Annotated in this window: 59 protein-coding genes (1 of these 59 cut by a window edge); 30 read left to right on the forward strand and 29 right to left on the reverse strand. The window is 70.8% G+C overall.

Annotation, left to right across the window (positions count from 1 at the left end):
* Window positions 1-224 precede the first annotated feature (224 nt).
* Window positions 225-695, forward strand: a complete 471-nt coding sequence (locus tag DT019_RS17730; protein WP_114037788.1) for an RICIN domain-containing protein — start codon at window positions 225-227, stop codon at window positions 693-695.
* Between the two features lie 13 nt (window positions 696-708).
* On the forward strand, window positions 709-1551 hold the full coding sequence (locus tag DT019_RS17735) for an endonuclease/exonuclease/phosphatase family protein (protein ID WP_114037789.1): 843 nt from the start codon (window positions 709-711) through the stop codon (window positions 1549-1551).
* A 154-nt stretch (window positions 1552-1705) separates the two neighbouring features.
* Here the strand turns inward: DT019_RS17735 and DT019_RS17740 are convergent, their stop codons facing one another.
* The 3 genes from DT019_RS17740 to DT019_RS17750 all read right to left on the reverse strand — a co-directional run bounded on the left by DT019_RS17740 (window position 1706) and on the right by DT019_RS17750 (window position 3374).
* On the reverse strand, window positions 1706-2203 hold the full coding sequence (locus tag DT019_RS17740) for a hypothetical protein (RefSeq protein ID WP_114037790.1): 498 nt from the start codon (window positions 2201-2203) through the stop codon (window positions 1706-1708).
* A gap of 255 nt (window positions 2204-2458) precedes the next feature.
* Window positions 2459-2767 carry a hypothetical protein gene (locus DT019_RS17745; RefSeq protein ID WP_114037791.1) on the reverse strand — a complete coding sequence of 103 codons (309 nt, stop codon included), beginning with the start codon at window positions 2765-2767 and terminating at the stop codon, window positions 2459-2461.
* Window positions 2768-2840: 73 nt separating this feature from the next.
* Window positions 2841-3374: a hypothetical protein gene (locus DT019_RS17750; protein ID WP_114037792.1), complete on the reverse strand. Its 534-nt coding sequence runs from the start codon at window positions 3372-3374 to the stop codon at window positions 2841-2843.
* Window positions 3375-3594: 220 nt separating this feature from the next.
* Between DT019_RS17750 and DT019_RS17755 the strand changes: the two genes are divergently transcribed.
* The gene (locus DT019_RS17755; protein ID WP_114037793.1) at window positions 3595-4398 is read left to right on the forward strand and encodes an FHA domain-containing protein; all 804 of its coding nucleotides are present in this window, start codon (window positions 3595-3597) and stop codon (window positions 4396-4398) included.
* Window positions 4399-4405: 7 nt separating this feature from the next.
* Here DT019_RS17755 and DT019_RS17760 read toward each other — a convergent pair whose 3' ends face one another.
* Complete coding sequence (locus DT019_RS17760) at window positions 4406-7990, reverse strand: WD40 repeat domain-containing serine/threonine protein kinase (RefSeq protein ID WP_114037794.1); 3585 nt, start codon at window positions 7988-7990, stop codon at window positions 4406-4408.
* Between the two features lie 549 nt (window positions 7991-8539).
* On the opposite strand from DT019_RS17760, the gene DT019_RS17765 reads away from it, so the two are divergent.
* Window positions 8540-9097: an isochorismatase family protein gene (locus tag DT019_RS17765; protein WP_114037795.1), complete on the forward strand. Its 558-nt coding sequence runs from the start codon at window positions 8540-8542 to the stop codon at window positions 9095-9097.
* Between the two features lie 149 nt (window positions 9098-9246).
* Window positions 9247-10341 carry a YncE family protein gene (locus DT019_RS17770; protein WP_147267327.1) on the forward strand — a complete coding sequence of 365 codons (1095 nt, stop codon included), beginning with the start codon at window positions 9247-9249 and terminating at the stop codon, window positions 10339-10341.
* A gap of 108 nt (window positions 10342-10449) precedes the next feature.
* Here the strand turns inward: DT019_RS17770 and DT019_RS17775 are convergent, their stop codons facing one another.
* Window positions 10450-11151, reverse strand: a complete 702-nt coding sequence (locus tag DT019_RS17775) for a Clp protease N-terminal domain-containing protein (RefSeq protein ID WP_114037797.1) — start codon at window positions 11149-11151, stop codon at window positions 10450-10452.
* A 372-nt stretch (window positions 11152-11523) separates the two neighbouring features.
* Here DT019_RS17775 and DT019_RS17780 point away from each other — a divergent pair, with 372 nt between their 5' ends.
* Window positions 11524-11934 (forward strand): cysteine/serine endopeptidase inhibitor, encoded by a 411-nt coding sequence (locus DT019_RS17780; protein ID WP_114037798.1) that lies wholly within the window; start codon window positions 11524-11526, stop codon window positions 11932-11934.
* A gap of 329 nt (window positions 11935-12263) precedes the next feature.
* Here the strand turns inward: DT019_RS17780 and DT019_RS17785 are convergent, their stop codons facing one another.
* Window positions 12264-13025: an endonuclease/exonuclease/phosphatase family protein gene (locus tag DT019_RS17785; RefSeq protein ID WP_223279635.1), complete on the reverse strand. Its 762-nt coding sequence runs from the start codon at window positions 13023-13025 to the stop codon at window positions 12264-12266.
* Window positions 13026-13174: 149 nt separating this feature from the next.
* Complete coding sequence (locus tag DT019_RS17790; RefSeq protein ID WP_114037799.1) at window positions 13175-13651, reverse strand: MarR family winged helix-turn-helix transcriptional regulator; 477 nt, start codon at window positions 13649-13651, stop codon at window positions 13175-13177.
* Between the two features lie 40 nt (window positions 13652-13691).
* Between DT019_RS17790 and DT019_RS17795 the strand changes: the two genes are divergently transcribed.
* Window positions 13692-14615: an alpha/beta hydrolase gene (locus DT019_RS17795; protein ID WP_114037800.1), complete on the forward strand. Its 924-nt coding sequence runs from the start codon at window positions 13692-13694 to the stop codon at window positions 14613-14615.
* 33 nt (window positions 14616-14648) lie between these two features.
* Here DT019_RS17795 and DT019_RS17800 read toward each other — a convergent pair whose 3' ends face one another.
* A complete protein-coding gene (locus DT019_RS17800) occupies window positions 14649-15515 on the reverse strand; it encodes a LysR family transcriptional regulator (protein ID WP_114037801.1) in 867 nt (288 codons plus the stop codon).
* Between the two features lie 70 nt (window positions 15516-15585).
* Here DT019_RS17800 and DT019_RS17805 point away from each other — a divergent pair, with 70 nt between their 5' ends.
* The 3 genes from DT019_RS17805 (at window position 15586) to DT019_RS17815 (ending at window position 17559) form a co-directional block, all read left to right on the forward strand.
* The gene (locus tag DT019_RS17805) at window positions 15586-15903 is read left to right on the forward strand and encodes a hypothetical protein (protein ID WP_114037802.1); all 318 of its coding nucleotides are present in this window, start codon (window positions 15586-15588) and stop codon (window positions 15901-15903) included.
* On the forward strand, window positions 15900-16652 hold the full coding sequence (locus DT019_RS17810; protein ID WP_114037803.1) for an SDR family NAD(P)-dependent oxidoreductase: 753 nt from the start codon (window positions 15900-15902) through the stop codon (window positions 16650-16652). The genes DT019_RS17805 and DT019_RS17810 overlap by 4 nt, the downstream gene beginning before the upstream one ends.
* 79 nt (window positions 16653-16731) lie before the next feature.
* On the forward strand, window positions 16732-17559 hold the full coding sequence (locus tag DT019_RS17815; RefSeq protein WP_114037902.1) for an SCO6745 family protein: 828 nt from the start codon (window positions 16732-16734) through the stop codon (window positions 17557-17559).
* Between the two features lie 44 nt (window positions 17560-17603).
* Here the strand turns inward: DT019_RS17815 and DT019_RS17820 are convergent, their stop codons facing one another.
* Window positions 17604-18770 carry a glycerophosphodiester phosphodiesterase gene (locus tag DT019_RS17820; RefSeq protein ID WP_114037804.1) on the reverse strand — a complete coding sequence of 389 codons (1167 nt, stop codon included), beginning with the start codon at window positions 18768-18770 and terminating at the stop codon, window positions 17604-17606.
* 274 nt (window positions 18771-19044) lie between these two features.
* On the opposite strand from DT019_RS17820, the gene DT019_RS17825 reads away from it, so the two are divergent.
* Together DT019_RS17825 and DT019_RS17830 are read left to right on the forward strand one after the other, a co-directional pair.
* On the forward strand, window positions 19045-20016 hold the full coding sequence (locus tag DT019_RS17825; RefSeq protein ID WP_114037805.1) for a GlxA family transcriptional regulator: 972 nt from the start codon (window positions 19045-19047) through the stop codon (window positions 20014-20016).
* Entirely contained in the window at window positions 20013-20618 is a 606-nt protein-coding gene (locus DT019_RS17830) for a DJ-1/PfpI family protein (RefSeq protein WP_114037806.1), read from the forward strand. Before DT019_RS17825 ends, DT019_RS17830 begins: the two co-directional genes overlap by 4 nt.
* Window positions 20619-20703: 85 nt before the next feature.
* Here the strand turns inward: DT019_RS17830 and DT019_RS17835 are convergent, their stop codons facing one another.
* Window positions 20704-21288: an RDD family protein gene (locus tag DT019_RS17835; protein ID WP_114037807.1), complete on the reverse strand. Its 585-nt coding sequence runs from the start codon at window positions 21286-21288 to the stop codon at window positions 20704-20706.
* A gap of 268 nt (window positions 21289-21556) precedes the next feature.
* Between DT019_RS17835 and DT019_RS17840 the strand changes: the two genes are divergently transcribed.
* The 3 genes from DT019_RS17840 to DT019_RS17850 all read left to right on the forward strand — a co-directional run bounded on the left by DT019_RS17840 (window position 21557) and on the right by DT019_RS17850 (window position 26179).
* Complete coding sequence (locus DT019_RS17840) at window positions 21557-24298, forward strand: LuxR family transcriptional regulator (RefSeq protein WP_223279636.1); 2742 nt, start codon at window positions 21557-21559, stop codon at window positions 24296-24298.
* Window positions 24299-24654: 356 nt separating this feature from the next.
* The gene (locus DT019_RS17845) at window positions 24655-25182 is read left to right on the forward strand and encodes a hypothetical protein (protein WP_114037809.1); all 528 of its coding nucleotides are present in this window, start codon (window positions 24655-24657) and stop codon (window positions 25180-25182) included.
* 256 nt (window positions 25183-25438) lie between these two features.
* Window positions 25439-26179, forward strand: coding sequence for a VC0807 family protein (locus DT019_RS17850; protein WP_411292716.1), 741 nt, complete (start codon window positions 25439-25441; stop codon window positions 26177-26179).
* 166 nt (window positions 26180-26345) lie between these two features.
* On the opposite strand, the gene eno is transcribed toward DT019_RS17850, so the two are convergent.
* A complete protein-coding gene (gene eno, locus DT019_RS17855) occupies window positions 26346-27653 on the reverse strand; it encodes a phosphopyruvate hydratase (protein WP_223279637.1) in 1308 nt (435 codons plus the stop codon).
* Between the two features lie 162 nt (window positions 27654-27815).
* On the opposite strand from eno, the gene DT019_RS17860 reads away from it, so the two are divergent.
* Window positions 27816-28238, forward strand: coding sequence for a MarR family winged helix-turn-helix transcriptional regulator (locus DT019_RS17860; RefSeq protein WP_114037811.1), 423 nt, complete (start codon window positions 27816-27818; stop codon window positions 28236-28238).
* A gap of 84 nt (window positions 28239-28322) precedes the next feature.
* Here the strand turns inward: DT019_RS17860 and DT019_RS17865 are convergent, their stop codons facing one another.
* The 3 genes from DT019_RS17865 to DT019_RS17875 form a co-directional block, all read right to left on the reverse strand.
* A complete protein-coding gene (locus tag DT019_RS17865; RefSeq protein WP_223279638.1) occupies window positions 28323-28751 on the reverse strand; it encodes a DUF6234 family protein in 429 nt (142 codons plus the stop codon).
* 174 nt (window positions 28752-28925) lie between these two features.
* The gene (locus tag DT019_RS17870; RefSeq protein WP_114037812.1) at window positions 28926-29720 is read right to left on the reverse strand and encodes a thioesterase family protein; all 795 of its coding nucleotides are present in this window, start codon (window positions 29718-29720) and stop codon (window positions 28926-28928) included.
* Between the two features lie 245 nt (window positions 29721-29965).
* Entirely contained in the window at window positions 29966-30628 is a 663-nt protein-coding gene (locus DT019_RS17875) for a DUF4232 domain-containing protein (RefSeq protein ID WP_114037813.1), read from the reverse strand.
* A 297-nt stretch (window positions 30629-30925) separates the two neighbouring features.
* Between DT019_RS17875 and DT019_RS17880 the strand changes: the two genes are divergently transcribed.
* A complete protein-coding gene (locus DT019_RS17880) occupies window positions 30926-31573 on the forward strand; it encodes a DUF4328 domain-containing protein (protein WP_223279639.1) in 648 nt (215 codons plus the stop codon).
* Between the two features lie 143 nt (window positions 31574-31716).
* Here DT019_RS17880 and DT019_RS17885 read toward each other — a convergent pair whose 3' ends face one another.
* The gene (locus DT019_RS17885; RefSeq protein WP_114037815.1) at window positions 31717-32706 is read right to left on the reverse strand and encodes a phospholipase; all 990 of its coding nucleotides are present in this window, start codon (window positions 32704-32706) and stop codon (window positions 31717-31719) included.
* Between the two features lie 356 nt (window positions 32707-33062).
* Window positions 33063-33362 carry an antibiotic biosynthesis monooxygenase family protein gene (locus DT019_RS17890; protein ID WP_114037816.1) on the reverse strand — a complete coding sequence of 100 codons (300 nt, stop codon included), beginning with the start codon at window positions 33360-33362 and terminating at the stop codon, window positions 33063-33065.
* A 203-nt stretch (window positions 33363-33565) separates the two neighbouring features.
* Between DT019_RS17890 and DT019_RS17895 the strand changes: the two genes are divergently transcribed.
* Entirely contained in the window at window positions 33566-34825 is a 1260-nt protein-coding gene (locus DT019_RS17895; protein WP_114037817.1) for a M20 family metallopeptidase, read from the forward strand.
* 111 nt (window positions 34826-34936) lie between these two features.
* Here DT019_RS17895 and DT019_RS17900 read toward each other — a convergent pair whose 3' ends face one another.
* The gene (locus DT019_RS17900; RefSeq protein WP_114037905.1) at window positions 34937-35776 is read right to left on the reverse strand and encodes an SDR family oxidoreductase; all 840 of its coding nucleotides are present in this window, start codon (window positions 35774-35776) and stop codon (window positions 34937-34939) included.
* Window positions 35777-35868: 92 nt separating this feature from the next.
* Between DT019_RS17900 and DT019_RS17905 the strand changes: the two genes are divergently transcribed.
* On the forward strand, window positions 35869-36240 hold the full coding sequence (locus tag DT019_RS17905; RefSeq protein ID WP_114037818.1) for a winged helix-turn-helix transcriptional regulator: 372 nt from the start codon (window positions 35869-35871) through the stop codon (window positions 36238-36240).
* Window positions 36241-36303: 63 nt separating this feature from the next.
* Here the strand turns inward: DT019_RS17905 and DT019_RS17910 are convergent, their stop codons facing one another.
* Together DT019_RS17910 and DT019_RS17915 are read right to left on the reverse strand one after the other, a co-directional pair.
* Window positions 36304-36609, reverse strand: a complete 306-nt coding sequence (locus DT019_RS17910; RefSeq protein ID WP_114037819.1) for a hypothetical protein — start codon at window positions 36607-36609, stop codon at window positions 36304-36306.
* A gap of 187 nt (window positions 36610-36796) precedes the next feature.
* Window positions 36797-37399 carry a helix-turn-helix domain-containing protein gene (locus tag DT019_RS17915; RefSeq protein ID WP_114037820.1) on the reverse strand — a complete coding sequence of 201 codons (603 nt, stop codon included), beginning with the start codon at window positions 37397-37399 and terminating at the stop codon, window positions 36797-36799.
* Between the two features lie 165 nt (window positions 37400-37564).
* On the opposite strand from DT019_RS17915, the gene DT019_RS17920 reads away from it, so the two are divergent.
* The 5 genes from DT019_RS17920 to DT019_RS17940 all read left to right on the forward strand — a co-directional run bounded on the left by DT019_RS17920 (window position 37565) and on the right by DT019_RS17940 (window position 43662).
* The gene (locus tag DT019_RS17920; RefSeq protein WP_114037821.1) at window positions 37565-38014 is read left to right on the forward strand and encodes an SRPBCC family protein; all 450 of its coding nucleotides are present in this window, start codon (window positions 37565-37567) and stop codon (window positions 38012-38014) included.
* Window positions 38015-38242: 228 nt separating this feature from the next.
* Window positions 38243-39463, forward strand: a complete 1221-nt coding sequence (locus DT019_RS17925; RefSeq protein ID WP_114037822.1) for a 4-hydroxybenzoate 3-monooxygenase — start codon at window positions 38243-38245, stop codon at window positions 39461-39463.
* 102 nt (window positions 39464-39565) lie between these two features.
* Complete coding sequence (locus DT019_RS17930) at window positions 39566-40351, forward strand: AraC family transcriptional regulator (RefSeq protein ID WP_189389693.1); 786 nt, start codon at window positions 39566-39568, stop codon at window positions 40349-40351.
* A gap of 148 nt (window positions 40352-40499) precedes the next feature.
* Window positions 40500-40700: a DUF6229 family protein gene (locus DT019_RS17935; RefSeq protein WP_114037823.1), complete on the forward strand. Its 201-nt coding sequence runs from the start codon at window positions 40500-40502 to the stop codon at window positions 40698-40700.
* A 136-nt stretch (window positions 40701-40836) separates the two neighbouring features.
* Window positions 40837-43662: a type 2 lanthipeptide synthetase LanM family protein gene (locus DT019_RS17940; protein ID WP_114037824.1), complete on the forward strand. Its 2826-nt coding sequence runs from the start codon at window positions 40837-40839 to the stop codon at window positions 43660-43662.
* Between the two features lie 6 nt (window positions 43663-43668).
* Here the strand turns inward: DT019_RS17940 and DT019_RS17945 are convergent, their stop codons facing one another.
* Genes DT019_RS17945 through DT019_RS17955 form a run of 3 tightly spaced genes read right to left on the reverse strand, consistent with a single transcriptional unit; the run spans window position 43669 to window position 44560 of the window.
* The gene (locus DT019_RS17945; protein WP_114037825.1) at window positions 43669-43866 is read right to left on the reverse strand and encodes an NUDIX domain-containing protein; all 198 of its coding nucleotides are present in this window, start codon (window positions 43864-43866) and stop codon (window positions 43669-43671) included.
* Window positions 43863-44054, reverse strand: a complete 192-nt coding sequence (locus tag DT019_RS17950) for a hypothetical protein (RefSeq protein ID WP_114037826.1) — start codon at window positions 44052-44054, stop codon at window positions 43863-43865. Before DT019_RS17950 ends, DT019_RS17945 begins: the two co-directional genes overlap by 4 nt.
* Complete coding sequence (locus DT019_RS17955) at window positions 44051-44560, reverse strand: hypothetical protein (protein WP_223279640.1); 510 nt, start codon at window positions 44558-44560, stop codon at window positions 44051-44053. The genes DT019_RS17950 and DT019_RS17955 overlap by 4 nt, the downstream gene beginning before the upstream one ends.
* 111 nt (window positions 44561-44671) lie before the next feature.
* On the opposite strand from DT019_RS17955, the gene DT019_RS17960 reads away from it, so the two are divergent.
* From DT019_RS17960 to DT019_RS17970, 3 genes are all read left to right on the forward strand, one after another.
* Entirely contained in the window at window positions 44672-45538 is an 867-nt protein-coding gene (locus DT019_RS17960; RefSeq protein WP_114037827.1) for a helix-turn-helix domain-containing protein, read from the forward strand.
* A 15-nt stretch (window positions 45539-45553) separates the two neighbouring features.
* Window positions 45554-46111 (forward strand): class IV adenylate cyclase, encoded by a 558-nt coding sequence (cyaB, locus tag DT019_RS17965; protein ID WP_114037828.1) that lies wholly within the window; start codon window positions 45554-45556, stop codon window positions 46109-46111.
* A gap of 265 nt (window positions 46112-46376) precedes the next feature.
* The gene (locus DT019_RS17970; RefSeq protein WP_114037829.1) at window positions 46377-47072 is read left to right on the forward strand and encodes a class I SAM-dependent methyltransferase; all 696 of its coding nucleotides are present in this window, start codon (window positions 46377-46379) and stop codon (window positions 47070-47072) included.
* Window positions 47073-47300: 228 nt separating this feature from the next.
* On the opposite strand, the gene DT019_RS17975 is transcribed toward DT019_RS17970, so the two are convergent.
* On the reverse strand, window positions 47301-47726 hold the full coding sequence (locus DT019_RS17975) for a hypothetical protein (RefSeq protein ID WP_114037830.1): 426 nt from the start codon (window positions 47724-47726) through the stop codon (window positions 47301-47303).
* Between the two features lie 391 nt (window positions 47727-48117).
* On the opposite strand from DT019_RS17975, the gene DT019_RS17980 reads away from it, so the two are divergent.
* Window positions 48118-49212, forward strand: coding sequence for a trypsin-like serine peptidase (locus tag DT019_RS17980; RefSeq protein WP_114037831.1), 1095 nt, complete (start codon window positions 48118-48120; stop codon window positions 49210-49212).
* 75 nt (window positions 49213-49287) lie between these two features.
* Here DT019_RS17980 and DT019_RS17985 read toward each other — a convergent pair whose 3' ends face one another.
* Window positions 49288-49659 (reverse strand): hypothetical protein, encoded by a 372-nt coding sequence (locus tag DT019_RS17985; RefSeq protein ID WP_114037832.1) that lies wholly within the window; start codon window positions 49657-49659, stop codon window positions 49288-49290.
* 233 nt (window positions 49660-49892) lie between these two features.
* Here DT019_RS17985 and DT019_RS39615 point away from each other — a divergent pair, with 233 nt between their 5' ends.
* Window positions 49893-50372, forward strand: coding sequence for a hypothetical protein (locus tag DT019_RS39615; protein WP_189389695.1), 480 nt, complete (start codon window positions 49893-49895; stop codon window positions 50370-50372).
* A 194-nt stretch (window positions 50373-50566) separates the two neighbouring features.
* On the opposite strand, the gene DT019_RS17995 is transcribed toward DT019_RS39615, so the two are convergent.
* A complete protein-coding gene (locus DT019_RS17995) occupies window positions 50567-50926 on the reverse strand; it encodes an ArsR/SmtB family transcription factor (protein ID WP_114037833.1) in 360 nt (119 codons plus the stop codon).
* Window positions 50927-51067: 141 nt separating this feature from the next.
* Here DT019_RS17995 and DT019_RS18000 point away from each other — a divergent pair, with 141 nt between their 5' ends.
* The gene (locus tag DT019_RS18000) at window positions 51068-52381 is read left to right on the forward strand and encodes an MFS transporter (protein ID WP_114037834.1); all 1314 of its coding nucleotides are present in this window, start codon (window positions 51068-51070) and stop codon (window positions 52379-52381) included.
* Here the strand turns inward: DT019_RS18000 and DT019_RS18005 are convergent.
* From DT019_RS18005 to DT019_RS40270, 4 genes are all read right to left on the reverse strand, one after another.
* Window positions 52345-52740: a DUF2267 domain-containing protein gene (locus DT019_RS18005; RefSeq protein WP_114037835.1), complete on the reverse strand. Its 396-nt coding sequence runs from the start codon at window positions 52738-52740 to the stop codon at window positions 52345-52347. The genes DT019_RS18000 and DT019_RS18005 overlap by 37 nt on opposite strands.
* A gap of 97 nt (window positions 52741-52837) precedes the next feature.
* A complete protein-coding gene (locus tag DT019_RS18010) occupies window positions 52838-53269 on the reverse strand; it encodes an Hsp20/alpha crystallin family protein (protein WP_114037836.1) in 432 nt (143 codons plus the stop codon).
* Between the two features lie 405 nt (window positions 53270-53674).
* Window positions 53675-53866, reverse strand: a complete 192-nt coding sequence (locus DT019_RS18015) for a DUF6381 family protein (RefSeq protein WP_114037837.1) — start codon at window positions 53864-53866, stop codon at window positions 53675-53677.
* A gap of 291 nt (window positions 53867-54157) precedes the next feature.
* A protein-coding gene (locus DT019_RS40270; protein ID WP_223279641.1) for an ANTAR domain-containing protein crosses the window boundary here: on the reverse strand, window positions 54158-54289 show its end. It continues 231 nt past the right edge of the window; only the last 132 of its 363 coding nucleotides appear in the window; its start codon lies off the right edge, out of view; it ends in the stop codon at window positions 54158-54160.

Raw genomic sequence — 54289 nt, forward strand, 5'->3', positions numbered from 1 at the left:
CCGACGGGACGCGTCCCGGGCCGCTCGGGACGCCCCTCGGGCGGGTTCCGGTGCCTACGGTTGCGTGGAGCGCCGAGGGGAGCCGGTGCGATCCGGACCGGGCCCCGCAAGTGTCCGGCGAGGCCGGGCCGCGAGGTCCGGCCGAAAACTCTCGGCGCTGTCGAATCGCAGGACGCGGAAACGCCGCCCGACGGCGGCGAATCAACCTACACAGGGGGTCACTTATGCGTGGTAAGCGCCTTGCTCAGGCGATCGGGACGATGGTCGCCGCTCCGCTGCTCGTCCTGGGGACGAGCGCCGCCGCACACGCCGACAGCGATGTGCAGTGGCATCACAAGAGCGGCGGGGGCTGCCTGAGCGGCATGTGGGACCAGCACTACGGCTGGAACAACGTGGGCCTCTACCCCTGCTGGTTCGCAGCCTCGAAGTGGCACGACGTCAACGTCGGGGGCGACGTCTGGGTCGAGCGCCTCGCGGAGGTGCCGGGCTCCTGTCTCGCCGGCTACACCGACCACGACGCCTACGTGGAGGCCTGCAGCAGCGGCCGCAACGACTATCAGCGCTGGCACGAGATCAACACGGGCAACGGCTGGAAGTTGCAGAACGTGGCCACCGGCGAGTGCCTGGACAGCGACAACAGCAGGGTCTACATGCACGAGTGCAACGACGGGAACATCTACCAGCTCTGGACCTGACAGCCTGCGGGCGGTGGCCGGCCACGCCTTGGGGGTGTGGCCGGCCACCGACACCGTGACCGATGCGTACGGTGGGGGCGTGGACATGGTGCGCGCGGCAACGCTCAACATCTGGGGCCGGGGCTCGGCCTGGCGCCGTCGGCTGCCTCTGGTCAGGGCCGAGCTCGTACGGCTCGCCCCCGATGTCGTCGGCCTGCAGGAGGTGTGGCGCAGAGGGGCACGGTGCCAGGCGGAGCGGATCGCCGACGGCCTGGGGTACCACGTGACCTACGCGGCGGCACGCTCGGCGCGTCACCGTGCCGCCCAGGGCAACGCGTTGCTCAGCCGGGCGCCCGTGGCACGGTACGAGGTGGTCCCGCTGCCGACGCCGGGGGTAGAGCCCCGGTCGGTTCTGTGTGCCGAGGTGGGCTCGCTGACCGTGTTCGTCACCCACCTGACCTGGGAATGGGAACACTCCCGCATCCGGCAACACCAGGTGCGCTGCCTCGCTGAACTCGTGGCCGGGCAGGCCGGGCGCGATGTCGTGCTCCTGGCCGACCTCAACGCCGCCCCCGACACCGACGAACTCCGGTGGCTGGCCGACCGGATGGACGACGCGTGGGGGTGGGCCGGCCACGGCCCGGGCCACACATACACGCCCGCCAACAGGCACGCACGCAAGGCCCGCGAACCGGCGCGGCGCATCGACTACGTCTTCACGGCCGGACTGCGGGCAAAACACGCCGAGTTGGCGTTCACCACGCCTCGCCACACGGCTCGCGGACCGCTGTGGCCCTCCGACCACTTCGGCGTCGTCTGCGACCTCACATCCCGTGCACATCCGCCGTCGGACACGGCCGCGACGCCCACGGCGTGAGCGGCCAGGAACTCCTCCGGCCCTGTCCCGCCCGGCTGTACGTTCCGTAGCGGCCGATCGGCGCTCCGGACGCCCGAAGTTCGTCCGGAAACGACCGGAGAGGGATACCGCGGGCGCCTCCCTCGGGCGGCGCCCCCGGCCCGTCGAGAGGGTGTCAGGCGCGGATGGTCAGCCACGCGCCGAGACCGCTGCACCCACGCGCGTCGTACGTGGTGCTGCGGTAGCCCGCCGGAATGGGGGAGTAGGGGCAGGTCCAGATGCCGTTGCGGACAAGCCGGTGGAACCAGGCGCCGATTCCACTGCAGCCGTTGCGGTCGTAGTCGGTGATGACGTACCCGGACACGATCGGGGATCCCGAACAGGTCCATATCCCGTCACGTACGGGCTGCTGCAACCATGAACCCGCGCCGTTGCAGCCGCTGCGGTTGAACATGGTGATGACGTATCCGGGCGGCACGGCCGCCCCCGGGCAGGTCCAGCCGCCCACCGCGGCGATCCGTGCCCCGTTGCCGGCCGCCGTGGCCGTGCCGGTGGCCGTCGTGCCGGTGAAGACCGCCGCGAGCAGGGCCACCGCCCCCACCATCGCGGCAATCCTGCCGCGGAACACCGCGGCGGCCGAACGGCTCGGTCTGTGGCGAAGTCGGCTCTTCATTTCACACCAGTCCCCTCATGTGGCTCGGTTGACGGCGATGCCGCGTCCGCATCACCGGATGTGCGTCCCACCCACGGACACAGGGCCCTGCGGGCGGCAGCACATCCTGCACCGACCGCTGGTCCCGGCCGCAGCACGAGGCCGAACGACTGATGCATTCCGGGCACACCTCTACGGCGGTTCCGGCGCGAGTTGATCACGTGGTGTGAAGGGTTCCCCTTTCCGGGGGATCGCCGCCGCGGGCGAGTCCCGCGCTCACCAAAACCTCTGGCAGGAGCAGGTGACGTTGATGGGGTGCTGGGTGGTCCACGTGTCGCCTTCGATGCCGAAGTGTCGTCGGGTCACCGTGTCCTGGCCGACGACGGCGGTACAGCGGGGTCCGGAGTGCTGTGACCTGCCATGTCCGCATCCACGGCAGGTGTTGGTGGTGTTGGGCCGCCAGTCGTCGGGGTAGAAGCCCCGGCACGCGCACGGGTCGTGGCCTTCCTCGCCGTCGCAGTGGCCCTCCAGGTGGACCGTCCAGAGATGGCCGCACCGGCACCTGGCCACTTGATCGTCGCGCATGTTCCCTCCTGGTCCTGTCTGTTGGGCTCGCATGTCGTGGGGGCAGAGGCTTCGCCGGGGGGCGAGGGCGGGGCTATGTGTTCTCGACCTCCAGCGCCTCGCGCGCCAGGCCGATGAAGGTGACGTACGCGGCCCGGAAATCCCGGTACGCGGCGTCGTAGGCGTCCCGCCGCTCGACGCTCTGGTCACCGACGAGAGCCCGGAGCGACCGCTGCACCCACCGGGCCGTGTTGCGTACGTGATCCGCCGCGTCGGACACCTCGGCGGGCCCGTCCAGCCGGACCTCGTGCATCGCCCGGTTCATGTCCCCGATGGCCGGGCCGATTCGCTCGCACATCCGCGTCAGCAGCCGCTCCTTGCTCTCGCGGCCATGCGCCGCGTCGACGTCGTCGATCTGCCAGGTGACGGTGTTGAACGCGTGCGCGCAGCTCATCAGCTCCCGGTACGCCGAGCGGCGTCGCTCGCGCTGCTCGCGCAGGGCCTCCGCCTTCGCGGTGGTGGCCACTTGGGCCTGGGCCGCGCGAAGGGTCGCCCGTGCGGTGATGGAACTGGCTCCGAGTGCGGTCAGCGCGGTGAGGATGCCGACCCACAGTCCGCTGTTCACCATGGTGGGCAAGTCTGGCAGACGAGGGCGCCCCGGGGGCGTCCGCGGAGGCCCAAGTGAGGCTGACGTGCGGGTAGTTCGGCGCGAGCGACGGCTCGACCGCGTGCGGCGGAACCGGGGCTCGACGGTGAGGATGTCGTCCGGGGGAACCGGTGGGCCGGTCGCGGGCGTCGTCGGCGGTGACGGTCCGGGTGGCGCGGGAACGGTGAGGGAGGAGAGCGGCGTGACGGAGGCGAAACGGGGACTGCACGCGTTGCCCGCTGAGGTGGGCAGCCTGCTGGACGGTCTGCCGTCGGCGGCACCCGGCACGATCGTCGTGCGATCGGAGGAGGGCGGGTGCGCCGCGCCCGCAGGGGACTTCAGGGTTCGCTTCGGGCGGGACGGTGGCGCGGTGGACGTGCTGGTCGGAGCGGGTGACCGCCGGGTCAGCAGACTCCAGGGGACGCTGATGTGCACCGGTACGGAGTGGTGGCTGCGGAACGAGGGCCGCTTGCCGCTGCGGTTGCCGGACGAGGCGATGCTGCTGTCCGGGCACGAGATGCCGCTCGGCGCCGGGTACACGCCCGTGACGGTCGGCGCTCCCGGACGGCCGGGCCACCTGCTGGAGATCCGGGTCGTGGGCGGGACCGGCGCAGAGCCGGACCGGGGGCCACTGCGGAGCACCGAGATGTCGGACGTGTACGGGCTCACCGAGGTCGAACGCGTAGTCCTCGTCGCGCTCGCGCAGCGCTACCTGCGCCAGGAGCGCTACCCCCAACCGGTGTCGTGGAAGCAGGTCGCGGCGGAGCTGAACGCGGTGGCGCCGGAGCGGGCCTGGACGCCGAAGGTGGCCGAGCACATCGTCGGCGGTGTCCGCGCCCGGCTGGCGCGCGCCCACCCTCCTGTCGCGGGCATCCGGCGCGACGACGGCGTGGGCGACCCGGTCGGCGGCACACTCAACCACAACCTGATCGTCGCCCTGCTGCGCGCGGCGACCCTCTCCCCGGCCGACCTGAGGCTGCTCGGCGACGAGCCGGTGCACAGCTGACTGCCGGTCACGCACCGGGTGCCTCCAGGCGGGCGCGGACGGCGTCGCGGTGCAACCAGCCGTGTCCGGTGTCGCGGAGAAGGTCCATGAGCGCGTCGAGGCCGGCATCCGGGCACAGGCCGGTATGGCGGGCGCGGAACCCGTCGATGTACGGGGTGGCGGCCTCGTCCCACTCCGTGTCAGGAGGCGGGGCGAGCTCCCAGTCCAGCTCCCACACCCGTACTCCGTCGACGTGCGACCACGACAGTGCGCGGCGGCCGTCGCGGGCGAGCGCCAGGCCTTCGATGGGCTGCCTGTGGTGCCCGATCCGGGCCAGATGGCGGCCGGTTGACGCGTCCCACAGGCGGATGGTGAAGTCGCGGCCGGTGGACAGGGCGAACCGGCCGTCGCCGGTCAGGAGGGGCAGGGCGGGGCTGTGTCCGCGAGCCGGGGGGAAGGCGCGGACGAGGGCGCCGTCGGCCACGTTCCACAGCCGCAGCTCGCCGTTGGCGTCGCTGGTCAGGACCTGACGGCCGTCGCCGCTCAGGGCCACGCCGCGCCATTCGAGCGGGGGATGGGTGAGGTCGCGCAGCAGCATGAAGAACGGGCCGTCACCCGTCGGTGGGGTCTCCCGGCCCGGGGGGCGGGGTGCTTCGAGACGAAGCGCCGGTTCGCCGGTGGCGAGGTCGGTGACGGCGACGTGGTGGAGGAGGTTGTCGGCGGTGGCGACCAGCACGCGCGGGCCGTGCCAGGCGACGGATTCGGCGCGCTGTTTGAGGGTGCGGACGAGGGTACCGGTGCGCAGGTCCCACAGTTCGGTCTGGTAACCGCCCGCGCCTATGAGGGCGTGGCCGCTGTCGGGAGAAAACCGGAGCGAGTCGGTGTGCCGGGCGCCGGTGTCGAAGGCGCGCAGGCGGGCGCCGTCCGGGAGGGACCAGAGGCTGATGCGGCCGCGTTCGGCGGTCAGCAACCGGTCGCCCGCCGCGTCGAGGGCCAGGCGGACGGGCTCGCCGGTGCGCGGGCTGACGGGGATTCGGCCCCGGCGGCTGCCGGTCGCTGCGTCGAGGACGTCGACGTTCCCGTTGGGGTGGCAGACGGCGGCGACCGTGCCATCGGCGGACAGAGCGGCCGACTGGACCTGCCCGGTGGAGGGTGTGATGCCGGGCCACGCGGCGCGCAGCGCGGTCCGCGGGGCGTGGCGGGCAAGGGTGCGCCAGGCGGCGAGGGGGCCCGGTGCGCGTTCGTAGCCGGGGGTGGCGCGGACCTTGGTCAGCAGCGCGAGGGCCGCTCGGTGGCGCCCGCCGGACAGAGCGTCGTCGGCCAGCTTCAGCTGTTCCGTCACATGAGCGTCAGCACGGGTGAGTTCGACGGCGGGACGGGGCCGGCTGAGGCGGAGGGGCGCAGGGGTGCCGGGCGGAAGCGTGAGGCGCCGGAGCGCGCCGTCGCTGCCCAGCAGAAGGGCGCGCCACGGCTCACCCCGGGCCAGGGTGTGCCGGATCTCGCCGCTCAGGTGCAGGTCGACGGCGTAGTGGCCGTCCGGCAGCGGCGCGGTGGTGCGCAGACAGCGGCCGGTGGCGAGGTCCCACAACCGAACGGTGCCGTCGGTGCCGGAGCTGAGCAGATGATGGCCGTCCCGGCTGAGGGCGAGGGCCAGGACACCGCCTCTGTGGCCGCGGAGCGTGCGTACGCAGCGGCCGGTGGTGAGGTTCCACAGCCGGAGCGTGCCGACGAAGTGGCCGCCCGTCACGGCGGAACGTCCGTCGGCGGCGAGCACCAACAACCCGGGAGCCATGGGTTCGGCGCACGGTTGAGTCTCGTGGCTCTCACCCGTCGTGGTGTCCCACAGCCGGAGCCGATCGTGGTCGGCGAAGACCGCGAACCGGCCGCCGGGGGTCAGCCCGATGGCGGCGCCCCGGCCCCACCCCGCGCGGTGGAGCACGGTGTGGCCGATGGCGGCGCTCCACAGCTCGACCGTGCCGTCCGCCGCGTACAGGCAGACGGCGCCGTCGGCGGCGACACGCACCGCGTGATGGTCGAGCAGGGGCACGTGCGGTGCGCCGGCCCGCGTCGGCGGACGCACCGTCCATGCGTACCTTTCTCGCCCGGTGTCGGCATCGAGGACGTGGACGGTGTCGCCGCTGAGGAGGGCGCAGGTCCGATGGTCGAGGTCGACGGCGATCACCGGATGGCGGCCGACGGTCAGGGTGCGCTGACAGCGGCCGGTGGTGAGGTCCCACAGCCGGGCCGTGCCGCCTTCGCCGCCGGTCAGCGCCGTGTCGTGGGCGGCGGCCAGGCGTACGGGCGCGGTGAGCGCGAGGGAGGCGCGCCAGTCGAGTTGAGCCACCGGCTCGGCGGTCGGCCGGGGAGCGGTGGGGCCGGGTTCGTGCAGCGCGTCGGCCGACGCCCCGTCGCCGCGCTCCCGGTGCACGTGCGCGAGCAGGCGCCGGACGCCGGCGTCGTCCGTGTGCGCCGGGTCGGCCTCAAGGCCGCGGACGACGTCCTCATCGGTGATCTCGGCGCGTCGCCAACGGCGCAGGCCCCGGTTGTAGAGGGTCACCACGTGCCGGGGATCGGCCTCGGCGGCGGCGTCGAACGCGGCATCGGCCTCCGTCGCACGGCCGAGGTCGAGCAGGGACAGCGCCCGGTTGTTCAGCTCGTCGGCTCGCACATCGGCCGGGCGCGGTTCGGCCCGGGGATAGGGAGAGCCGGTCAACTCCTCGTAAGTACCGGCCAGTTCGGCAGCCACCTCCCTCATCGAGGCGGGCCGATCGGCGGGGTCGGGCCGCAGGCAGCGAGCCAGCAGCACGGCGACCGACGGCGGCAGCGCGGGAAGGCCCCGCCCGACGGGCCCGGCCGGAAGCAAGCGCAGGGTCTCTCCCGCGACGGGCCCGACGGCCCAGACCACGTCGCCGAGGAACATCTCGAGCACCGAGACCGCGTAGCTGTAGATGTCGCTGCGGCGGCCCACACGGCGTCCTGCCGCCTGCTCCGGGGAGGCGTAGGCGGGGGTCATTCCGGCAGGCCCGGTGAGGGTGCGGCCGTCCGGGGACGGGGCGGCGCTCGGGGCCTCGGAGGTGTGCGGGACGATGCCGGCGCGGGCCAGGCCGAAGTCGCTGATCTTGACGGTGCCGTCGCTGTCCAGCAGCACGTTGGCGGGTTTGACGTCCAGGTGTGCCACGCCCCGGGCGTGGGCGTGAGCCAGGCCCCAGGCCATCTGGACGGCCACGTCGATGACTCGGGCCGTCGCCCCGACCGTCGCATCGCCCGTGTACAGGGTCCGGTCGACGATGCGGTCTCGCAGGCTGCCCCCGGGAAGGTACTCCGAGAACAGGCGCGGGACGCCGCCGATGGTGCGTACGTAGTGGCAGCCGCACACATGCGGATGCAGACCGAGTGACACCCACGTCTCGGCCTCCGCGACGAATCGCTCGCGCCGGGCGGGGTGTCGGACGAGATCCGGCAGAGGGCTCTTGACGGCCAGGTCGATGCCCCAGCCCAGATGCCGGACCCGGTGCACCACCCCCATCCCACCCCGGCCCAGCACCCCGGACACCTGGTACGTGCCCTGGACCACGACCCCCGCCTGCCAGGGGCCCGGCACTGCCTCGTCCATGCGCTCCTCCGCCGTTGCTTGTCGTCCCGGCCGCACGGCGCCCGGGACGGGCCGTGCGACCGGACAGCGATTCAACCAGCGGGTGTTCGGGACCGGTCCCGAACGGGGCGGACCACACTGGCCAATGACGGGGACGAGCCACGCCGGGCCCAAGGTTCCCGGGGGTGCGCGGTCGCACGGGCGGCCCGGCGGACCTGATCGTCAGGAGGTGACGACATGCGTGTGGCGATGCTGCCGCTGTTTCTGGGACCGGTCCTGCTGGGGCTGGCAGCAGCCTGGATGGTCGGCTACGTGATCTGGATCCTCGTGGGCGAATACGTCCAGCGGGCCAGGCGGGCGGCGCGGCGCAGACGACGCCGGGACCGCTCATCAGGGCACCATCAATCAGAACGATTGTGCGAAGGCCGAGCTCCGTGAAAGGCTCGCACACGGCCCTTCGCACCTCGCACGCGGGCTCCCTCAGTCCGTCGTGGGAATCGCAGGTCCGCCGAGGCTGAGACATGACCGGATGGGACCCGGGGATCGGGACCCACAGGGGAGGACGCGGCAATGACCACGCTCGACAACCGACCGAACACCGCCCTGCTCATCGTCGACGTGCAGAACGGCGTGGTGGCGGAGGCACACGACCGGGACACGATCGTGGCCAACATCGCCACCCTCGTCGACAAGGCACGGGCCGCCGATGTCGACGTCGTATGGGTGCAGCACCACAGCGACGACCTTGTCAGGGGCAGCGAGAGCTGGCAGTACGTCGCCGAACTCGTGCGGCACGAGACCGACGCGCTGGTGGAGAAGTCGTACGGCGACTCCTTCGAAGAGACCGATTTGGAGTCGGTGCTGGCCGCCCGCTCCGTCGGCCGGCTGGTGGTCGCGGGCGCGCAGACCGACGCGTGCATCCGCGCCACGCTCCACGGCGCGATCGTGCGCGGCTACGACGCGACGCTTGTGGCTGACGCCCACACCACCGAAGACCTGTCACGCTTCGGTGCGCCGTCGCCCGACAAGGTCATCGCTCACACGAACCTGTACTGGCAGTACCACACCGCCCCCGGACGGACCGCGGGCACGGTCACCACCGCGGACATCGACTTCGCCAAGGTCTGAGGCGCGGGACGCCCGCATCCCGGGCGACCCCCTCCGGAGTGGCCGGTTGGCGTCCGAGGCGTGCTCTGGCGCCTCACCGTCATCGGGCGTGTCGGCGTAGCCTGACCTCGCCGTCGCAGAACGCGAGGGTTCGGTGGGGGAGGGGCGTCGTGAAGTTCCTTGTATCCAGAGCCAGTTGGCTGGCTTCATGGGTGGCTGCCGGGGTGCTGATGGTCCTCGGCGCGGGCGTCGCCGTCGCGGACGCGACGCCGGGGGTCGAGCATCTCACGCCCCTGCCGGGGGCCCAGTACGCACGTGCTCCGCTGGTCAACGCGGACGGTACCAAGGCGTATGTCGGGGCGATCGAGGCCTCCGGCACCAAGCTGTACGTCGTCGACACCCGGACCGGGGAGATCACCGCGCAGGTGTCCACCGGCGCGGGGCGATGGGCCGGGCCCATGGTGTTCGGTGCCCGCGGCAGGCTGGTCTACGTGGTCACCGAGGGCACCCTCAACGTGATCGACACGGCCACCAACACCCTGCGCTCCAGCATTCCCATCCCTGACCAGCCGCGGCCGGCGGGCTCCCGGCCGGGCTCACTGTCGCGCATGGCCATCAGCCCGGACGGCGCAACGATCTACCTGGACCAGACCGGTCCGGAGGACAACGGCCCCAGTGTGGGCCCGTCCCGGCTGCTGGTGTTCTCCACGGCGCGGGGTGCGTTCACGACGACCGTGCCCCTGCCCGGTGAGAGCCCGCGCGACATCGTCGTACGGCCGAACGGCACGGACGTGTACGTGAGCGGCGACGTGGGCCTGATCCACTTGAACACGGCCACGGCGGTGCCGACGGTGCTGCGTACGATCGCGGCCACCGGGTTCGTGGACGAGCTGGCGCTCACCCCGGACGGCCGCCGCCTCTACGCGCTGAGCAAGCCGGACGGTCACGCCGCCCTGGTCGACCTCACGCACGACAGCGTGCTCATCACCATCGACTTCCGGTCGGATTTCTCACCGGTGCTGAGCCCGGCGGTGAGCCAGGACGGCACCCGGCTGTACGTGCTGGTGGACGACCAGCGGACCGCGCCGAAGGTGCTGTCGTACGACACGGCGACCAACACACAGTTGCCCGACGAGACGGTCACCGATTTCGACGTGGAACGGGCATCGGGCCTGACGGTGGGCCCCGACGGCGAGACGATGTACATCACCGGCACCAACGATGTCGACGACCCCGGCGTCTATCTCCAGACTGTCAACTTCTGACGAGTACCTGGGCGCGGTGCCCACGGCCCATCACCGCCCGGCCGATGGATGCGTGACGTACCACTGGCCGGGCGAGGCCTCGGAGCAGTCCTTCGTCTCGCCTCGGCGCTACTTGTCGCCTGAGGCGGCTCGGTTGGCGACTTCTGCCTTGACCGTTTCGTGCAACTCGTCCGGCGTGAAGCCGAGGTGGCGCAGGATCTGTGCGGCCGGGCTGTTCTCGATGCGCATCAGGCCCAGCAGCAGGTGTTCCGTGCCGACCCAGTCGTGACCGAGGTCGGCCGACGCGCGGGACGCCTGGCCGATGGCCTCCTTGCTCTGCGCTCCGAAGGCGATATGGCCCCGAAGCGCCTTCTTCCCGGCCGGGGGCATCGCCTCCTCGATCGCGTCCCGGATGCGCTGCTCCGACCCGGCTTTCGCCGTCAGGATCTTGTACGCCAGGCCGCGCGGTTCGCCGAGCAGGCCGAGCAGGATGTGCTGGGTGCCGATGGAGTCGTGCTTGTGCGTGCGGGCGGCCTCCTGGGCCAGCACGATGCTGTGCCGGTTCAGCTCGGTGAACCGGTCGAACGCGGCGGGAGCGTGGCGCTGCTGAGCGGCCTGCCTGGACACCCCGATGGCGTCCCCCACCTCGCTCCAGGACGCGCCGGCCTGCTTGGCCTTGCCGACGTAGTGGCCCACGAGCTGGTCACCGAGGTCGGAAAGGGTCTGGGCACGTAGCTGCGCCTCGCTGATGCGGGCCAGGTCGGTGGCGTCGGGGAGTTCCTCGTCGATACGGGCGATCAGGTCAGCGAGGCTGACATTGAGTGGGCTCATGCGTCAATCGTAGGTTGACGATTGCGCGAGTGTCAATCTGTAATTGACGCTCGTTTCGGTGGGTGCGGGGCGAATCTGGTGGGCGGCCAACGCTGGGCGCGGGTGAGTCGTGTGGGGCGGCAGGGGGCTCTTCGGCGGGTGCATCGCGCCTTCTTCTGGCTCTGCCGCCTTCGGTCCGGATGGGCGCCGCTGTCGTACCCGATGCCTCGTCAGACCCTGTATGCGTGGCGTTCAAATGCCTCCGGGACGGGGCGAATTGGCGCCACGCGCGTCGTCCATGCTCTTGATGCTCCGTGGGTGTGCCGACCAGGCTCCGGCCGCATGAGAGCGCTCTCAGTGAGAGGGCGCCGCAACGGGAACGAGGTTCTCCTCATGAGGCTCAGACGGTGGAGCGGCGTCATGGCGGCCGCGGTGGTCGGCGTCGCCTTCGGCAGCGGGACGGCGCACGCTGACATACCCATCGGTCATCCGATGTCCGGCAAGGCCACGTACTACAACGACAAGGGCTACGGAGCCTGCGGCACGCTCATCGATGCGTCGAGTCAGGACCTGGTCGCCGTGTCGCCCGCCTGGTGGACCACGGCGAACCCGAACAACGACCCGCTGTGCAGGGGGATTTCGGTACAAGTGACCTACAAGGGCAAGGCGATCAAGGTGCCGGTGCGGGACAAGTGCCTGTCCTGCGATGCGACGCACATCGACCTCAGTCAGACCGCGTTCAGCAAGTTCGCGTCGCTGAACGTCGGTGTCATCAATGGCATCAGCTGGAAGTTCGTGAAGTAGCGCCCGTGCGGGCCTTCTTCGCGAAGCGAGTGGGGGCGGGCTGGCGCTGGGCCGTGCGCGAGAGGGTCGAGGGGATTCAAGAACCCAGCGGGTTGCAAAGTGTGCAGACCGTGAGAAGAGGGGCACTCGTATCCCTATGGTGTTCACAACTCTCATCCTCGTGCCCGCCCTCCTCGCTCTCGCGCTGGCGTGGCACCGCCCGCATCCCGGCAACCGCCACCGCCATACGCACCGCCACTGAACAGGCGCGTATGGGCGGCGGGTTGGGGCCGAAACGTCAGATAGCCGCTGTGGCCTCCCTGTAGCCGTCCGCCCGGAAGCGGACTCTTCTACGTAGCGGGCACCCGCAGCGCGGCGAGGACCGGCAGGTGATCGGTGGCCGCTCGGAGATCGCGCTCCGAGATTCCGGCGAGGCCCATCGGTACGCCGCATCCCAGCACCTCCACCCCCTGTGTCGCGAAGATGGCGTCGATCCGCTGCAAGGGGTCGCCCAGCCGGGTGGTGTGCTCACGTCCCCACGGCTTCGTCGCCCAGCCGTCCTGCAGGGCGTCCGCCAGCAAGCCGAAAGTGCGACCGTCGGGGCGGTCGTTGAGGTCGCCCGCGGCGACCGCGTGGTGGGTGTTCAGGGCGGACAGCTGCTCCAGGAGCAGGTGCCCCTGCTCGTAACGCTCCTCATCCTTGATGCTCAGGTGGCAGCTGAGGACTCCCAGGCGCGCCCGGCCGAACCGCAACACGGCGGTCGCGAATCCGCGCTGGTGCAGGCCGGGCGTACGGGGCAGCAGGATGTCCTCGGTGCGTTCCACGTGGGCACGGAGCGAGCAGAGGATCATCGGGCCCGAGGCGGTGGCGCCGCCCGAGACGTACACGAGTTCGGAGGTGCGGGCGAGGCGGGCGGCGGCCTTGCGCCAGCGGAAGAACCGTGGCGCCTCCTGAATGCAGACGACGTCGGGGCGGCAGGCCCTGATCACCCGGGCGAGTGCGGGCACGTCGTCGCGCATGGAGCGGATGTTGTAACTCAGTACACGGACAACCACGGAACCGTCGGGCTCCGTCGCCGACTCGGGCAGATCCTGCACGCTGTCCCTCTCCACGCTTCCTCTTTCGCCTCGTGCGGCCGCCACGCGATACGACGGTGTCCGGCGGCGCCCGCCGGGACGCCTGGGCGGGTTTGACACCGCTCGAACGCACCGTACTGGTTCTTGTCCGCCGTGGTGGAGAAGAACCCTTGCGGCGGCTCGACTCAGCCCGTCGGGATGCCGATCCGGTCGCGTTCCAGTGCGGCGCGCAGTGCGGAGAAGGTCTGTGCGAGGGTCGACATCGTGGGCCCGTCGAGGGTGTCCTCGATCAGCTCGGTGAGCCGCTCGGTGAAGGTGTGGTCGGCCGTGTCGACCAGCGCCGCCGCTTCGTCGGTCAGGGTCAGCAAGGAGGAGCGGCGGTCCGAGGGGTTCGGTTGCCGAACGACCCAGCCCTGCTTCTCCAGGCGGTCGACGCCCTTGCTCGCGGCTCCGATCCCGATGGCGAACTCGGCGGCCAGGTCCGCCACACGGGAGCCGGGGCGCTCGCGGAGGCGGCGCAGGAACTCGAAGTGCGCCATGGAGAGACCGTGTTGCTCGCTGAGGCGTTCGTTGAGGGCGTTGTAGAGCCGTGTCTCGCAGCGGACCAGATCGGAGAAGAGGCTCGCGATGTCCACCGCGCCGCCCGGAGAAGTACTTGCCATGGCATATAGTGTAGCGGCATCTACTTCAAGGAGTCGCAAGATGAGCAAGGAACAGCGCGCGCGGGTCGACGAGACGCTGCGGCAGCCCCGGCCCAGCGGCTCTTCGCTCGAGGAGCTCCGGGCAGGCTTCCGGTCTCTGATGGCGGAGATGGCCGTCCCGGACGGGATCCGCACCACCGCCACCACGCTCGGAGACCGGTCCGCCCTGCTCGTCGAGCCGGTCGACGGCCAACGCGCGGGCACGATCCTGTACTTCCACGGCGGATCCTTCGTGGTCGGCTCGCCGGAGACCGCGCTGTCGCTGACGGGCAACCTGGTCGCCAGGACCGGGTTCCGCGCGCTCTCCCTCGACTACCGGCTGGCCCCGGAGCACCCCTTCCCCGCGGCGATCGAGGACACCCTCAGCGCCTACCGCGCGCTGCTCGACAGCGGTGAAGACCCCGCCGCGATCGCGCTCGCGGGTGACTCCGCCGGTGGCGGCCTGGCGTTGACCGCCTGTCTCGCCGCTCGTGACGAGGGGCTCCCGATGCCCGCCGCGATCCTGGCGTTCTCTCCCGGGCTCGACGCCACGCGCAGCGGTGAGAGCATGGAAACCAGAGCAGGCGTCGACCCGCTCTTCACCCGTGAGTCCCTGGAGCGCACGACGCCGATGTACCTGGCCGGGCACGACCCGCGCCACCCCCTTCTCAGCCCCGCGGTCCTTGGCGACCTGACCGGCCTGCCACCGATGCTCCTTCAAGTGGGCACCAACGAGATGCTTCTCGACGACTCCACCCGCATGGCCGCCCGTGCCCGGGCCGCCGGAGTGGACGTCGTACTGGACGTGACGGCCGATGTACCGCATGTCTTCCAGGCGTTCGTCGGAGTCCTCGACGAGGCGGGCGAGGCGCTCGACCGCGCGGCCTTCTTCCTCGGCCAGCGCATCCGTGTTCCGGTCGCGACGGGGGCGACCTCGGAGGGCTGAGTCAGGCCGGGGGCCGCTGTGCGGGGCGCGCGGTCAAGGGCGGCCGCTCCGCGCGTGCGGGAGGCGTCGTGCTCTGAGTGCGGCGGTCACGAACGAGGCGACCAGTGGCCGGTCGTCCTGGGCGTTGCGGGCGAGCACCAGACGGCTCGGCGGCGCGTCGGTCACCGGGACGCAGACCAGGCCGTCGGGGACCGGAGCCACCAGCGAGCGGGGCAGCACCCCGATCATGCGGTTCACCCCGATCATCTGGAGCAGCTGGACCACGTCGGCGACCTCGGGACCGGTACCGTCGCCGCCCGGCACGCCCTTCCAGCGCGGCAGCGTCTCGCCTTCCAGATCGGTCATGCGGATCGCAGTGTGCGCGGCCAGCCGGTGCCCGGACGGGACGACGGCCACGCGGTCCTCGCTGTGGAGCACGTCGTGGGCCAGGCCGCCGAGGTCGTCGAACGGTGCGTAGAGCAGGCCGACATCGGCCCGCCCGTCCAGGAGGAAGTCGGTTCGGTCGGCGGGGCCGCTGAACAGGATGTCCACCTGACGGGCGTCCGGCTGATGTGCGTACTCGGCCAGAATCGCGGACAGCAGGCCCGCGTCCCCGCCGGGTTTGAGTACGAGCCGGAGGTGGGTCCGGGTGTCGCCCGCACGCTGGGCGTGCCGGACGGCGGCGCTGACCGCGTTGAGCGCGTGGCGGCCGTGCTCCTGCAACGCCTCCCCGGCCGGGGTGAGTTCGACACGCCGACTGGAGCGGACGAAGAGCGGAACGCGGAGCCGGGCCTCGATCCGGCGGATGGCCTTGGACAGTGCGGGCTGGGCGATCGAGAGCCGGACGGCGGCCCGGCCGAAGTGCAGCTCCTCGGCGAGTGTGATGAAGTACTCCAGCTCACGGGTCTCCAGGTCAATCATTCCTGGAGGTTATCGCCGGGTGCCGAACAGGTCTTGGACTCCGGCAGGGCAGGGCGTCAAGAATCGAAGCATGATCAACCACACGATGATCGTCTCCTTCGATCAGCCCCTGCCCGAAACCGAGCTCGATCAATATCTCGCGGACATCGAACGGGTCATGCTTGACAGCGGTTACGTACAGTCGATCGTGGCCCGGCGCCACATTCCCGTCCCCGGCGAGGAGGCCATTCCCGCGCTGGTGGCCAACGTGATCGTGCAGGCAGCCGTGGCGGACACCGGGGCGCTGGTGAAGGCGTTCACCGCACCCGGCCTGCATGAGGTCATCGACCGCTGGCAGTCGCGGCACCCGTACCAGGTGGCCTGGGCGAACCACGAGCCGCTGGCATGAGCGACAGGGGCCGAAAGGTGGCACTGGTCACCGGTGCCGGCAGCGGGATCGGTCGTGCGGCGGCACGGGAGTTCGCGCGGAGCGGTGCCGCTGTGGCCGTGCTCGACATCGACGCGAGCAAGGCGGCCGAGACTGCCGAGATGATCAGGAAGGACGGCGGGGAAGCCCTGGCGGTCACGGTGGACATCGCCGACGCACGCTCCGTCCAGTCGGCCGTCGAGCGCACCGTAGCGTCGTACGGTGGTCTCGATTACGCCGTGAACAACGCGGGCATGGCTTCGCACCACCGCAGGCTCGACCAGCTGAGTGTGGACGAGTTCGAGCGCGTGGCCCGCGTCAATCTGACCGGCACCTTCCTGTGCATGAAGTACGAACTGCCCCTGCTGCGGGAGCGCCGAGGCGGTGCGATCGTCAACATCGCTTCCAACGGCGGCCTGTACGCCATCCCGACCGCCCCCGCCTATGTGGCCGCCAAGCACGGAGTCGTCGGACTCACCAAGGTCGCCGCGGTCGACTACGCCCCGGACAACATCCGGGTCAACGCCGTCTGCCCCGGCCCGACCCGCACGCCCGGGTTCGAGCAGGTGGCAGCCGGCACCGACATGGTCGCGCGGCAGGAGGCGATCACGCCCCTTGGCCGGCTGGCCACGGCGGCGGAGGCCGCGGCGGCAGCGGTCTGGCTCTGTTCGGACGCCGCGTCCTACATCACCGGGATCGCGATGTCGGTCGATGGTGGGCGACGAGCATGAGACTCAGCGGGGGCGCCGAGCACTTGGGGGCCCGACGCGGTCCCGCAGGGCCGGGAGTCCAGCAGGCATGATGGAGGCCATGACACACAGCGCCCGCCGCATGTTCGAGCTCCTGGAACCGATCTGCCTGGTCACCTTCTTCGCCGACGAGTGCAACCAGGAACTCGCCGCACTCGGCCACCGCACCTACTGGGACGGTTACTTCGCCAGCCGCGCCGCGCCCCTGGGGCGGGTGCCGGCGCAGGTCGTGCACGCGGCCTTCTACAGCTTCGCCGATGGCGAAGCCGCGCGGCACATCCCGAGCGCGTGGGAGACGATCCCGCCCGAGGCGTCCGTCGCCGCGCGGCAGCGGGGCAGCGCGGCCTCCGTACGGCGGATCCTCGGGGACGAACTGGCCGACTCCCCGGGCCTGGTGCGGGCCGCCGACCTGACCACCAAGGCCGCGACGAGCGCACCGCTGGAAGGACGGGTCATGTATGCCGGGATGCGCACCCTCGCGGTGCCGAGCGATCCGGTCGCCCGGCTGTGGCATTCGGCGACCATGCTGCGCGAGCACCGGGGCGACGGGCACGTCGCCGCCCTCGTCGCTGCGCGCATCGGCGGCACGGAGGCCCACGTGCTCTCCGCGCTGGAGATGGGCATCCACCCGCCGGAGTCCTTCGGGCGCATCCACCACCTGCCGAAGGAACGGCTGGCCGCGGTCATGGACGGCCTGCGTGAGCGCGGGCTCGTCGACGCCGAGGGCCGGTTCACCGACGCCGGCCGTGAGACCAAGCGACGCATCGAGGCCCTGACCGACGAGCTCGCGGCCCCGCCGTACGAGGCACTGTCTTCCGCCGAGCTCGACGAGCTGGTCACCGAGCTCGAACCCATCACCGCGAAGCTGGTGGCCGCTGGGTCCAGGTGACGAGCAGCGACTGATGGCCCGAGGAGCGTGCCGTCCGCCACGGCTCAGCGGCGGCGGAACTCCTCGGCGGCCAGCAGGGCGGTGTCGGGGTCGTCGGAGAACAAACCGTCGATGCCCGTGGCGAAGAGCGCCTTGAAGTACGCGAGCGCGTTGCCGTAGTCGCCCGGCTTCTCGCCGACCCGGAAGTCCAGCGGCAGGAAGCTGTTCTCGTTCCGCACGGTGTACGGGGTGAGGAACAGGCCCGCGGCGTGCGCTTCACGGACGAGAGCGGTGGGCTTGCCGAGTTTGCCCTGGTCGTCCTGCGCGATGATCTGCGGCAACCAGGGGCCGATGCCCTGGGCGAAGCCGGCGATCCACTTGAGCCCCTCGGGCTTGAGGAGGTCGGCGGTGGTGCGCGGGTCGCCGGACGCGACGAAGTCGGCGGGCCGCACGGACGGCTCGTCGAGCAGGACGACCTTCGGGCACTTCACGCCCAGTGCGCTGAGCCGCTGAAGGCTGCTGGGCTCGAAGGACTGCAGGATGTTCGGGGCGTGCGCGGTGTGCCGGCCGTAGCGGCGCAGCAGCTTGGCGAGCGGCTCCTCGATCCCCAGGCCCAGCTTGCGGAAGTACGTGGGGTGCTTGGTCTCGGGGTAGATCCATACGGGGCGGCCACGGCGGCGACCCTCGCGCTCTGCCCACTGGAGGACCTCCTCGAAGGTGGGCACCTCCCAGCGGCCGTTGTACAGGGTGTTGTGCTGGCGGACGTCGGGGATGCGCTCCTTGGCGCGCAGCGTCTTGAGTTCGGCGAGCGTGAAGTCCTCGGTGAACCACCCGGTGATCTTCTTGCCGTCCACGGTCTTGGTGGTCTTGCGGCCCGCGAACTCGTGGTGGTCGGCGACATCGGTGGTGGCCGAGATGTCGGGCTCGTGCCGACAGACCAGGTGCCCGTCCTTGGTGGGAACGAGGTCACCGGCCTCGATGACGTCCGCCCCCATGTCGAGGGCGAGTTGGTAGGAGCCGAAGGTGTGCTCCGGACGGTAGCCGCTGGCCCCGCGGTGGCCGACGACGAACGGCACGGGCAGCTTCGCGGGCCGCCCGGCGGGTGCCTGCCGGTCCGCCGAGCCCGTTCCGGCCGCGTTCGCCTGTCCCGTTCCGGCCAGTACGGCCGCTCCGGCGCCCAGGGCCGCGGCTCCCAGTACCGTCCGTCGCCCCGGCTCGTGCCGCTTGTCCATGCCGTGCTCCTTGCTCCGTGCCGATCCCCGCAACTGCCCGGCGGGGTACGGCATTTCAAGTTCTCCGGTGTTTTCCCATGCGTCGGGACGCTGCCTCGCCCATGTCCCGGCCGCACCTTGATCGTAAACACGGCGGGGTGTGCCGGGAACGCGCAGGGGGGTGGGTGCGGCGGCCGACGGCGTCGCTTCGTCCCGCGTGCCCGGACTGCGGGCATGGCGCGAAGTGTGGGGTGCAGGTCGTTGACGCCACCGAGGATGGCCCACAGGGTGGAGGGTGAAGCAGCGCCGCATCGTCTTCGTCGTCTTCGAGGGGTTCCAGCCACTGGACCTCTTCGGTCCGCATGAGGTGTTCCACCACGCCGATCGGCTCTCCGGCGCGTACTCCTGCCAGATCATGGCGCCGCTGCCGGGACCGGTGCGGTCCAGCAGTGGTGTGCCGGTGCACGCGTCCTGCGGTGTGGACGATCTGGACCCGGCGGGGGTCGACACCCTGGTGGTGGCCGGGGGCGCCGGAGTCGACCGTGCCCGGCAGGACCCGGCGCTGACCGACTGGCTGGCCACCGCCGGATCCGGCGCCCGCCGCGTCACGTCGGTGTGCAGCGGGGTGTTCCTGCTGGCTGCCGCCGGACTGCTGCACGGGCGCCGGGTGACCACGCACTGGGCGCGGGAGGAGCAGCTCGTCCGGGAGCATCCCGACGTGGCCGTCGACTGCGATCCGATCTTCCTCAGGGACGGGCGGGTGTGGACGTCGGCCGGGGTGACGGCGGGGATGGACCTCGCACTCGCCTTGGTGGAGGACGACCTGGGGCGGGAGGTCGCCCACTCCGTCGCGCAGGAGATGGTGATGTTTCTGCGCCGCCCGGGCAGCCAGTCGCAGTTCAGTGTGGCTCTGTGGTCCTCGCAACCCGCCAGCGATCCCCTGCGTGCCGTGGTCGCGGCCATTCACGCGGACCCCGGCGCCCGGCACGGCATCGCCGATCTCGCCACGCACGCCGGTCTCGGCCCCCGCCACCTCCAGCGCCGGTTCACGGCCGAACTCGGCGTCCCGCCGGCGGCATACGTCGAAGCCGTCCGCGTCGAGGCCGCCAAACGGGCGCTCGCCGAGAGCACCCACCCCGTCGAGACCATCGCGCATCGGTATGGGTTCGGCACCGCCGAGACCCTGCGCCGCACATTTCACCGTCACCTCGGTGTCGCACCGTCCGACTACCGGGACCGCTTTCGATCCACCAAGGAGCACATGTGACCACCTACGGGCTGCTGATCTTCGACGGAGCGGAGGAGCTGGACTTCGCCGGGCCGTGGGAGGTGTTCACCGCCTCCTCGATGCTGCGCGACGGCGCCGACACGGCGGTACTCATCGCCGAACGTACCCACGCCGTCCGCTGCAACAAGGGCATGCGCGTCCTGCCGGACCACACCTTCGACGACCACCCGCCGTTGGATGTCCTGCTGGTCCCGGGCGGCAACGGGACCCGCCGCGAGGTGTCCAACCCCGTGCTCACCGACTGGATCCGTACCACCGCGGCCGACGTCGCCTGGACCACCAGCGTGTGCACGGGGGCCCTGCTCCTGCACGAGGCGGGCCTGGCCCGGGGCCGCAGGGTCGCGACCCACTACCAGTTCGAGGACGCTCTGGAGGCCCGGGGCGATGTCACCGTGGTCCGCGACGCGCGGTACGTCGTCGACGGCAACCTGGTCTCCAGCCAGGGCGTCTCGGCCGGTATCGACATGGCGCTCTGGCTGATCGGCCGCCTCCACGGCCGTGACCACGCCCGCGCCGTACGCCAGTACATCCAGTACGAGCCCGCCCCGCCCTACCTCGCCGACCTGCCCGACGCCGCCTGACGGGCGCCCGATCGCTCAGCGCCCCGACGGGCTTTCGGCACTCCGCCGTCGGCTGTCCCCGCTGATCCGATCGGTGCGGACTGCGTCAGCCTTTGCCGACCTTGACGACGACCGTGCTGCACACCTTGTCGGCGAAGGTCTGGTTCTTGTCGTCCCATACCGGCCACAGCCAGCCGAGGTAGCAGGGGATGCTGTCGAGGAAGTGCGCGAGTTTGCGGACCAACGCCATGCCGAATCCGAGCGTGCCGCCGTCGGCCTCGCGGCGCACACTGATGCCGAGGACCTTCTTGCCGATGGTCTGGCCGGTCTTGCCCTCCTTGTACAGCTGGAAGAAGGCCATGGCCGCGGCGTAGAGGAGGCCGACGACGAACAGGGGCCCCGGGCCCGCGGTCGCCGGGTCGTCGCTGTTGGCCAGGTCGATGAGTCCCAGTGCGTACATGGGGCCAAGGATGATCAGCCCGTCGAGCAGGTGCGCCCCGACCCGCTGGCCCCAGTGCGCGAGGGGCGGCATCCCGCCTCCGGGTATGCCGCCCATTCCCGGGGCCGGGGGCATCCCGTAGGGCTGCTGCGGATAGCCGTACTGCGGCGGCACGCCCTGCGGGGGCTGACCGGGATGTCCAGGCTGTGCGTGCTGCTGGCCGTAGGGGTTGTTGGGGTCGCCGAAGCTCAAGGTGAAGCCTTTCCGGGCCAATTGGGGGACGAGCGGCCGTGCGGAGGGCACCTTCGAGTCCTGAGCGGTTGCCCCCGTACAGCCGCGATCTTGCGGACCCATGGTGTTGGTGAGATCGGCACCCTGTCCAATCGGGTGCTGGAGCGACAACCCGGGGTGCGGTGCCCGGGCCGGGACAGCGCTCTCTGGAGGGGCGTGAATGCGACGGGTATCCATGGGCGGCTCGTCCCTAGCATGTGTCCCAGCGGGGGCAGTTGTCTGGGGGCACATGCGGATCGTCGGACGGGACACGGAACGTGCGCGGTTGGCCTTCCTGCTGGACGAGGCGCGTGGGGGCCGAGGGCGCAGCATCGTGGTGCGCGGTGAGCCGGGCATCGGCAAGACGGCGTTGCTGGATCACCTCGCCGAGCACGCGCAGGGGTGCACCGTCGTGCGGGCGGCCGGGGTCGAATTCGAGTCGGAGCTGGCCCTCGCGTCGCTGAGCGAGCTGGTCGGGCCGCTGCTCGACGTGGCGCGGGAACTACCGGCCCGGTACGCCGACGTGCTGACGGACCTCGTGCCGCCGGACGACGGTGCCGCGCCACCGGTGGCCGGCGGCCGGCACGCCGTCTACGCGGCGACGCTCGCCCTGCTCACCGCGGCCGCCGCGCGCCGGCCGCTGTTGTGTCTGATCGACGACGCGCACTGGATCGACGACGCGTCGGCGGCCGCTTTGTTGTTCACCGCCCGACGACTGCTCGCGGATTCGGTGTTGATCGTGTTCGCGACCCGGGAGGTCCCCGCGTTCGACGCGCCCGGCATCGAGACGCTGCGCCTGGAGGGACTGAACGAGGAGGCCAGTCTGCAACTGCTGGCCCGCGGCGGAAACGTGCCGATACTGGTCGGTGCCCGGCTGGCCGCGCTGACCATGGGCAATCCGCTCGCCCTCCTGGAACTGCCGCGGGTGTTGTCCCTGGAGTCCGCGGAGAGCCTCAGCGAGCTGGTCGAGCCGCTGCCGACGACGAAGCTGCTGCAACGTGCCTTCGCGGCGTCGCTGGTGACGATGTCGGCCCGGCAGAGACAGGCTCTGCTGGTGTGCGCGGCGGCGGGCAGCGCGGACCTGGAGGTGGTGGCGCGGGCCCTCGAAGCGCTCGACCTGCGGCTCGCGGCACTGGACGAGGGCACCGTCAGCGGCCTGGTGCAGATCACCGGCCGTGCGGTGACGTTCCGCCATCCGCTGATCAGGTCGGCCGTCTACTCGGGAGCCGGCCCGGGTGAACGGTGGCAGGCACACGCCGCGTTGGCCGGAGCGTGCACATCACCGAAGGACGCGGACCGCAGGGCCTGGCACCTCGCCTGCGCGACGGTCGGGCCGGACGAACAGGTCGCGGCCGCGTTGGCGGCCACCGCCGACCGCGCCCGGCGGCACGGCGGGATCGTCGCGCAGGCCGCCGCCCTGGAACGGGCCGCCGAGCTGACCGGGGAGCCCGTCCTGCGGGCCAGGAGAATCTGCGCGGCCGCGACGATCTGGTCCGCCGCGGGCGCGCTCGACCATTCCGAGGAACTGCTCGACCAGGCGGAGGCCCTGGCGGGGGACGACGTCAGCGCGCGCATCGAGGTGTTGGGCGACCGCGCTTACCACGCGGTCCTGCGCGGGCGGACCGGCGACATCTTCGACGCGCTCGTCGCGGAGGCGGCCGGGGCCGGACCGGAGGACAGGCTGGCGGCCGGCCGGATGCTCAGTCTGGCCATGAACGCCCCGCTGGCCCGGTGGCACGTCGCGGCAACGCTCGACGTCTGTACGAAGGTGATGGCGCTGACCGCCCCGGACGGCCGGCCCAACCCCGTCTTCCCCAAAGGGGCGGTGCGCCTGGCGCTGGCGCAGGTGCTCGCCGGGCAGCCGGCCGGCGCGGAGCTGGCGCGTGCGTGTGTCGCGGTCTGCGAGCGGCACGTGCCGAACGGGGCGTGCGCGGAACTGGCCGAGGTCCTGATGTACATCGAGGACTACGACCTGGCACGCCGCATGATCGAACATGACGTGGCCGCGGCCCGAGCCGTCGGCGACATCGCGTTGCTCGGCTACGGTCTGCGCCGTCGCGCCCAGGTGGAGGTCCGCGTCGGCCGCCCCCTCACGGCGTACTCCGACGCGCTGGAGTGCGCCGGGCTCGCCGACGCGATGGCGCAGCCGACCACCATCGCGGCCTCCCGCGCGACGCTCGCCATGGTCACCGCCGTTCTCGGCCGTGCCGAGGACTGCGCGGCCCATGCCGAGGAGGCGATGCGGCTGTGCCCGGACGACCTGGAGACCGAGGCACGGGTCCGGTACGCGCTGGGCCTCGTGGCGCTGGCGGGCGGCCGGATCGCCGACGCCGTCCCCGAGCTGCGCCGGGCGGACACGGTGCTGCGCGCCGTCGTCGAACCCGCTGTCGTGCCCGTCATCGCCGACCTGGCCGAGGCTCTGGTGCGGGCCGGGCTGACCGCGGAGGCGCGGGGCGTTCTGGACCGGCTGGACGCCGCCGTCGCCGCGACGGGCCGCCGTGGCCGACGGGCCGCGGCGCTGCGGTGCCGCGCGCTGCTGGCGCGTGGCACCGCAGCCGGATCGTTGTTCACCGCGGCGCTCGAGGCACACCGCGACGTCGATGAACCGTTGGAGCGGGCCAGAACGCTGCTGTGCCAAGGCCAGTGGCTGCGCCGGTCCAGACGTCGCCAGGACGCCCACCAGCCGCTCGCGGCGGCGCTGGAGGTCTTTGAGTCGGCCGAGGCCACGCTGTGGGCGGAGCAGGCCCGCCACGAACTGACGCTGCTCGGCCTGCGCGCCGTGCCGAAGGCCGACCGGCCTGATCTGGGGGTGCTCACGCCACAGGAGTGGCGCATCGCCTGGGCGGCGGCACAGGGCCGCACGAGCAGAGAGATCGCCGCCGAAGTGCTGCTGTCCATACGCACGGTGGACTACCACCTGGGCAACGTCTACCGAAAACTGGGCGTCTCGTCGCGCCGTGCACTGATCCGGCAGCTGAAGCCTGTCCCGTAGGGCGGGCTTCAGCTCCTGGTGTCCGGGCGCGGAGGGCGAGCGAGGTGCCAGGTCCTGGGTCGCACTTCCGTGAACGGATCCGCAGAACTACCGGTCGGAAGCCCGAACATGGCGGTGCCGTGGCCGCAAGAGGGCGGCCGCGGCCCCTTTTCACAGTTCACAGGCCGCGTGTTTTCCCTGTCAGAACTACGGATCCACGGTGCGTGACGGCTCAACATACTGGGTTCCATCGATCAGCAAGGGCCCGCGGGGACGGGCCTGTCGGTGTTCGACCCTCCTGACGTCGGAGAACCCAAGAGCGAGACGGGGCTCTCACCCGACCACTATGTCTCGCGCCGTTTGCAAAGGGGAGTGCAATGAGGACCAGCACATTCACGGGGAGGGCCGCCGCCTCGGCCGCCGTCGTTCTCGCCGTCGTGTTCGGATCGGCCGGGGCGGCGCACGCCGCCGACAGGTCTTCGCCGGTCGCCTCGTCCCACCACGCTGCGTCGGCCCACGGCCGCCTGGCGGCTCCGGGGGCGACGCTGACCGACGCGTCGATCACGTTCTTCACCCTCGACGACAACAAGGACAGTGACACGCTGCTGTCCATCCAGGTCCTGGACCGCAACAACAAGGTGGCCGCCTCGGCGACGGGATTCTTCGGGCAGTTCGGCGACGGTACGACCCGCCCGATCACCTTGAAGGTGCGGGCGGGTTTCACCTGGGACGCACTGCAGGCAGGTCACCTGCGGCTGAACATCCAGCCGCACGGCGACGACACATGGAAGTTCGGATACGAACTCGACCTGGGCTTCTCGGACGGGGATTTCGCGCCGACCATCGCGAACCGTCTGTCCCTGAGCGAGGACAACAAGACGCGGCTGGACCCGCTGCAGTTCTGAACTGAACCCCGAGTGCCGTGACGACTGCCCGGATCCGCATCCGGGGACGTGCGCTCCTCCTCCTCTGCCGAGGGGGAGGGGTGGACAAAGCGGGGCGTGAGCTTCCAAGGATGTCGTTTTCCAGCACGGGGCAAGGTCGGAATTAGCCATTCCGGCCAGGGTCGGTGATCATTCGGTGCCGGGTCCGAAGTCCCGTACTGCGGGCCTGCCTTACGTGCGCGCAGCCCGCGCTTTCCAGGCACCTTCAGGGGGAACCGTGCCCGCTCACCACACCACCACGCAGGGCGCCGAGAGCGCGTCGGACGCCGGGGCGCCCGGCCCGCAGGAGCGTCCTGGCCCGCCGGCCCGGTCCGGGGGCGCCGCGGCTCTCGGATGGGTCCTCACCATCGGTCTCAACGTGGTCGCTCCGATCCTCACGTACAACGCGCTCCACGACCACGGCTGGAGCGAGTTCACCGCGCTCCTGGCCGGGGGCGCCTGGCCGGTGCTCGACAGTGTCTTCCATCTCGCATGGCGCCGCCGGCTGGACGAGTTCGCCATCGTCACCCTGGTGTTTCTGGTGATCACGGCCGTGGTGTCGCTCGTGGGCGCGCACTCGGCACGGGCCCTGCTGGTCAAGGACTCCGCCGTGACGGGGCTGTTCGGGCTCCTGTGCCTGGCGACACTGCTGGCCCCGCGCCCGCTGATGTTCTACTTCGGCCGCAAGTTCGCGACCGACGGCACCGCCGAGAGCACCGCGTGGTGGAACGGCCTGTGGCAGTACGAGGGCTTCCGCAGGACCATCACCACCATGACCGCGGTCTGGGGTGTCGCCTACTGCCTGGAGGCCGTGGCCCGGGTCGGACTCGTGTACGCGCTGAGTACGGACGTCATGGTGTACCTCAGCCCGTTCATGATCTACGGCGTCCTCGGCATCCTCGTCGTGTGGACCACCCTGTACGGCAAGCGGTCGCGCCGCCGGGGTGAGCAGCTCGCTGCCGCAACCGCGGCCCCGTGACCACGGGAAGGGTGAGCTGGGCCGCCGCGAAGAGGTCACGGCCGTAGGAGAGGGCGGGGGCCTGCGCTGCTGAAGAACGGGCATCGCGCCGTCGCGAAGGATCGCGCCCGCGAGCGGGCCCCCGGTCGACCCGGGGGCCCGCAGGGTGGCCGGCCCCTCCTTCTGTTCACGCCCGGCGCAGTACGGCTGCGCCCGCGAAGCGTGCCGCGTCGCCCAACTCCTCCTCGATCCTGATCAGTTGGTTGTACTTGGCCGTGCGGTCGGAGCGGGAGAGCGAGCCGGTCTTGATCTGACCGCAGCCGGTCGCCACGGCCAGATCCGCGATGGTGGTGTCCTCCGTCTCGCCCGAGCGGTGCGACATGACAGCCGTCCAGCCCGCCTGGTGGGCGGTGGCCACGGCGGTCAGTGCCTCGGTCAGGGTCCCGATCTGATTGACCTTGATCAGGACCGAATTGCCGACGCCGGTACGGATGCCTTCCCGCAGCAGCGTCTCGTTGGTGCAGAACACGTCGTCGCCGGTGAGCTGGCAGCGGTCGCCCACGCGGGCGGTCAGCTCGCGCCAGCCGTCGAGGTCGTTCTCCGCCATCGGATCCTCGATGGAGACGACGGGGTAGGCATCGATGAGCTTGACCAGGTAGTCGGCGTGCTCGGAAGGGGTACGGCGCACACCCTCGCCCGTGTAGTCGTACAGTCCGTCGCGGAAGAACTCCGACGACGCCGGGTCCATGACCAGGCCGATGTCCGCGCCGGGGCGGTAGCCGGTGCGCTCGATGGCGGCCATCACGAAGTCGAGGGCCTCCTCGGCGGTGCGCAGAGCGGGCGCGAAGCCGCCCTCGTCGCCGACGCCCGTGGAGTGCCCGGCGGCCAGCAGGTCGCGGCGCAGGGTGTGGAAGACCTCGCTGCCCATGCGGACGGCTTCGGCGAAGGTGTCCGCGCCCACGGGCGCGATCATGAACTCCTGGAAATCCAGCGGATTGTCGGCGTGGGCGCCGCCGTTCACGATGTTCATCATCGGCAGCGGCAGGAGGTGGGCGTCGGCGCCGCCGAGGTAGCGGTAGAGGGGCTGGCGGTGGGCTGCCGCGGTGGCCTTTGCGGTGGCGAGGGAGACACCGAGGATCGCGTTGGCGCCGAGCCGGGACTTCGTGGCGGTGCCGTCGAGGGAGGCCAGTGCGGCGTCGAGCCCCGCTTGGTCCACCGCGTCCCTGCCGCGTACGGACGCCGCGATCTCCCCGTTGACGTGGTCGACCGCACGGTCGACACCCTTGCCGTGCCAGCGCGCGGAGTCTCCGTCACGCAGTTCCACGGCCTCCCGGGCTCCGGTCGAGGCGCCGGAGGGGACGGCCGCGCGCCCCAGGGAACCGTCCGCCAGGACGACATCGACCTCGACCGTGGGGTTGCCCCGGCTGTCGATGATCCGGCGGGCGGCGACGGTCTCGATGGTGGTGTCGAGGGTCTCGACTGGCATTGCGGACATGGGAGGTCCTTCCCGTTGTCATGTGCCCGGGCCCCGGCTGCGACAGCGCTGGCGCTGAGCCCGACAGGAAAAACCATACAGCAATGCTGTGCAGTTTTGCTGTACAGCGTTGCTGTGCAGGTCAGCCGCGCAGCAAGGCTGACCAGCGGGGTAAAGTGCCCTATGCCCATCTCGGAAGCCGCCGCCATCGCCGCTGAACTGCGCACCGCCATGGGCAAGCTCACCCGCCGCGTCCAGCACGAGGACCGCATCCCGCTGGGCCAGGTCGCCGTGCTCGGCGCGCTGGACCGCAACGGCGCCATGACCACCAGCGACCTCGCCGCTGATCAGCGCGTGCGCCCGCAGTCGATGGCCCGGGCGGTGGGGCTGCTCATGGAACAGGACCTCATCACACGCCGGGCCCATCCCACGGACGGCCGCAAGTCGCTGGTCGAGCTGTCCGACGCGGGCCGCGCCGCGCTCGACGCGGAGCGCGGCCGCAGGGTCGGATGGCTCGCGCAGGCCATCGAGGCCGAACTCACCGATGAGGAGCGGGCGTTGCTCGCACGGAGCGCAGCCCTGCTGGAGCGCCTCGCCACCCGATAGGCGGGTCCGTCGGGCATGGCGTCAGCCACACACTCCCGTGCCGCGCCCATCACCCCCTTCCCGGCACCGCACGCGCCGCGCGCGTCAGGAGCAACGGCCGCTGCCGCTGTAGCAGGGGGTGTAGTGGGGGTTGGGCGCCGGCGGCGGCCCGGGGTGGGACTTGTCGTAGTCGTGCTGCGTCAGGGCGAGAAGTACGGCCACCAACGCGGCGGCCAAGATTTGCAGGACGACGGTCCAGGGGGCGCGGGAGAGCGCCGCGATGACGACAAGCAGCACGATGGCGCCAAGGAAGTACTCGAGCCAGGCGATGTCGGCCAGGTGCGACGCGTCGATCCGGGTCCGATCGCCCTGGGCGGCCCAGACGTCCATGCCCTCGGAAAGGGCCCTCCCCAGGCCGACCGCGATCTCGATCATGGACAGCAGAAGACCGGCGGCCACATCCGTGCCGAGGGACGTCCTGCTGGACCAGGGTCGCGGCAGACGGGCTGCTGCTGTGACGAGTACCTGTCTCATGGACCGCACCGTGCCAGACCTTCTGGGGGCGCGCCTGAGTACGCCTACTCATGCGTGCCTCGCGGTCTACGCACAGGGCCCGAGCGGCGGGGCGAGCTGGCTGGCCGCCCAGGGCACGGGCGTCCCCGCCGTGGGGCGCACCGGGCCCTGAACCGGCGACGTGAATGAACTCGCCTACAGGGGGCGCACGGTGAGGATCTGTTCGGCGTGGCCGACGGGGCCGTCGATGTCGTGCAGGACGCTACTGGTGAGCCCCTGCCCCGTCGGGCCGAAGGTGGCCGTGGTGTCCAGCCCGGTCCACGGGCCGCGCGGCTGGCGGTGCAGGTGGATCGTCAGGTCGAGGTTGGGGAACATCCACGCCGTGGGGTCCTGTTGCACGGCGATCCCATTGGCGGTGTCGACGAGAGCGATGTACGAGGCGAGGGTGCTGCTCGGCTCGCCCGCGATCAGGTCGACGAGCGAGGACACCCAGGCAGTCGCGCGGCCCTTGCGGGCCGGCGCAGTCCGGCGGACGTCGATGGAGGAGACGTAGCCCCCGTCCCACTCCTCGCCCATCGCCCAGGGAGCGAGCTGTTCGGGGGCGGGGATCCGCTCGTGGGGGCTGTCGGCGACCGACGTGGTGTCCAGGGACGCCAGCAGCCAGGCCCGGGCGCGGACCACCGGGCGCCCTGCGATGATCACGGTCGCTTCGACGAGTTCGATGGTGCGGCCCGGGCGCACGGTCTCGACGGTGATCTCGCACTCGTCGAGGGCGACGCGGCCAAGGATGTCGTAGCTGATCCTTGCGAGCGTCAAGGGCTCGGGGCGCTGGGCGAGATGGCGTTCCATCACGTGGACGACAAGCCCCGAGAGCGGGCTGAAGTGCTGCTCATCGCTCTGCCATGCACCACCCGCGTGAGCCGTGGGTTTGTAGGTGTGCTCGCCCGTCCGCTCGTAGTAGCTCTCACGCGCGACGATGCCGGTGGTCACGGGATCGGTCTCCTTGATGGGGTGAAGCGGGCTGTGCTGGGGCGTTTGTCAGTGGGTCGGGGGAGGGGTGACATCGCCTGTCACCGTAATCCCCGCGCCGTAGGCTATCTGGGGGCGTCCATGTGCTTGTGGCGGGTGCCGGTCGGTCGCCCGGCCCAAGCCAAACCGCCCGGCTCAGGAGTGACACTGAGGCCGGGCGGAATTCTGATGTGGAGCAACTCCACGCTGCGAGCTCGGAGTTCGGCTCAGTTGCCGCCGCCCTGGCCGGCGCTGCCGATCGGGCCGACCTTCACCGGCGAGCTGCCGTCCTCCGCGGGCAGCGTGGCGCCGCCGGGCCAGGTGAGGGTGACGGTCTTGGTTTCGCTCGGCGGGGTGACCAGCAGTCCGGTGATGCGCACGCCGGACCCGCCGGTCTTGTTGATGGGGTAGGTGATGCCGAAGTCGATCGACTGCCCGACCTTGAGGGTGGTCGCGGGGGCCGGTTCCCCGGTGCGCTTGGCGGACACAGTGCCCGCGTTGGTCTTGAGGTCGACACCGGCGTAGCCGGATATGGCGCAGGCGTGACCGCCGTGGTTCTTCAGCTCGACCACGACGGTGCCGTTGGCGTCGCCACTGATGGTGCGGTCCTTGGCCGTGAACTCCAGCTCGGAGGTGCGGCACTTGGCAGCCTTGCTGTTCCCGCCGGAGCCGGTTCCTGCGGTCGAGCCCTGCCCGCCGGTGTTCTTGCCACCGCTCTGGGCGCCGCCCGATCCCGAAGAGCCCGACGGGGCGGCCGTGCTGGGGGCCGGGGTGCCGCTCGAAGGGCTTTGCGTGGCGTCCGCGTCGCCGTTCTGGCACGCCGTCATCAGCATCGTGCCGCTGAGGAGGGCTGCGGAGACGAGGAAGGCCTTGCGACGGTTGCCGGACATGAAAACCCCTTGGTATCGCTTGGTCGAAGCTGAGCCGCTGACGGCTCACGAGTGCTTGTTCGATCACTATGAAGGGGCCCTGAGCCAAGGGGACAGGGATGTCGCCTCTCTACGACACCCCTGTCACAGACCGGTGACATGATCGCGGCGCACAGGGCGTACGAGATATCCGTTTCGCCTGGCCAGACCACATGGCATACGTTGCTCCGGCGCCCACTCACGTGGGCCGTCTGCACATTTCCTCGGGGGGTCCCATCCATGCTGCCTCAGCCTGCCGTCATGCCATCGTCCGGACCGGTGCTGCGCTCACCGCGCGGACTGGCCACCGCCACCAGCGTGCTCCTCGCCGTGGCCGCCGCCATCGATGCTTTCGCCGTATACACCGATGCCGTCACACATGGGGTGAGCGGAGACCTGCTCTCCCGCGACGAGGGCGAGATCGACCGCGCCGATCGCCTCTGTCAGCTGGCCGGGTCCCTTCAGTGGATCATCCTGATCGCGACAGCGGTTGTCTTCATCATCTGGTTCTACCGTGTCCGTTCGAATGCCGACGTGTTCGCGGGTGATGTGTGCACCCGGGGCAAGGGCTGGACGATCGGCGGGTGGTTCATCCCCGTCGGCAACCTGTGGATCCCTTCCCAGGTTGCCCGCGAGATCTGGACGGCCAGCGCGCAGACCGCCGCGGACGGTTCGTGGCGCACCGTGTCGCGGTGGCCGATCACGGCGTGGTGGACCCTGTGGGTGGCCAACCTGGTGGTCGGGCGGCTTGCCTCGACCATGTCCAAGAACGCCGAGACCGCTCAGAGCCTTCAACGCGCCGCCGACGTCATGATGCTGGCCGACGCGCTGAGCATGTCGGCCGCGCTTCTCGCGATCGTCTTCGTCCGCAAGCTGACCGCGATGCAGCACGTCAAGGCGACGGAAGGGCCGGTCGCCGCCGTCTGACGGACGGGCGACGGCGTCCGGCCGGCGCCATCGCTTGGCACCAGCAGGGCTTGCCCGCCCGTTGCGGGCAAGCCCCCATCGCCCCCCTCGGGAGCCCTTGGCACCACCAGGGCGGCAGGGCCGTCTCGGCAGGACCGCGGGCGCTACTTGAAGAGGCGGTCCGAGCTGGTGGCCATGCGATGGGTGGAGCCGTGCGCGCTCACCCAGTCGCGGACCAGCTTGATGGCGTTGGCGCACTTCCAGTTGTCGTCGTACTCACGCACACCGGTGAAGGCGCCGTAGCCCGCGATGATCCCGTCGACACGCGCGTCGCCCAGAAGCTTGTCCACGTACCACGGGTCGTTGTACGTCGTCGTCCACGACAACGTTGCCGCGAGACGTCTGGCGGACCGTTCTCCCGCGCCCTTCTTCAGCTCCGCGCACGTCTTCTGGCTGGGCTCCGTGCAGTTGCCGAACCCGTTGGTGATGTCGGTGTCGCCGTAGTCCATCGCCCGGTGGCTCGCCGGGAACCCGGAACCGGACCGGTTGAAGGCGCCCATGACCTGGTCACGCGTGCCGGTCGTGGTGATGCCTTCCAGCGGGCCGAGCCTGCCTTCGAGGCTCTGCCACCCCCGGCCGCCCACGTCCGGGGTGCTGCCGCCGTGGTACTCGTAGAAGCCGTAGAGCACCTGGATCCCGGCGGCTGTGAGGCGTTGGGCCTTGTCCCGCAGTCCGGCGACGCTGCATGCCCGGTTGGGGGCTTCCCCGCAGTAGTTCGGGTCCTTGATGTCCAGCCAGACCAGGGCCAGTCGGCGTCCTGCCTTGGCGTTGGAGACGATGCGGTCGATCATGCTGTCGAAGCTGGGACCGCGCCGGTTGTCACCGGCCGATGAGCAGTCGTGATAGGCGCGCCATTCGTTCGGATTCCACCAGGAACAGACGTCGATCTCGATGGCGTTCGCGCCGTGCTTGAGTGCGGCGTCCACACCGTCGAGGGTGTCGACGCGGTGGGCGATGGCGTAGATCGCGTGGCGCTGATCGGCCGCTGTCGCAGGCGCCGTACCCAGCGCGGTGACGCCGATGATTGCGCACAGAGCCGTGGTGAGCGCCAGTAGCCCCCGCAGACCGGCGCTCTTTCGAAGTCGGGCAGTCAAGAAACACACTCCTTCGTGCTGCGTGCCAGTGTCCTGAGTCGGCCAGGCGAAGGTCGCGTGGCCCGCGCAGGGGGCCCAGACGGGGAGGGCCGTTGAGATCCTGGTCATGGACTTCCTTCCCAAGGATGGCCCCCTTTGGGCAGGGGCGATCCTTCCTCCGCCGGCAGGGCGCCCGATGCGCCGTGCCATGCAGCTAGATGAAGCATGGGCCCCACACGTTGCACATGACCGGCGTGTATGTGGGCGGCAAATCCCTTTGGCTGAAATGGAGTTGTGGGCGGGACGGGCTCGCTGGGGCGTCCTGGGCTTGAGTACGGGCGGCGCGGCGGGGAGCCGCCGTGTCGGACCGCGTCGGGTCAGGTGGCCGGTTCCGCGAGCAGGTCGTCGACGATGTGCAGCCGGGCCTCGGGGAAGCGTTCCGCGATGGCGTCGCTCATCATCGCCGCCGCCTCGGGGTCGGGCAGCGCGCACTGTTCGCGGGCCTCAGGGGTCGGCCAGCGTGCGTAGGCGAGCCACGTGCCGTCGTCGGCCCGGTGCAACCGCGAGCCGTAGCTTCCGCACTGACGGTGGATCGCCGCGGTCATCCGGTGCCACCCCTCGATGAACTGCTGTTCCTTGCCCTGTTGGAGGCGCCACCGGTAGACGACTGCGAACATTTTCTGTTCCCCCCTGTGTGGTCGTGTTTTGGCTGACGATCGTAGTCACGCCGTCGCGCCCGCAGGGGAGGGGGCCGCGGACCGGGGGTTTTCCGTACCCCGAAGCGGGGGGCGGGCCGGTTGGGCGGCTGGGCGTTGCGGCGCCAGGCTTGAGGCGTCACATCACGACGGCAGGGGAGCAGGGGAAGACGGTGGAGCGACCGATGGAGCAGGGACTCGCACGGCGGGTGGTTCTGGGTGGGGTGGTTGCGGCCGGCGCGGGGGTCCTCTGTGGAGGAACGGCCTTCGCCGAGGGGAAGGGGCGGCCGGCCGCACCGGGCGAGGCACACTCCGCCATGGCTCGTCTGGATCGCGAGTTGATCGCGTTGCGGCGGGACATCCACAGCCACCCCGAAGCGCCGGGGCAGGAGTACCGCACGGCGGCACTGGTGGCCCGCCACCTCCAGGACGCGGGGCTGAGCGTCACCACGGGGGTGGGCGGCAACGGTGTGATCGGCGTTCTGCGCGGTTCGCTGCCGGGCCGGACGGTCGCCTACCGGGCCGACATGGACGCGGTGCCCCCGCAGAGCATCATCGGGGGCGGGACCGCCACCGCTCATGTCTGCGGTCACGACATCCACACGACGGTGGCCGTGGGCGTAGCGCGGGTCCTGGCCCGGATGCGCCGACGGCTGAGTGGCACGGTGGTGTTCCTCTTCCAGCCGGCCGAGGAGTCGCTGGCGGGCGCGCAGAAGGTGCTGGACGCCGGGTTCCTGGAGCACACCGGAGCCCAGGAAATCCACGCCCTGCACTGCGGACCGTTCCCGGTGGGGCAGTTCGCGGTGACGTCGGGCTACGGTCTGCCCGGACAGGACCATGCGGGGGTGACTCTGTCCGGTTCCGACGCCGCCGCGGCCGCGCAGCGGCTCGCCACCCAAATCAGTGCCCTTGCCACGGTGACGCCGCCGACGGGCGAGGTCGAGCTGGCGCGGCTGGTGGCGGAGCTGCAGACTCCGGGCGGCCCGTTGACCCGCTTCGTGACCGCTCAGGCGCGGACTGATGGGGCCAAGGTGAACGTGTCGAGTCGTTGCTGGCCGCCGGACCGCTACCAGGAGGTGCGGGAGAACATCCGGCGCCTGGCCGGGCGGTACGAGGGGGCCGAGGCCACCTTCCCGGCCGACCCGTTCCCCGCCATGGTCTGCCCCAAGGGCGACGGCGACGCCCTCGCCGGCCATCTGCGCCGCACGCTCGGCAGGGACGCCGTGACCGAGATGCAGGCGGCGATTCCCTTCAGCGGTGAGGACTTCGCGCTCTACCTGAACCGCATCCCCGGTACGTACACATTCCTCGGGGTCCGCACCCCCGGGGCCCCGGTCACGACCTCCTATCCGCACTTCCCTGACTTCACCCCGGACGAGCGGGCGATCGGCCTGGGCGTCCGCGCCATGGCGGGCTGGCTCGCCGCACGAACCCGCCGTGCATAGTGGCAGTGTTACGTCGGTCGCACCGAGGCGAATCGCTTTCGTACGCTCAGTGGTTGGGTGTCGTCGGAGTCGTCCGCGGGGTCGCCCTTGGGCCCCGGATGAGCTGGAGGCTCAGCGGAAGGCGGCGATGTTGCGCGTGAGCCAGCTGTCGAAGGGGCGAGGGGCGCGGCCGAGGACTCGTTCCACGTCCGGGCTGATGCGCAGTTCGGCGGGGGTGGGGTCGCCGAGGATGGTGAGGGTGTCGTCGGCGAGCTCGGCCGGCAGGAACTGGGTCATCGCCGCCTTGGCTTGGGCGCGGGTGAGTTCGTGGAACCGCACCGGCGTGCCGAGGGCGGCGGCAATGGTCTCCGCCTGCTGCCGGGGTGTGATCACCTCGGGGCCGGTGAGCTCGAAGACTCCGCCGGTGTGCCGGTCGTCCAGCAGGCAGGCCGCCGCCACTTCGGCGATGTCGGCCGGATCGACGACCGGCACTCCCACATCACCGAAGGGCGCGGCGACCGTCCTGTGTGTGCGGACGGACTCGGCCCAGGCAAAGGCGTTGGAGGCGAACCCGCCCGGTCGCACGACAGCCCAGTCCAGCCCCGACTCCCGCAACGCGTCCTCCAGCGCGCGCATCGCGACCCGTGACGGGCCGAGCGGCCTGGTCGCCACGCCCTGCGAAGACAGCAGGACGATGCGGCGGACTCCGCTGGCGGCGGCCAGGTCGATGATGTCGGTCGGCCTCGCTTCGGGAGCGTGCAGGTCGCCGGAGAGCAGGAGGAACAACGCCTTCGCCCCGTCCAGCACGGGGGCGAGACTCGCGGGATCGGTCAGATCGGCCGACACGTGCCGGACCCCGTCCGGCACCGCCGCTCTGTGCCGTGACACCGCCGTCACCTGCTCGCCCGCGTCGGCCAGGGCCTGCGTCAAAGGCCTGCCCACATTCCCGGTAGCCCCGGTCACCACGATCATGTCCAGCTCCAAATCCGTTGTGTGCTGAGGTCGTTGACGCTAGGAGCCGGGCTTACTTTTCGTAAGAACATACCCAGAGGTAAGCTCCGGACATGGCGGAAGGCGTGCAGGTGACACAGGCCGGGACCGACCGGCGGTATGAGGTGTTTCACACTGACTGCCCTGCCCGTGACGTGGTCGACCACGTGACCAGCAGGTGGGGCATCTGGGTGCTGATCGCCTTGCGGAGCAACGACCTTCGGTTCTACGAGCTGCGCGAGAGCATCCATGGCATCAGCGAGAAGATGCTCTCCCAGACCCTGCGCGCCCTGGTCAAGGACGGCCTGGTCCGACGGGAGGTGGAGCCGACGACGCCCCCTCAAGTCACCTACGGACTCACGGAGTTCGGGCAGGCTCTCGGGGAGCCGCTGAGGGACCTGTTCGACCGGATCACCCAAGGGCTGCCGCCCCGCGTGGCGGAGTAGTGTGGGCTGCCCTCGGTGGCCCTTTGAACGGTCACCGAGGGCAGCCCGACCCTCACAGGACGATCAACCACTGATGAACTGCCACTTGCTGGCGACGCGGTCGTTCTTCTCGCACCATGCCGTCGAGCCCCGGCGGTCTCCCAGCCAGTGCCACTGTCCCTGGTGCTCTCCGCCGTGTCGGCAGGTGATGGTCGCGCGGTAGCTGGCGGGGCCCCGGCCGTCACACCAGCCGGAGAACCGGGTGGTGTTCTGCTCCCACACATGGCACTTGGGCGACGCCGATGCCTGGGCGGCGGGCCCCAGGGTGGCCGCGCCGGTTCCGATCAGTACGGCAGTTGCTGCCAACGAGACGATCCTGAGTTTGCGCACGGTGCTCTCCCTGTCTCATCGCGGGTGGTGTGCTCAGCACAGGAGGCTAGGGGCGGAGCCGGGCGGGACACATCGTGCCGCCGGAGGAGCGTCGGCTCCACCCAGAGCGTCAGGGGGTAAACCCGTGCGGTAGGCGGCGGCGGATCATCCACCGTGCGCAGCACCGGCCGGGGGTCGCGCAACAGCCTCAGGCAGTGGATGCGGGGCCGGAGGTGCGCACGTGTGCCCGCACCCCTTGCAGGCCGAACAGGATGAGCAGTTCCACCGCGCCGCCGTCGGCACTGCCCAGCCAGTGCGGCAGGGAGGTGTCGAACTCGGCGGCCTCACCCGGCGGCAGCGTCAGGTCCCGCTCGCCGATCACCAGCCGCAGGCGACCGCTGAGCACATACAGCCACTCGAAGCCTTCGTGGGTCTGGGGGGTCGGTTCGAGCGGTTTCGGCCGGGCGGGGATGATCATCTTGAACGCGTGCGCCCCGCCCGGCCGGCGGGACAGCGGCACGAACGTCATGCCGAACCGCTTGATCGGCTTGAGGTGGATCCGCGGGTCGCCGGTGCGCGGGGCGCCGACGAGGTCGTCCAGCGGTACGTCGTAGATGCGGGCCAGCGGCAGCAGCAACTCCAGGGTGGGGCGGCGCTGTCCACTCTCCAGCCGGGACAGCGTGCTCTCCGAGACGCCGGTCGTCGCCGCGATGTCGGCGAGGGTGATGCCGCGGTCACGCCGGAGCGCACGAAGCCGTGGCCCCACACCGTCGAGTACGTCCTCGTCCGTCCTGGGCGTCTTCGGGTCCATGAGGCCCACCTTGCCATTACCGCAAGCTTTCGTGCCTGATCGCGAGGGACCTGCCGAAACTGAGGGGCCGCCGACCCTGACGACTGCCTCACACACCCTCTTGACCGTCGCGGCCCACACCGCATCCACTCACAGAGGTCCTACGAGCCGAAGGAGCCCCTCGCCATGCACAGGTACGACGTCACCGTGACCACCAAGGCCTCGCCCGACACCGTCTGGAAGCTGCTGGTCGACGCCGCGAGCTGGCCGCTGTGGTCCAGGGTGGACAGTCTGGACACGGAGCGGTCGACCGACCTCGACCCCGGCGGTGACGACGGCGTCGGCGCCGTCCGGGCCTTCCGGACGGGGCGCACGGTCACTGGGGAGCGGCTGACCGAGAAGGTCGAGCGCCGTCTCCTGGCCTACGAAGACGCGTTCAATCCGTCGATGCGCAACTATCACGCGCGTGTGGAGCTGGAGCCGACCCCCGGCTCGGGCACGGTCATCCACTGGTACGGCGAGTACGAGACGAGCCTGCTGCTGCGCTGGATCATGCCGCGCTACCTCCAGAAATTCATGCAGGGCATGGCGGAAGGCCTGGCTCGCCATGCCGAGGAGCACACGCCGGATCGGTGAGGCGGGGTAGCACCTGCGGAGGTGGATGGGCTGCCGGGTGAGGGGCCTCGCGCACTGGCTTCCATCTTCCACGGGGTTTGGCGGGTTTCCGGTATCAGGTGTCCCTTCACCGGTTGGGTGCGGGCGCGGCGGGTTCCACAGTGGTGTCAGTACGCGGCATCACGCAGGGACGGCATCGCCGTTCGCCCTGCGGGTGTGACTCGGCCTTCTGCGAGGAGCTCACCACACATGACCACCAACGGTAAGGACACCAGCGTCGTCATCGTCGGAGGAGGCGTCGCCGGGCTGGCGCTCGGCAATTTCCTCCTGCGCAAGGGCGTCGGCTGCGTCGTCCTGGAGAAACACAGCCGCGAACACGTCGAGCAGCGGCAGCGGGCCGGGTCGCTCGACGCCGGCGGGGTGCGCCGCCTGCGTGAGTGGGGCCTGGCCGAAGTCGTCGAAGGCCACGGCCACAGCGACTCCGGCGGGACCGTTCCGCTGCTGATCGAGGGGGAGGAGCGGCGGTGGAAGGTGGGCGTCGCCGACGGCGGGGACGGCGACGACGGGGCGTACTGCCCTCAGCAGGTCCTCGTCCGCAACCTCATCAAGGTGTTCCTGCGCGACGGCGGCGATCTGCGCTTCGGCGCCGAGGACGTCTCGCTGCACGACGTCGACACCGGGAACCCTCTGGTCCGCTACCGGCGCGACGACGGCACGACCAGGACCCTCAGCTGTGACTTCGTCGCCGGCGGCGACGGCTTCCACGGCGTCAGCAGGACAGCTGTCCCCACCGATGTCCTCACCAGCTCGACCCATGCGTTCGGGTACGCCTGGCTCGCCGCCATGACCGCGGCTCCCGTGGACCCGCCCGCCGTGATGGCGGTGCACTCGCGCGGTTTCGCCGCGCAGATCACCCGTGGGCCGAACGCGAGCCGCCTCTACCTGCAGTGCCCGCTCACCGACACGGTCGGTCAGTGGCCGGACGACCGCATCTGGAGCGAACTGGGAGCCCGCTTCGGCGCATACGCGCCGTGCAAGGGGCCGATCACGAGCAAGCAGATCGTGCCACTGCAGGGTGTCGTCTTCAGCCCCATGAGCCATGGAAGGCTCTACCTCCTGGGGGACGCGGCGCACATCATCTCGCCGATGAGCGCACAGGGCATGAGCCTGGCGCTCCACGACGCCGACGTGTTCGCGCGCGCGGTGATCCATTGGGTGGAAGAGCATGATTCCGCCCTGCTCGACAGGTACTCGCGGACGTGCCTGGACCATACCTGGCGAAAGCAGGCCTCGGCGGTCTGGATGACCGAGGCGATGCACGACGCCGGTGACCCTTCCTACGAAGGGGAGTTCCGCAAGCGCATCGCCCTGAAGAACCTGGAGAGCCTGCTGGAACCCCTGGAACCCCTGGAACCCCTGGAACCCCTGGAACCCCTGGAACCCCTGGAAGCAGACAACCCGGCCGCGTGACGCACGAGGCTCAACAGAGCCGCCAGACAAGGAGGTTGGCCGCGTATGTCACCGCTCTCGCTTCCACGGAACACCATCGGCCCGCCGATAGGCTCACCTCCGATGCCGAAACACCGCCGGGCCACCCAGGATTCGTCCGAGGTACGGGACATGCCCCTCAGCGGGGCGGGGTGGCTGCCGCACGGCTACCGGCTCGACCCGCACTCGCACGTCCAGGGCCAGCTGGTGTACGCGGCGGCCGGCACTCTGGCGACCACGACCGAACTCGGGACCTGGGTCGCGCCCGCCAACCGGCTGACATGGACGCCGCCCGGGTTCGCCCACTCCCACCGGTTCTACGGCAGGACCGACGCCCGCGTGCTCGCGGTCCCGGTCGAGCTGTGCGGTGAACTCGCGCAGCGGCCGTGCGTGTTCGCGGTCAGCCCGCTGCTGCGCGAGGCCGTCCTGGTGCTGACCGACCGGCCGGAAACCCGCCCCGGCGCCCATGAGCGGCTGCTCGCGGTGGTGATCGACGAGCTTCGCGACACCCCCGAGCAGCCGCTGCATCTGCCCGAGCCCGGTGACGACAGGCTCCGCGCGGTGACCGACCTGCTGCACGCCGATCCGGGCCGGGCCGCGACGCTGGCCGAGCTGGGGCGCCTGGCGGGAGCGAGCGAACGCACCCTGAGCCGCCTGTTCCACACCGAGCTGGGCATGAGCTTCCACCGCTGGCGCACCACCCTGCGCATCCACCATGCCCTGGCCCACCTCACCCAAGGGCTGTCCGTCACCGACACAGCGATGGAATGCGGCTGGTCCAACCCCTCCAGCTTCATCGACGCGTTCGCCGACGTCGTCGGCCAGACGCCGGGCCGCTACCAGGCCGGACTGCGCGACGAGGCGACGTAGCGCCTCCGGATACGACAGCAGCGGGTAGATGTGGTGTGCATCTGCGTCCGACTGCCTTTGGCTGGATTTGTTCGTCTGACAGGTGTTCGGACATGGCCATACTCGGGGCTGGGCGATCCGTCCCGATTCCTCTGTTCGGAGGTCGTTGATGCCGCAGACCAGTGTTCCTGCAAGCGCCGTGCTCGACGCGTGGCTGTCGGGTGCCGAAAGCGCGTGCGGCCAGCTCAACCCCGCCGGTCCGCTCTACGTCGGCGGCGCCGCCGCCGAGGCAGCGCTCACCGACCCGAGCGACTCCCTCTACGGCTTCTGTTCCAGCCCGAGCGGGTCGCACGGGAGCTGGTGCTGCTGACCGTCGCAAGCACCTGAGGGCCCTTCGTGGCAACGCATGTGCCACGAAGGGCCCGCTGCTTGGCCGACCGCCCGCCTCCAGGGCTCCTCACGTGCGCCGCCAGTGGCGCGAACTCGCGGTGGAACAGGAGTAGTTGATGGTGAGCGCTTCGAAGCCGGGAACGTCCGACGAACCGGCACACTTCGCCCAGCCGGTCCGGGCCATCGCCCGACCGTGGCGCGACGAACTGGCCCGGCGGCTGGCCGCGGTGGGACCGCTCGGGCGAGCGGAGCGGGACGTACTGCTGGAGGCCGGGCACACGGCGCTGCTCCAGTCATTGCACGCGAAGCTGTCCCGCCTGTTCCTGATCGAACTGCACGCACTGCGCCTGGCCGAGGGGGGCGCGGACCCCGCGTCCGGGGCCGGTGCGGCGACCTGGGACGCGTACATCGAGCAGGCCGGCAAGGAGGGCTATCTCGACCGGCTGGCCGACCGCTATCCGAGCGTGGGCCCACGGGTCGCGTCGGCGGCACGGCTCTCGGTGGCGGCCGCCGCGAGCTTCGCGGAGCGGCTGGCCGCGGACCGCGAGCTGCTGGACGCTCTCCTGGGCGCACCCGCGGGCGAGGTACGGGCCGTCGAGTTCGGGGCGGGCGACAGGCACCGGGGCGGGCTGACGGTCAGCCGGGTCGACTTCGCCGGCGGGAGCGTGATGTACAAGCCCCGGCCGTCGGAGGCCGACGTGGCGCTGGGCGCGCTCTTGGACGACCTGTTCGCGGAGCTTCCCGGCGCCCCGGCGCCGGACGAGCGCATCCGGGTGCCCAGGACCCTGGCCCGCGACGGCTACGGCTGGGCCGAGTTCATCCGCCACCGCTACTGCGCGGACGAGCGCGAACTCGCCGTGTTCTACCGCAACATCGGCCACTGGCTGGCCGTGCTCCGCTTCACCGGCGGCACCGACATGCACGCCGAGAACATGATCGCCGCGGGGCCCGTGCCGGTGATCGTGGACGCCGAGACCCTCTTCGACGCCCCGGCGCCGTTCCCGCCCAGCGGCCGGGGCGGGGCGGTGGACGTGGCGGCCGCCGCGATCCGCCGCACCGTGCTCCGCACCGGACTGCTGCCCGTACGCGGCACCAGCTTCGCGCTCGGCGGCGTCGACATCTCCGGAATCGGCGCCCTGCCCGGTCAACAGCCCCTGATCCCGCACCCGGTGATCGCCGACGGCGGCACCGCCGCGGCTCGCTTCGAGGTGGACCTGGTGGCCATGCCGGTGGCGGGGAACCACCCGGCCGCCACGCCGGTCCTGAGCACGTACTGGGACCGGATCCTGGCCGGGTTCCAGGACATGACCGCGCATCTGCGCCGGCCCGGCACCGACCCGTACCGGCTGCTGCGCCGTTTCGAAGGTGTCCGGGCCCGGCGGATCCTGCGGCCGACGCAGGCGTACGTCGACATCGGCCGGATGCTGTGGCACCCGGCCTCGCTGCACGACGAGGCGGCGGCGGTCGAGCGGACCCGGGACATCCTGCGGCGCAACGCCGACGTGCTGCCCGGTGCGCCCACCGACCGCGCGGCCATCGACGGCGAGATCGGTGACCTGCTGGTCGGGGATGTTCCGATGTTCGGCTTCACCGTGGACGCCTCGTCCGTGCGCGCCACGGTCGAGGACTGGCGCACCGCCGATCTGGCCCTGGAGGAGTCGGTGATCCAGGACGCCCTGGTGGGCGCCTACCTCAACGAACGCTCGCTTCCCGAACGGATACAGGCCGCCGCCCGCGACCCCCACGCCCGCGACCGCGAACGCCGCCGACGTGCCCTCGCCGCACAGATGGTGCGGCGGCTGTGCGACGGGGCGGTAGGCGGCGAGGACGGCACGGTCACCTGGATCAGCCCCGTCTTCACCCCCGCCGGATGGTCGATCAGGGTGCTGCCCGCCGACCTCTACACGGGGCAGGGCGGTGTGGCGCTCACGCTGGCCGAGTACGTGTCCGAGGTACGGGCCGGGCGGGCCGATGAAGTGCCGGGCGTGCGCGAGACGTTCGAGGGGGCGCTGCGGGTCCTCATCAGCACGGAGGACCTGACTCCGACGCCGTCGGCCGGGGCGTTCAGCGGCGCCGCCTCGCAGGTGTGGACATGGCTCGCGCTGCACCGGGTGGTGGGTGAGGACTGGCTGCTGAAGCGGGCCGCCGAGCGGGCCCGGCTGCTCACGGCGGGGCCGCTGATCGAGGAAGACGTCGAGGTGGACCTCCTCAACGGCGCGGCCGGGGCAGTCGTCCCGCTGCTCAACCTGGCCGCCGCGACCGGGCAGGACCGCTGGCTGGGAGCCGCCGCGCACATCGGCCGACGGCTGGCCGCGCTTGCCGTGACCGACGCGACGGGCGCCCGGTGGCCGACCCGCCTCAACCCGGAGGGCATCGGCGGTTTCGCCCACGGAGCCACCGGCATCGGCTGGGCACTGACCCGGCTCGCCCTCACGGACGCGGGCACCGCCTCTGAGCGCCGCGACTGGAGGGGGCTGGCCGAGCGTGCCTTCGCCTACCAGGAGTCCCTCTACCGGCCCGACGACGGCAACTGGCTCGACGCCCGCATCGGCGCGGAAGAGGACTACTTCACCAGCTGGTGCCACGGCAGTGCGGGCGTCGGCATCGGCATGCTGGATCTGCACCGCCGCACCGGCGACCCCGCCCACCTCGACATGGTCCACCGGGCCGCCCGCGCCTGCGCGGCGGAGGGCTTCGGATGGAGTCACACCCTGTGCCACGGCGACCTGGGGCTGTGGGAGTTCCTGACGTCCGTCGGGTCCGGCGACCCCACCGCACTCGACGGCGAGATCCTCACCGGCCTCGAACAACGCGGCCCGGTCGGTGGCCTGGCCCGGGAAGCGTTCTCGCCCAGCCTCATGTCAGGCCTGGCAGGCGTCCTCCACACCCTGCTGCGCATGCACCCCGCGGCCCACCTCCCCAACCCCCTCCTCCTCGACTGACTCCGGTCAGACAGCAGAGAGCCCGCCCGCGGCGCGGCAACACACGGAAGAGGCCAGCACCCTGGCGCTGAGCTCGACGAGTCCGCCGGGCAGACCCCATTGGGGATGGCTGCCCGCGGTGTGGACCAAGAGGACGCGGTGGTCCTCATCGGTGATGACGACCCGGGACAGGAGCGGTTGGCCCGGTGCCCGCGGCGTGGTCATGCGGGGGCTCCGGGCATGCGGGTGTGGCAGGAGCAGGCGCACTGGAGCACTTCGACGGCGACTGTGCCCAGCGTCTGCCGTACTTCGAGCGGGCCGGGACAGTGCACGTGCCCCTTGTCCCAGCTGAGTTTGCGGGCCTCGCGGCATTCGGGAGTCACGTAGGCCGTGCTGGTCCGGGTCTGCGTCACGTCTCGTCTCCGTACCTGAGCGCTGCGGTGCCGGTCTCGATCAGCCTCACCAATCGGGCCGGGTCGCACAGGTCGCCGGGGGCCCGCATGGGGACGGCCCAGTAGCTGGCGTGGCTCCCGCCGGGTTCGCAATCGCCGACACGCGGGACACCCACGTAGTGGCCGAGGCCCAGGTGCTTCGCGTACGGGCCCAGATCCGATCCGGGTGAGGAGGGCACCAGGGCGTAGTACCGGTGGCCGTACGGGTCGTGGATGACGGGCCCGTTGAGGGTGCGCAGGAAGGTGGTCGCGGTCGTGCCTTCGGCGGCGGCCACGGCGTACACCAGCTTTTCCGTCAGGCGGACGGCCGAGAAGCGGCGCCCGAGAGCGAGGACCGCGACGTGGCTTTCCTGCCACTCCTGGCGGGCGTTGTGGGGTCTGTTCAGGCTGCCCGCGAGCCAGCTGCCGATCGCCTCCTGCTCGGCCTCGGCCAGGAGTTCGGTAGAAGGGGTGTCAGGGCTGTTCATGGTTGCCTCCGTCATCGCTGCTTCGGAGGCCAAGGATCTTTGCGGGACAGGAGGTGGCGCGATACCCGAGCGGTAATCTCACCGTGGGATGGATTGGTATCCCATCCGCGGATGGAGGACAGGACCGTGTCGAGGCTGCGCGCGGTGGTCGAACTTCCCGGCTGGGCCTGGGAGACGGCCGAGCTGCGCCAGGCGCTGCGTCGCCGTGATATGGGCGCCGTCTTCCGATGCGTGCAGCAGTACTCCGGCGCCAGTCAGGCGAAGATCGGCACGGCCGTCGACATGGCGCAAGGCCGTGTCAACGAGATCATCAACGGCCGCCGTGAGGTATCCCGGCTCGATGTGTACGAACGGATCGCCGACGGTCTCGATATGCCCGACGACGCACGCCACCTCCTCGGTCTCGCCGCCAGTCGAGAGAAGCGGTCCGGCGGGGCGGCGTTCGACCTTGCCGTGTTCCCGGAGGTCGTACGCGTCTACTCCTCGCAGGCGTCGGCCCGCGACGAGATCCAGCAACAGGCCCGCGCCGCGAAGGAACTGGACGTGCTCGCCGTGCGGGGCCTGGGTCTGCTCGGCCTGAACGACTCGCTTCTCCGCGCCTGCCTGCCGCGCGAACACGGCGGCCACGGTTTACGCGTCCGCCTGCTACTCCTCGACCCCGAATCGCCCGCGCTCGCGCACCGGGCAGCCGAGATCGGCGAGTCGGCCGAGTCCCTGGCACGCGGGGTGCGCTTGGCCGAGGCGCGGCTGCGTGAACTCGCCGACACGTGCGACGTACAGGTCTACCGATACGGGGCGCTCCCCACCTGGCGAGTCATTCGGACGGACTCCACCATGTTCGTGGGTGCCTTTGACGTGGGCTGGGAGGGGCACGAGTCGGCGTGCTACAAGGTGATGGAGACGCCGCACGGCCCGCTGTACCGAGGCTTCCGGCGGATGGTTGAGGCGATCGTCGACGGAGCCGAACGCACGGTGTAGGAAAGGGGATCGCTGGTGATCGAGGCAGAGCTGAAAGCACGCGTCCACACCCCCGAGGCAGTGCTCAAACGGCTGGATGAGCGGGCCACTGGACGAGCCGAGGTGTATCAGGACACGTACTACGACGATACCGCGGGCGGCCTGGACGCCAGGGACGAAGAGCTGCGAGTGCGTACCGTCCACGGTGCGGAGGAGTCGCGCACACTGCTGACGTTCAAGGGGGCCAGAGCCGACGCGGCGTCCGGATCCAAGCCGGAGCACGAAACCCGGGTCAGTGACGCGGGGGCCGTACACGCGATGCTCCGCGGGCTCGGCTACGTGCCGGTCATCGCGTTCGAGAAGCGGTGCCGCAATTACGACTTCGAGGCCTATGGCCGCCGGATGCTCGCCACGCTCGTTCGCGTTCCTGAGCTCGACGGCACGTTCCTCGAGGTGGAGACCATCGTGGACGAGGCTGACATGCACGCGGCCTTGGAAGATGTCCGAACCGTCCTCGCGGATCTGGGGATCGACGGCGATGACCTCACGACGGAGTTGTACACGGACGCGGTGCGTACGCGACGCGGCAGGTGACGTCGAACAGGGCGAGTGCGCTCCGAGGTAGCAGGTGCGGGACGGTGGGTGCAGGCGAAGGTACTCCCATGCCACAGACGTGAATTGACGGCGCGCCCGCCCACCGCGGCACCGCCCTGAGCGCGGTGTTTCGTCGCAGCAGGGCCCCGTGTTCCTCAAGGAGGAGCAGGCGGCAGGGCCTACGGCCGACTCCCGCCGCAGTCCGCGTCGCAAAACCGGGGGAGCGGCGTGGTCACGCGGATGCGGCTCTTGCGAGAATGCCTCGATGACAGCCGAGACCGCTTATCACGGCGAAATGGGCAGGCAGTTCGCACTTCAGGCCACGACCAGCGTCTACAACGCCCACACCGATCGCCCGGCGATGCTCAAGCTCGCTGGTGACGTCAGTGGCTCGCGGGTTCTGGATCTCGGATGCGGGGCCGGACACTACGCGGCCGAACTCCTGCGGATGGGGGCGGGACGGGTGGTCGGCGTCGAGGGGAGCGAATCCTTGCTGCGAGCCGCCCGGGAGCGGCTCGGCGACCGCGCGGTCCTGCACCGGCACGACCTGGAGGAGCCGCTATCCTTCCTGTCGGACCAGTCCTTCGACCTGGCCCTGATGGCCCTCGTCTATCACCACATCGACCAACGGGCCCAACTCCTGGCCGAGTTGCGTCGCGTGCTGCGGCCGGGCGGGACCCTGCTCGTCTCCACCACTCACCCGACCAGTGACTGGACCTATTTCGGGGGCTCCTACTTCGCCGCCGAGCGGGTGCGGCTTCCCTTCGGCGGTGAATTCGCTCTCAGTTACTGGCGGATGACGCTGGAGCAGTTCCTGGGGGAGCTGCTCGGCGCGGGATTCGTGCTGGAAGAACTGACGGAGCCGCGCGCCACCCCTCAGGCCGAGCCCATCGATCTACGCCGGTACGAGAAGACCCACCAGCAGCCCCACTTCCTGGCCGTCAAGCTCCGTAGCCCGTGACGGAATCGGCCCCGGAGTTCGGGCGGCCCCAGCGCAGCGAGGGGCTCTCGGCGGGGGGCGGAACGGCTCAGGGGCCCGCTGTGGCGAGGCCCCTGAGACTGTGCGCCTACGAGGCTGAACGGGCGGCCGGTCCCCGGAGCACGGACCGCTGGGGCTCGGGCCCGCACACCCGACCGTCACGTCAGGCCAGGACCAGCCGACCTCAACTCCCGTATGGTGAAACCTGGTTCAGCGGACGCTGACGGTGGCGAGGCCGGAGGTGCGTTCGCGGACGGGGTGGCGGTCGGTCGGACCGGTCAGCCCGTAGACCACCGCGCGGTATTCCACGATGCCGTGATGGGCGGCCTTGATGTGCGCGACGTCCTGGGCGTCGGTGCCGGCGGTGACCACGTGACCGCAGGAGATCTGCTGCCAGCCCTTCTGGCCGCCGCGGGCCTCCAGGCATATCCGGAGATAGGGCGCCGCGTCGTCGTTGCCACGGCCCGTGACCTTGTAGGTCTCTCCCACGTGGGCCGTACGCTGCGCGGAGATGTCGACGCTCCCCTTGGCGAACGCCGGCGCCGCGGCCAGCGTCACCGCGGCCAGCCCCAGCGCGCCGATGACGGCCGCCCGGCGACCCTGTGTTTTCGTGACGGTCCTCTTCGTCCTGGTCATGGACTTTCCTTCCCGTGGACCACCGCGCTCACGCGGTGGTCCTCCGCTTGGCGAACACACCCAACGCGGTTCGCTGATCAGGCAGATGGGCCACCCAGCCTCGCCCGTTGCACCCCCTCGGAAGCCGTTACCGTTCCCCGACAAATGGAGGTGCGTTCGGGCACCGCCGCCGTGTACGCCCGGTCCACCACGAGGTGTGCCGGGCAGCCGCGCGTTCCCCATGTGTGGGGGGCGGTGGAGCGGCACGGAGCCACGCCCGCTGTGATCGGCTGCTGCTGCGGCCACCGGTGGGCCCCCTGCTGGGCCGGGTCCACCATGGAGAGAGGAGGACGGCGCAGGCGCCGAGAGCCTCCGCGTCCGCGCGCCTCCGGCCGACGAGGAGGCACACGTCATGAACGATCGCTACACCCGGCAGGACCCACCGCTCACCCTGGATGAGCTGGCCCGGCGTGCGGACATCCCCGCCACCGAGAACCTCTCCGGAGAAGCAAGGGCGGGCCTGACGTCCGCCCGCGTAACCGTGACGGTCCCCGAGTGGCAGTCTCTGCAGCAGGAAGGCGGCCCCACCCTCGTCCTGCCCGAAGGTTCCTTCCACGGCCGCACGGTGAACGAGACCCGGCTGCACGAGCCCGGCTCATTGGCGCCGCCGGACGCGCCACCCCGGCCCCACCGGCCTCTGTGGCAACCACAACTGCACTATCCCCGCTTGACCGGGGTACCCGAGACCCGGCTGCGCCGGATCAACGGCCGCACCGTCATCGTCCCGACCGACAGCGGCCACGTGTACGGCGAGTACACGGCGAGGCAGACGTACTACCCCTCCGGGTACCCCTGGGCATGCATCGGACGGCTGTTCGTCTGGAGCGACGCGAGTCAGGCGAACTGGGACTCCTACGGTACGGCCGCTCTCGTGGGCAACCGCACAGTGCTGACAGCCGCCCACATGGTGCCATGGGGTGCGTCCAACTGGGCGGCGCAGTTCGTCGCGGGTTACTACGACGGAGGCTCCGTGGCCGGCAGCGGCGGCCAGTCCTGGGTCACGGACGCTCACGGGTATGCGGGCCACGATGTGAGCGCCCACGACATGGCTGTCATGCGCCCCGCCGATCCCCTCGGCAGTTGGCTCGGCTCGCTCGGTACCAAGGCATACGAAGACGGCTGGCAAGGCGGCAACTACTGGACGCTGGTGGGCTACCCGAGCGCCGTCATCTCCGAACGTCCCAGCTTCCAGGCCGCCATCCACGTCATCGACGACGACGAGGACGGCGACGCGCAGGAACTGGAGCACCACGGCGACGACACCGGCGGTGACTCGGGAGGCCCCTTCTTCGGGACCTGGGGCGACGGACCGTACGCGATCGGCACGGTCAGCGGCTACGAGGAGATCTCAGGACCGCTCGGCATCGGCAGCGAGGACAACAACATCGTGGCCGGTGGCCCGGACCTCAACGCGATCGTCAAGTACGGTCGCGACACCTGGCCGTAGTCCCGCGTCCCCACGCCATCGAGGGCGCCCATGCGCCTCGGCTGTTTCGTGCTGCGCATGGCGACGCCCAGCCGCTCATGCTGTCGGCGGCAGCCTGGGTTCAAGGAAGCGCGCGACTGCGGAGTCGAGGTAGCGGCCGAACTCCGCCGGGGTGGCGATGGAGGGGCAGTCGGCGATGACCTCGTTGTCCTTCAGCGCGTTGAGATCTGCCCAGCCACCCCGGTACAGGACGATCTGTAGCTCGGCCCACCCATCGGCGCCCTTGACATGTATGCCGACCGAATCCGGATCGGCGACGAGTGCCCGGTCCGTCTCCAGGCGCTGGGGCCACGGGGCGTGTCCGTCCCGCCAGGTGACCGGGAGGGGGGTGAGGCCTGCCGCGCTCCAGGCCGGAAGACGTGCGGTGATCTCGGCGGCGGCCGAATCGAGTTCGATGACGTGATCCATGACCTCATCATCCTCACCGGCGCGGCGAGGCCGCCACGGCCTGCGCTTCCAGCATGCCTGCCGGGAATCCGGGTGTCCGCGATGGCTGGACCGATTCGCCTGCTCTCGGCCGGAGCGACATTGGCCTGATGCTTCCTGACCCGGCCTCTGGGCCGGCTGCCATGCTCGCCGTATCCAGGCAGGCGCCCTCGCACTGCCGGAGCTGCGCCCTGATCCGATGACGGGAGTTCAGCATGTTACGTAAACGGTCCATCGCGGCGTTGGCCGGAGCCTGTGCCGCATTCGCCCTGACGGGCACTGCTACCAGCTCTGCATCCACACCCACCGGCACGGGTGCTCAAGTCGCGACGATCTCCACGGCCGTCCCGCCTGCGGCCGACGGCCCCGTGGTCAGCACGGCGCTGCGGCCCGGAACCGACTCCGGGCGGTCCGGGACGCGTATCGAGGCGGGAGGTTGCTGGTACGCGTCGAGCCACTGGTGGTGCAACAACGCTTCCGGCGCCGGTGTCTACATCAACAACAATGGACAGGCCCAGTACGTGGGCACCATGTACAGCAACCCGTCCTGGTTCACCTGCCGTTCGGACGACGGCGGGTATGTCGGCGGTCCGCACCCCTACCGGTGGGAGTGGACCCAGGCGGACAACGGTGCCTGGGGCTGGATGAAGGACACCGACATCTCCAGCGAGACAGACCCTCTGCCGGTCTGCTGAAGGGCGAGCCCCCGAGAAACGGCGGCCCGGAGGCCTGGCGGTCCTGCCTACCGGATACCTGACCGGGACTGTCGTAGGGGCGGCCGTGGTGGTGGGACCGTCGGCGGGGGAGGGGCTCATCCCCGCGAGGGCGGCGCGGCGCATGGGGGACCGCTCGCCATGGCGCGGGCGCGTGCCGTCCCGTGGCGGACCGATCAGTCGTGGGTGGCCTGCCCGCTCACGCGGTGGTCGGCGTGACTGAGCGCTTCGAGGACCAGGCGGCGCAGATGGCCGTCGGTCAGTCGGTAGACGATGTGGCGCCCCTCGCGGCGGGTCTCCACCAGCCCGGCGAGCCGCAGCTTCGCCAGATGCTGGCTGACCGCGGTGCGCGACGCCTCGCACCGCTCGGCGAGCGAGCTCACATCTGATTCCCCCTGCGCGAGCAGCCACAGCAGATGCAGCCGGGTGGCGTCTGAAAGCAGCGCGAAGACGCCGGTCGCCTCGGCCAGCCGCGCACTGTCAGGGGCACGCAGATGCGCGCCGGGTGCAGGTAGGACGGAGTCGCGCTCAGGCATGGGGACAGCCTAGGCCCCACCCCTGCGGCGGCCGCGCGGTGACTGGCGAGGGAACTTCTCTGTTCATGTGCGCAGCTGCGCACATGTGCCTATAGTGAGTGCGTCCAAGCCCTGTCCGCCTCTGGCCGAGGGACCCGCCGGATGCTCTCCGTTCTGCGCAACCGCACCTACCGACATCTGTTCGTCGCCCAGGTCGTCTCCCTGATCGGGACGGGACTGGCCACCGTCGCGCTCGGGCTGCTCGCGTACGACATCGCGGGCGCCGGTGCCGGGGCGGTGCTCGGCACCGCGCTGGCGATCAAGATGGCGGCCTACGTTCTGATCGCTCCCGCGATCAGCGCCGTGGCCGACCGCCTCCCGCGCCGGGCGCTCATGGTCGGCGCCGACCTCACCCGGGCCGCCGTCACGCTCTTCCTGCCGTTCGTGAGCCAGGTGTGGCAGGTGTACGTCCTGGTGTTTCTGCTCCAGTCCGCCTCGGCCGCCTTCACCCCGTCCTTCCAGGCCGTCATCCCCGACGTCCTGCCCCAGGAGCGGGACTACACGCAAGCACTGTCGATGTCCCGGCTTGCCTACGACCTGGAGAGCCTGTTCAGCCCGGCTCTCGCCGCAGCCCTGCTCACCGTCGTCACGTACAACTGGCTGTTCACCGGGACCGTGCTCGGCTTCCTCGCCTCGGCCGCCCTGGTCGTCTCGGCCGTTCTGCCCGGCCCTGCGCCCGCCGCGCCCCGTACGGGCAGCGCGTATGCGAGGGCGACGGCCGGCACCCGGCTCTTCTTCGACAGCCCGCGCCTGCGGGCCCTGCTGGTCCTCAACGTCGCCGTGGCCGCGGCCGGCGCGATGGTCACCGTCAACAGCGTCGTCTACGTACGCGACCACCTCGGCCGCACCGCCGCGCAAGTCCCCTTCGCGCTCGGCGCGTACGGAGCGGGCTCCATGCTCGTCGCCCTGCTGGTGCCCCGGCTGCTGGACAGGGCTTCGGACCGGGCCGTGATGCTGCGCGGCGCTCTGCTGCTCACGACCGTGTTCGCCGGACTCGTCCTGATCACACCCGCGTGCAGCGGAAGCTGGCGCTGGCCGACGCTTCTGATCATGTGGGCCGCGTTCGGCGCCGGTTGCTCGATGGTGCTCACCCCCGCCGGCCGTCTCATCCGCCACTCCACCACGCCCGAGCAGCGCACTGCTGCCTTTGCCGCCCAGTTCTCCCTCTCCCACAGCTGCTGGCTGCTCACGTACCCCCTGGCCGGGTGGCTCGGGGCCGAAGCCGGACTCCAGGCAGCCGTCATCGCTCTCGGTGTGCTCGCTCTCGCGGCGGGTGGTACGGCCGTACGCCTCTGGCCCGCCGATGACCCCGACGGGCTCCCGCACGCTCGCACCAGGACTGCCCCGGTCCGCCCGCTCACGGGGGTGCGGGCGGGCGGTCAGATGGGCTGGGGGCGGCCGAACAACAGGTCGTAGCCGACAGGCAGTTGAAGCAGGATCTGCTGCATGAGGTGGTCGCCTGCCGCGTCGGCCACGGTGCTCAGGACCGCGCTGACGTCCCAGGCCGCAGTGGCTTCGGTCGCGCCCTCGATCCAGGCAGCCGTGGCTCGCACGAACCGCTCGGGCGGGAGCGGTTCCGCGCTTTGCAGGGGGTTGAGGAGGATCAGGGCGAACGCTTCCGGCAGACGCGCGGCCAGTTCCGCCCGCACACCGCCGACCAAGTGGGCGCCGAGCAGGGCGAGAACGACACGGGCCGCGCGTTCTGCTTCGTGGACACTGCCGTACTCGCCGCGTTCCCGCACGTGATCGAGGAACGCTTCCCATCGCAGGGTCATCTCAGCCACCGCCTCCCGTGGTGTGGGGCGCAGGACGGGGGAGAGGGGGAGATCGGAGCCCGTCCCGCGCCGCCACCGGCCTGCCCGCGCCGCTGGTTCAGCCGGAGATCTCCTTGCGGGAGGACGTCCCGCTGACGGAGACCTTGCGGGGCTTGGCGCGCTCGGCGATCGGGATGCGCAGGGTCAGCACCCCGGCGTCGTAGTCCGCCTTGATGCGCTCGGTGTCCAGGGTGTCGGCGAGGACGAGCTGGCGGGAGAAGACGCCGAGCGGCCGCTCGGAGAGTTCCATCTGCACGTCGTCGCCCTTCGCCACGGGCCTGCGCTCGGCCTTGACGGTCAGCATGTTCCGCTCGACGTCGATGTCGATCGACTCCGCGCTGACGCCGGGAAGGTCGAAGGCCACCACGTACTCGTCGCCCTCGCGGTAGGCGTCCATCGCCATCGCGGACGGTCGCGACCACGTGCCGCTCCCGGTCAGCTGCTGGGCGAGGCGGTCGAGTTCACGGAACGGGTCGGTGCGCATCAACATCACGAAACACCTCCAGAAGGTTCGGGCAGTACCTGCCAATGCGCTTCACGACACCGTTGTAGCACGTCATCCAATGGATGACAAACACCTTGTCATCGGATGGATGACCTGGGCCAATGGGCGGCCTGGTTGCTCCATGGATCAGCCACCTGCGGCTCCACCACCTGGAGTCGATGGAGCGGGGCGGAGCTGGGGCGTGCGGGATCTGCGAGTACTCGTACGTGGCGGCGGCCGGCCGGCTGCGTCACATCCGCTGGGTCTGGCGAACCGACGAGCACATCGGGGTCGGTGCCGGTCGGCATGTGCGCCGTGGTCCGCCAGGGATGGTGGCAGGCGGGTCGGCGGTGCGCCGCAGCTCGGCGGCGATGCCGCCGAGCTGCTCTGTCGGTCCTTCGTGGAGCGGCGTCAGGCCGGTTCAGGATGCGCGGTGTCCGTGCTGCGGTCCTGGCCGCACTGCTCCTGCAGGCGGTGGATCTTCGCCTCGAGACGACGCCGTAGCTCGGGGTCGAGCGTGCGGTCCGCGGCATGGCGGAGTTCGCTGACCTGGGCGCGCATCTGCTGCAGGCGGCGCACCCCGAGTTCACTTGTGCTGCTCATGAGTCCTCCATGGTCGCGGAGAGCGGGGCGCATTCAGGAAATCAGCGGCACCGGGGGCGCGCACGTCGGGCGCTCACCGTCGGTAAGCGGTTCCCGCCCGTCCTGTCCCGCCCCGCGAACGGCTTCCGCCCCGCCCGCAAGGGTTGTCGAGCAACGCGGGGCGGGTCGGTGCCGGGCCCGGCACCGAGCGCCGAGGGGGCCAATTGGTGGAGCTCTCCCAGCCCGCTGACCGGCCAGGCGCACCTGCCTGCCGATGGCACTGGGTGCTTCTCCGGATCGGGGCGGCCGCTGTTACTCGGTGGCGGTCTGGCGGATGTCCGGACGAGTGGGCGGCGTGCTGAGTTTGTCGGGCGGGGTGGAGGGTTCGGTGCGGAACGCGCCGAGGGCTGAGGCCAGTTGCTGCTGGAGCGGCCGGGGGAGGGG

Origin of the sequence: Streptomyces sp. SDr-06, from assembly GCF_003324565.1 — a bacterium.
In the GTDB taxonomy this organism is placed as follows: Bacteria; Actinomycetota; Actinomycetes; order Streptomycetales; family Streptomycetaceae; genus Streptomyces.

Bases quoted from the DNA above. Each gene is read 5' to 3' on its own strand.
- DT019_RS17730 (WP_114037788.1), top strand. From the start codon at position 225: ATGCGTGGTAAGCGCCTTGCTCAGGCGATCGGGACGATGGTCGCCGCT.
- DT019_RS17740 (WP_114037790.1), bottom strand. From the start codon at position 2,203: ATGAAGAGCCGACTTCGCCACAGACCGAGCCGTTCGGCCGCCGCGGTG.
- DT019_RS17745 (WP_114037791.1), bottom strand. From the start codon at position 2,767: ATGCGCGACGATCAAGTGGCCAGGTGCCGGTGCGGCCATCTCTGGACG.
- DT019_RS17750 (WP_114037792.1), bottom strand. From the start codon at position 3,374: ATGGTGAACAGCGGACTGTGGGTCGGCATCCTCACCGCGCTGACCGCA.
- DT019_RS17760 (WP_114037794.1), bottom strand. From the start codon at position 7,990: ATGGACGAGGCAGTGCCGGGCCCCTGGCAGGCGGGGGTCGTGGTCCAG.
- DT019_RS17765 (WP_114037795.1), top strand. From the start codon at position 8,540: ATGACCACGCTCGACAACCGACCGAACACCGCCCTGCTCATCGTCGAC.
- DT019_RS17775 (WP_114037797.1), bottom strand. From the start codon at position 11,151: ATGAGCCCACTCAATGTCAGCCTCGCTGACCTGATCGCCCGTATCGAC.
- DT019_RS17780 (WP_114037798.1), top strand. From the start codon at position 11,524: ATGAGGCTCAGACGGTGGAGCGGCGTCATGGCGGCCGCGGTGGTCGGC.
- DT019_RS17790 (WP_114037799.1), bottom strand. From the start codon at position 13,651: ATGGCAAGTACTTCTCCGGGCGGCGCGGTGGACATCGCGAGCCTCTTC.
- DT019_RS17795 (WP_114037800.1), top strand. From the start codon at position 13,692: ATGAGCAAGGAACAGCGCGCGCGGGTCGACGAGACGCTGCGGCAGCCC.
- DT019_RS17800 (WP_114037801.1), bottom strand. From the start codon at position 15,515: ATGATTGACCTGGAGACCCGTGAGCTGGAGTACTTCATCACACTCGCC.
- DT019_RS17805 (WP_114037802.1), top strand. From the start codon at position 15,586: ATGATCAACCACACGATGATCGTCTCCTTCGATCAGCCCCTGCCCGAA.
- DT019_RS17810 (WP_114037803.1), top strand. From the start codon at position 15,900: ATGAGCGACAGGGGCCGAAAGGTGGCACTGGTCACCGGTGCCGGCAGC.
- DT019_RS17815 (WP_114037902.1), top strand. From the start codon at position 16,732: ATGACACACAGCGCCCGCCGCATGTTCGAGCTCCTGGAACCGATCTGC.
- DT019_RS17820 (WP_114037804.1), bottom strand. From the start codon at position 18,770: ATGGACAAGCGGCACGAGCCGGGGCGACGGACGGTACTGGGAGCCGCG.
- DT019_RS17840 (WP_223279636.1), top strand. From the start codon at position 21,557: ATGCGGATCGTCGGACGGGACACGGAACGTGCGCGGTTGGCCTTCCTG.
- DT019_RS17845 (WP_114037809.1), top strand. From the start codon at position 24,655: ATGAGGACCAGCACATTCACGGGGAGGGCCGCCGCCTCGGCCGCCGTC.
- eno (WP_223279637.1), bottom strand. From the start codon at position 27,653: ATGTCCGCAATGCCAGTCGAGACCCTCGACACCACCATCGAGACCGTC.
- DT019_RS17860 (WP_114037811.1), top strand. From the start codon at position 27,816: ATGCCCATCTCGGAAGCCGCCGCCATCGCCGCTGAACTGCGCACCGCC.
- DT019_RS17865 (WP_223279638.1), bottom strand. From the start codon at position 28,751: ATGAGACAGGTACTCGTCACAGCAGCAGCCCGTCTGCCGCGACCCTGG.
- DT019_RS17875 (WP_114037813.1), bottom strand. From the start codon at position 30,628: ATGTCCGGCAACCGTCGCAAGGCCTTCCTCGTCTCCGCAGCCCTCCTC.
- DT019_RS17890 (WP_114037816.1), bottom strand. From the start codon at position 33,362: ATGTTCGCAGTCGTCTACCGGTGGCGCCTCCAACAGGGCAAGGAACAG.
- DT019_RS17895 (WP_114037817.1), top strand. From the start codon at position 33,566: ATGGAGCAGGGACTCGCACGGCGGGTGGTTCTGGGTGGGGTGGTTGCG.
- DT019_RS17900 (WP_114037905.1), bottom strand. From the start codon at position 35,776: ATGATCGTGGTGACCGGGGCTACCGGGAATGTGGGCAGGCCTTTGACG.
- DT019_RS17905 (WP_114037818.1), top strand. From the start codon at position 35,869: ATGGCGGAAGGCGTGCAGGTGACACAGGCCGGGACCGACCGGCGGTAT.
- DT019_RS17915 (WP_114037820.1), bottom strand. From the start codon at position 37,399: ATGGACCCGAAGACGCCCAGGACGGACGAGGACGTACTCGACGGTGTG.
- DT019_RS17920 (WP_114037821.1), top strand. From the start codon at position 37,565: ATGCACAGGTACGACGTCACCGTGACCACCAAGGCCTCGCCCGACACC.
- DT019_RS17925 (WP_114037822.1), top strand. From the start codon at position 38,243: ATGACCACCAACGGTAAGGACACCAGCGTCGTCATCGTCGGAGGAGGC.
- DT019_RS17930 (WP_189389693.1), top strand. From the start codon at position 39,566: ATGCCGAAACACCGCCGGGCCACCCAGGATTCGTCCGAGGTACGGGAC.
- DT019_RS17935 (WP_114037823.1), top strand. From the start codon at position 40,500: ATGCCGCAGACCAGTGTTCCTGCAAGCGCCGTGCTCGACGCGTGGCTG.
- DT019_RS17940 (WP_114037824.1), top strand. From the start codon at position 40,837: ATGGTGAGCGCTTCGAAGCCGGGAACGTCCGACGAACCGGCACACTTC.
- DT019_RS17945 (WP_114037825.1), bottom strand. From the start codon at position 43,866: ATGACCACGCCGCGGGCACCGGGCCAACCGCTCCTGTCCCGGGTCGTC.
- DT019_RS17955 (WP_223279640.1), bottom strand. From the start codon at position 44,560: ATGAACAGCCCTGACACCCCTTCTACCGAACTCCTGGCCGAGGCCGAG.
- DT019_RS17960 (WP_114037827.1), top strand. From the start codon at position 44,672: ATGGAGGACAGGACCGTGTCGAGGCTGCGCGCGGTGGTCGAACTTCCC.
- DT019_RS17970 (WP_114037829.1), top strand. From the start codon at position 46,377: ATGACAGCCGAGACCGCTTATCACGGCGAAATGGGCAGGCAGTTCGCA.
- DT019_RS17975 (WP_114037830.1), bottom strand. From the start codon at position 47,726: ATGACCAGGACGAAGAGGACCGTCACGAAAACACAGGGTCGCCGGGCG.
- DT019_RS17980 (WP_114037831.1), top strand. From the start codon at position 48,118: ATGAACGATCGCTACACCCGGCAGGACCCACCGCTCACCCTGGATGAG.
- DT019_RS17985 (WP_114037832.1), bottom strand. From the start codon at position 49,659: ATGGATCACGTCATCGAACTCGATTCGGCCGCCGCCGAGATCACCGCA.
- DT019_RS39615 (WP_189389695.1), top strand. From the start codon at position 49,893: ATGTTACGTAAACGGTCCATCGCGGCGTTGGCCGGAGCCTGTGCCGCA.
- DT019_RS17995 (WP_114037833.1), bottom strand. From the start codon at position 50,926: ATGCCTGAGCGCGACTCCGTCCTACCTGCACCCGGCGCGCATCTGCGT.
- DT019_RS18000 (WP_114037834.1), top strand. From the start codon at position 51,068: ATGCTCTCCGTTCTGCGCAACCGCACCTACCGACATCTGTTCGTCGCC.
- DT019_RS18005 (WP_114037835.1), bottom strand. From the start codon at position 52,740: ATGACCCTGCGATGGGAAGCGTTCCTCGATCACGTGCGGGAACGCGGC.
- DT019_RS18010 (WP_114037836.1), bottom strand. From the start codon at position 53,269: ATGTTGATGCGCACCGACCCGTTCCGTGAACTCGACCGCCTCGCCCAG.
- DT019_RS18015 (WP_114037837.1), bottom strand. From the start codon at position 53,866: ATGAGCAGCACAAGTGAACTCGGGGTGCGCCGCCTGCAGCAGATGCGC.